This window comes from Pseudomonas sp. TREG-RG-20F-10-E-6-01, from assembly GCF_022662455.1.
Lineage (GTDB): Bacteria > Pseudomonadota > Gammaproteobacteria > Pseudomonadales > Pseudomonadaceae > Aquipseudomonas.
This window is the reverse complement of sequence record NZ_JAKNQP010000021.1, coordinates 1-57,671: the sequence shown is the minus strand read 5'-3', so window position 1 is coordinate 57,671 and position 57,671 is coordinate 1. Positions and strand designations below refer to the sequence as shown.

The 57,671-nt window shown below is 51.6% G+C and carries 46 protein-coding genes and 4 pseudogenes (1 of these 50 running past the window's edge); 44 read left to right on the top strand and 6 right to left on the bottom strand.

Features of this window, described 5'->3' with window-relative positions:
* The 25 genes from L8K08_RS29470 to L8K08_RS29350 all read left to right on the top strand — a co-directional run.
* On the top strand, positions 1 to 85 hold the end of the coding sequence (locus L8K08_RS29470) for a hypothetical protein (protein WP_242201897.1). 1,604 nt of this gene lie to the left of the window's left edge; the window shows 85 of its 1,689 coding nt (coding positions 1,605-1,689); the start codon falls outside the window, past its left edge; its stop codon occupies positions 83 to 85.
* Positions 86 to 162: 77 nt separating this feature from the next.
* The gene (locus tag L8K08_RS29465; protein WP_242201895.1) at positions 163 to 1,824 is read left to right on the top strand and encodes an EAL domain-containing protein; all 1,662 of its coding nucleotides are present in this window, start codon (positions 163 to 165) and stop codon (positions 1,822 to 1,824) included.
* On the top strand, positions 1,824 to 2,279 hold the full coding sequence (locus L8K08_RS29460) for a lytic transglycosylase domain-containing protein (protein ID WP_242201893.1): 456 nt from the start codon (positions 1,824 to 1,826) through the stop codon (positions 2,277 to 2,279). The genes L8K08_RS29465 and L8K08_RS29460 overlap by 1 nt, the downstream gene beginning before the upstream one ends.
* A gap of 38 nt (positions 2,280 to 2,317) precedes the next feature.
* Entirely contained in the window at positions 2,318 to 2,488 is a 171-nt protein-coding gene (locus tag L8K08_RS29455; protein WP_242201891.1) for a hypothetical protein, read from the top strand.
* Between the two features lie 36 nt (positions 2,489 to 2,524).
* Positions 2,525 to 3,217 carry a lytic transglycosylase domain-containing protein gene (locus L8K08_RS29450; RefSeq protein ID WP_242201889.1) on the top strand — a complete coding sequence of 231 codons (693 nt, stop codon included), beginning with the start codon at positions 2,525 to 2,527 and terminating at the stop codon, positions 3,215 to 3,217.
* Positions 3,207 to 3,530, top strand: coding sequence for a conjugal transfer protein (locus L8K08_RS29445; RefSeq protein WP_242201887.1), 324 nt, complete (start codon positions 3,207 to 3,209; stop codon positions 3,528 to 3,530). The genes L8K08_RS29450 and L8K08_RS29445 overlap by 11 nt, the downstream gene beginning before the upstream one ends.
* 24 nt (positions 3,531 to 3,554) lie before the next feature.
* Complete coding sequence (locus tag L8K08_RS29440) at positions 3,555 to 4,001, top strand: VirB3 family type IV secretion system protein (RefSeq protein WP_242201885.1); 447 nt, start codon at positions 3,555 to 3,557, stop codon at positions 3,999 to 4,001.
* Positions 3,970 to 6,423: a conjugal transfer protein gene (locus L8K08_RS29435; RefSeq protein WP_242201883.1), complete on the top strand. Its 2,454-nt coding sequence runs from the start codon at positions 3,970 to 3,972 to the stop codon at positions 6,421 to 6,423. Before L8K08_RS29440 ends, L8K08_RS29435 begins: the two co-directional genes overlap by 32 nt.
* Positions 6,424 to 6,490: 67 nt before the next feature.
* A complete protein-coding gene (virB5, locus tag L8K08_RS29430; RefSeq protein ID WP_242201881.1) occupies positions 6,491 to 7,168 on the top strand; it encodes a P-type DNA transfer protein VirB5 in 678 nt (225 codons plus the stop codon).
* A gap of 27 nt (positions 7,169 to 7,195) precedes the next feature.
* Complete coding sequence (locus L8K08_RS29425; RefSeq protein WP_242201879.1) at positions 7,196 to 7,549, top strand: hypothetical protein; 354 nt, start codon at positions 7,196 to 7,198, stop codon at positions 7,547 to 7,549.
* 11 nt (positions 7,550 to 7,560) lie between these two features.
* The gene (locus L8K08_RS29420; protein ID WP_242201877.1) at positions 7,561 to 8,496 is read left to right on the top strand and encodes a type IV secretion system protein; all 936 of its coding nucleotides are present in this window, start codon (positions 7,561 to 7,563) and stop codon (positions 8,494 to 8,496) included.
* Between the two features lie 284 nt (positions 8,497 to 8,780).
* Positions 8,781 to 9,572: a type IV secretion system protein gene (locus tag L8K08_RS29415; protein WP_242201876.1), complete on the top strand. Its 792-nt coding sequence runs from the start codon at positions 8,781 to 8,783 to the stop codon at positions 9,570 to 9,572.
* Between the two features lie 13 nt (positions 9,573 to 9,585).
* Positions 9,586 to 10,392, top strand: a complete 807-nt coding sequence (locus L8K08_RS29410) for a TrbG/VirB9 family P-type conjugative transfer protein (RefSeq protein ID WP_242201922.1) — start codon at positions 9,586 to 9,588, stop codon at positions 10,390 to 10,392.
* The gene (locus L8K08_RS29405) at positions 10,379 to 11,680 is read left to right on the top strand and encodes a TrbI/VirB10 family protein (protein ID WP_242201874.1); all 1,302 of its coding nucleotides are present in this window, start codon (positions 10,379 to 10,381) and stop codon (positions 11,678 to 11,680) included. Before L8K08_RS29410 ends, L8K08_RS29405 begins: the two co-directional genes overlap by 14 nt.
* Before the next feature lie 9 nt (positions 11,681 to 11,689).
* Complete coding sequence (gene virB11 / locus L8K08_RS29400) at positions 11,690 to 12,730, top strand: P-type DNA transfer ATPase VirB11 (RefSeq protein WP_242201872.1); 1,041 nt, start codon at positions 11,690 to 11,692, stop codon at positions 12,728 to 12,730.
* Positions 12,731 to 12,742: 12 nt separating this feature from the next.
* Positions 12,743 to 13,105, top strand: coding sequence for a hypothetical protein (locus L8K08_RS29395; protein WP_242201870.1), 363 nt, complete (start codon positions 12,743 to 12,745; stop codon positions 13,103 to 13,105).
* Between the two features lie 97 nt (positions 13,106 to 13,202).
* Positions 13,203 to 13,409 carry a hypothetical protein gene (locus tag L8K08_RS29390; protein WP_242201868.1) on the top strand — a complete coding sequence of 69 codons (207 nt, stop codon included), beginning with the start codon at positions 13,203 to 13,205 and terminating at the stop codon, positions 13,407 to 13,409.
* 189 nt (positions 13,410 to 13,598) lie between these two features.
* Positions 13,599 to 15,995 (top strand): ATP-binding protein, encoded by a 2,397-nt coding sequence (locus tag L8K08_RS29385; protein WP_242201866.1) that lies wholly within the window; start codon positions 13,599 to 13,601, stop codon positions 15,993 to 15,995.
* Positions 15,973 to 16,308 carry a hypothetical protein gene (locus L8K08_RS29380; RefSeq protein ID WP_242201864.1) on the top strand — a complete coding sequence of 112 codons (336 nt, stop codon included), beginning with the start codon at positions 15,973 to 15,975 and terminating at the stop codon, positions 16,306 to 16,308. Before L8K08_RS29385 ends, L8K08_RS29380 begins: the two co-directional genes overlap by 23 nt.
* Before the next feature lie 80 nt (positions 16,309 to 16,388).
* Positions 16,389 to 18,047, top strand: a complete 1,659-nt coding sequence (locus tag L8K08_RS29375; RefSeq protein WP_242201862.1) for a type IV secretory system conjugative DNA transfer family protein — start codon at positions 16,389 to 16,391, stop codon at positions 18,045 to 18,047.
* Between the two features lie 53 nt (positions 18,048 to 18,100).
* Positions 18,101 to 18,484 carry a TrbM/KikA/MpfK family conjugal transfer protein gene (locus tag L8K08_RS29370; protein ID WP_242201860.1) on the top strand — a complete coding sequence of 128 codons (384 nt, stop codon included), beginning with the start codon at positions 18,101 to 18,103 and terminating at the stop codon, positions 18,482 to 18,484.
* Positions 18,485 to 18,509: 25 nt separating this feature from the next.
* Positions 18,510 to 20,675: a type IA DNA topoisomerase gene (locus L8K08_RS29365; RefSeq protein ID WP_242201857.1), complete on the top strand. Its 2,166-nt coding sequence runs from the start codon at positions 18,510 to 18,512 to the stop codon at positions 20,673 to 20,675.
* 33 nt (positions 20,676 to 20,708) lie between these two features.
* Positions 20,709 to 21,197: a single-stranded DNA-binding protein gene (locus L8K08_RS29360; RefSeq protein ID WP_242201855.1), complete on the top strand. Its 489-nt coding sequence runs from the start codon at positions 20,709 to 20,711 to the stop codon at positions 21,195 to 21,197.
* A 332-nt stretch (positions 21,198 to 21,529) separates the two neighbouring features.
* Positions 21,530 to 22,234 (top strand): StbB family protein, encoded by a 705-nt coding sequence (gene stbB / locus L8K08_RS29355; protein ID WP_242201853.1) that lies wholly within the window; start codon positions 21,530 to 21,532, stop codon positions 22,232 to 22,234.
* Positions 22,235 to 22,244: 10 nt separating this feature from the next.
* The gene (locus L8K08_RS29350) at positions 22,245 to 22,817 is read left to right on the top strand and encodes a hypothetical protein (protein ID WP_242201851.1); all 573 of its coding nucleotides are present in this window, start codon (positions 22,245 to 22,247) and stop codon (positions 22,815 to 22,817) included.
* A gap of 22 nt (positions 22,818 to 22,839) precedes the next feature.
* Here the strand turns inward: L8K08_RS29350 and L8K08_RS29345 are convergent, their stop codons facing one another.
* Positions 22,840 to 23,262, bottom strand: a complete 423-nt coding sequence (locus L8K08_RS29345) for a hypothetical protein (RefSeq protein WP_242201849.1) — start codon at positions 23,260 to 23,262, stop codon at positions 22,840 to 22,842.
* Between the two features lie 321 nt (positions 23,263 to 23,583).
* On the opposite strand from L8K08_RS29345, the gene mobC reads away from it, so the two are divergent.
* From mobC to L8K08_RS29320, 6 genes and pseudogenes are all read left to right on the top strand, one after another.
* Entirely contained in the window at positions 23,584 to 23,934 is a 351-nt protein-coding gene (gene mobC / locus L8K08_RS29340; RefSeq protein ID WP_242201847.1) for a plasmid mobilization relaxosome protein MobC, read from the top strand.
* Positions 23,935 to 24,920: 986 nt separating this feature from the next.
* Positions 24,921 to 25,316 (top strand): hypothetical protein, encoded by a 396-nt coding sequence (locus L8K08_RS30400; RefSeq protein ID WP_347341035.1) that lies wholly within the window; start codon positions 24,921 to 24,923, stop codon positions 25,314 to 25,316.
* Between the two features lie 41 nt (positions 25,317 to 25,357).
* The gene (locus L8K08_RS30395) at positions 25,358 to 27,949 is read left to right on the top strand and encodes an LPD7 domain-containing protein (RefSeq protein ID WP_347341034.1); all 2,592 of its coding nucleotides are present in this window, start codon (positions 25,358 to 25,360) and stop codon (positions 27,947 to 27,949) included.
* A gap of 1,000 nt (positions 27,950 to 28,949) precedes the next feature.
* The gene (locus L8K08_RS29330) at positions 28,950 to 29,714 is read left to right on the top strand and encodes a hypothetical protein (protein WP_242201920.1); all 765 of its coding nucleotides are present in this window, start codon (positions 28,950 to 28,952) and stop codon (positions 29,712 to 29,714) included.
* A gap of 707 nt (positions 29,715 to 30,421) precedes the next feature.
* Positions 30,422 to 30,850, top strand: coding sequence for a S24 family peptidase (locus L8K08_RS29325; RefSeq protein WP_242201845.1), 429 nt, complete (start codon positions 30,422 to 30,424; stop codon positions 30,848 to 30,850).
* Positions 30,840 to 31,787: pseudogene (locus tag L8K08_RS29320) on the top strand (Y-family DNA polymerase); the annotation flags it as partial. The gene L8K08_RS29325 and the pseudogene L8K08_RS29320, both read left to right, overlap by 11 nt.
* A 31-nt stretch (positions 31,788 to 31,818) precedes the next feature.
* Here the strand turns inward: L8K08_RS29320 and L8K08_RS29315 are convergent.
* A pseudogene (locus tag L8K08_RS29315) lies at positions 31,819 to 31,980 on the bottom strand (Tn3 family transposase); the annotation flags it as partial.
* A 62-nt stretch (positions 31,981 to 32,042) separates the two neighbouring features.
* On the opposite strand from L8K08_RS29315, the gene L8K08_RS29310 reads away from it, so the two are divergent.
* Both L8K08_RS29310 and L8K08_RS29305 read left to right on the top strand, forming a co-directional pair.
* Positions 32,043 to 33,193, top strand: a protein-coding gene (locus L8K08_RS29310; RefSeq protein ID WP_104502081.1) for an IS3 family transposase whose coding sequence is annotated in 2 segments (ribosomal slippage) — positions 32,043 to 32,277 and positions 32,277 to 33,193 — 1,152 coding nt in all. Because the reading frame shifts where the segments join, the coding sequence is not laid out codon by codon here.
* A gap of 700 nt (positions 33,194 to 33,893) precedes the next feature.
* Positions 33,894 to 35,672 (top strand): EAL domain-containing protein, encoded by a 1,779-nt coding sequence (locus L8K08_RS29305; protein ID WP_242201843.1) that lies wholly within the window; start codon positions 33,894 to 33,896, stop codon positions 35,670 to 35,672.
* A 94-nt stretch (positions 35,673 to 35,766) separates the two neighbouring features.
* Here L8K08_RS29305 and L8K08_RS29300 read toward each other — a convergent pair whose 3' ends face one another.
* Positions 35,767 to 36,360, bottom strand: a complete 594-nt coding sequence (locus tag L8K08_RS29300) for a TetR/AcrR family transcriptional regulator (RefSeq protein WP_242201841.1) — start codon at positions 36,358 to 36,360, stop codon at positions 35,767 to 35,769.
* Positions 36,361 to 36,888: 528 nt separating this feature from the next.
* On the opposite strand from L8K08_RS29300, the gene L8K08_RS29295 reads away from it, so the two are divergent.
* The 10 genes and pseudogenes from L8K08_RS29295 (at position 36,889) to L8K08_RS29250 (ending at position 53,623) form a co-directional block, all read left to right on the top strand.
* On the top strand, positions 36,889 to 37,512 hold the full coding sequence (locus L8K08_RS29295) for a response regulator transcription factor (RefSeq protein ID WP_242201839.1): 624 nt from the start codon (positions 36,889 to 36,891) through the stop codon (positions 37,510 to 37,512).
* A 2,160-nt stretch (positions 37,513 to 39,672) separates the two neighbouring features.
* Positions 39,673 to 45,015, top strand: coding sequence for an Ig-like domain-containing protein (locus L8K08_RS29290; RefSeq protein ID WP_242201836.1), 5,343 nt, complete (start codon positions 39,673 to 39,675; stop codon positions 45,013 to 45,015).
* 115 nt (positions 45,016 to 45,130) lie between these two features.
* The gene (locus L8K08_RS29285; protein ID WP_242201834.1) at positions 45,131 to 45,655 is read left to right on the top strand and encodes a DUF2846 domain-containing protein; all 525 of its coding nucleotides are present in this window, start codon (positions 45,131 to 45,133) and stop codon (positions 45,653 to 45,655) included.
* A 709-nt stretch (positions 45,656 to 46,364) separates the two neighbouring features.
* Entirely contained in the window at positions 46,365 to 48,680 is a 2,316-nt protein-coding gene (locus L8K08_RS29280) for a type I secretion system permease/ATPase (RefSeq protein WP_242201832.1), read from the top strand.
* Positions 48,677 to 49,927: an HlyD family type I secretion periplasmic adaptor subunit gene (locus L8K08_RS29275; protein ID WP_242201830.1), complete on the top strand. Its 1,251-nt coding sequence runs from the start codon at positions 48,677 to 48,679 to the stop codon at positions 49,925 to 49,927. The genes L8K08_RS29280 and L8K08_RS29275 overlap by 4 nt, the downstream gene beginning before the upstream one ends.
* Positions 49,928 to 50,136: 209 nt before the next feature.
* Complete coding sequence (locus L8K08_RS29270; protein WP_242201828.1) at positions 50,137 to 51,513, top strand: TolC family protein; 1,377 nt, start codon at positions 50,137 to 50,139, stop codon at positions 51,511 to 51,513.
* A gap of 755 nt (positions 51,514 to 52,268) precedes the next feature.
* Positions 52,269 to 52,647: pseudogene (locus L8K08_RS29265) on the top strand (DUF4113 domain-containing protein); the annotation flags it as partial.
* 216 nt (positions 52,648 to 52,863) lie between these two features.
* The gene (locus L8K08_RS29260; protein ID WP_347341033.1) at positions 52,864 to 53,211 is read left to right on the top strand and encodes an SOS response-associated peptidase family protein; all 348 of its coding nucleotides are present in this window, start codon (positions 52,864 to 52,866) and stop codon (positions 53,209 to 53,211) included.
* Between the two features lie 35 nt (positions 53,212 to 53,246).
* Positions 53,247 to 53,444, top strand: coding sequence for a hypothetical protein (locus L8K08_RS29255; RefSeq protein WP_242201825.1), 198 nt, complete (start codon positions 53,247 to 53,249; stop codon positions 53,442 to 53,444).
* A 2-nt stretch (positions 53,445 to 53,446) separates the two neighbouring features.
* Positions 53,447 to 53,623: a hypothetical protein gene (locus tag L8K08_RS29250; protein ID WP_242201823.1), complete on the top strand. Its 177-nt coding sequence runs from the start codon at positions 53,447 to 53,449 to the stop codon at positions 53,621 to 53,623.
* Here L8K08_RS29250 and L8K08_RS29245 read toward each other — a convergent pair.
* From L8K08_RS29245 to L8K08_RS29235, 3 genes and pseudogenes are all read right to left on the bottom strand, one after another.
* Positions 53,608 to 54,402 (bottom strand): annotated as a pseudogene (locus L8K08_RS29245) (serine hydrolase domain-containing protein). The gene L8K08_RS29250 and the pseudogene L8K08_RS29245 overlap by 16 nt on opposite strands.
* Before the next feature lie 540 nt (positions 54,403 to 54,942).
* Positions 54,943 to 55,902 carry a tyrosine-type recombinase/integrase gene (locus L8K08_RS29240; protein WP_242201820.1) on the bottom strand — a complete coding sequence of 320 codons (960 nt, stop codon included), beginning with the start codon at positions 55,900 to 55,902 and terminating at the stop codon, positions 54,943 to 54,945.
* A complete protein-coding gene (locus tag L8K08_RS29235) occupies positions 55,899 to 56,453 on the bottom strand; it encodes an N-acetyltransferase (RefSeq protein WP_242201818.1) in 555 nt (184 codons plus the stop codon). The genes L8K08_RS29240 and L8K08_RS29235 overlap by 4 nt, the downstream gene beginning before the upstream one ends.
* 288 nt (positions 56,454 to 56,741) lie before the next feature.
* On the opposite strand from L8K08_RS29235, the gene L8K08_RS29230 reads away from it, so the two are divergent.
* On the top strand, positions 56,742 to 57,272 hold the full coding sequence (locus L8K08_RS29230) for a PBECR2 nuclease fold domain-containing protein (RefSeq protein WP_242201816.1): 531 nt from the start codon (positions 56,742 to 56,744) through the stop codon (positions 57,270 to 57,272).
* Positions 57,273 to 57,671: the final 399 nt, after the last annotated feature.

The window sequence follows — 57,671 nt, the reverse complement described above, 5'->3', positions numbered from 1 at the left end:
CTATATCACTCCGACTTTGGTTGGCCAGTGCGTGTCTCCATCAGCCGGCCGTGACGGCGTGGTGATGATTGACGTTCTTTATTGACATCAAATCAAGCCAAGAAAATTACGCTCGGTAATTAACCATTTTGGTTTTCACTTGTATCTGCGTTGAGGTTTCCCATGCACAGCGAGATTTTATCGGCTCTGCCTTCAGCGATCCTGTTTGTCAGTGCCGATCAACACCGCATCAGTTATGCAAATAGAGCAGCGACCCAGCTGTTCTCTTCTTTCGAGCTGGAAAAGACAAACTTCGCCCAACTTCTAATCGATGAGCCCCAACGCGAAGCCTTTGCTGCATTCATGCAGAGTGCCGACGAGACCGGTGAGTTTGTTTTCGATGCAACGCGAGAGCCTTCGCAGATGGAGCCGATCCGGGCATTGGTCAAGCGCTCCAGCGTAATGGCAGGTACGACTTTCGAAATCCAGCCAATAGCGGATCAGTTGCCAAGTGCAGCCAATCCCCTGGCCTTGTTTGATCCTCTGACGAAATTGCCGAACCGCGAGTTACTGCGTGACCGGATGGAACAAGCCATCCACTTGTCGTCACGTCTGCAGCATTGCTATCTGGGCGTGCTGTTCGTCGACCTGGACCGGTTCAAGAAAATCAATGACACCTATGGCCATGCCGCAGGGGATGCAGTGTTGGTTGAAGTAGCGCGCCGCTTGAGTAGTAGCGTGCGCGACAGCGACACTGTTGCAAGGCTCGGGGGTGACGAGTTCGTCATGCTGCTGTGCAACCTGCCTAGTCCGGACGACATCACCGTGGTAGCCGAGCGGATCCTTGCGGCCTGTTCAATGCCGATTCAGGTTGGCACCAGTTTCTACCAGGTCAGCGTAAGCATAGGCGTTGCTGCTTGGCCAAGTGATGGGACTACTGTTGACGCGCTGCTGCACAACGCTGATCTGGCGATGTACAGCAGCAAGGGCGAAGGTCGCAACACACTGCGCTTCTACAACGAGCAGATGAACGAAAGGGCCCAGACGCGGGCTCGCGTGGAAGCAGAGCTAAAGGTCGCGCTCCGTGACGGGCATTTTGTTCTGCACTATCAGCCACAGTTTTGCTCGCGCACCAATCGCATCGTCGGGGCCGAGGCTTTGATCCGCTGGTATCACCCCACGCAGGGCTTGATACCACCGTCCCAGTTCATCCAGGTGGCAGAAGAAACCAACCTGATCACCCCGATTGGCGATTGGGTTCTGCGGGAAGCGGTCGAGCAGGGCCAGCGCTGGAAAGCCATGGGCCTCAACTTGCGGGTAGCCGTTAACCTGTCTGGACGCCAGTTCGTTGAGACACTGCCTGAACGTGTCAGCAAGGTGCTAGCCCAGTCGGCCTTTCCGGCCGACCTGCTGGAACTGGAGCTGACCGAAAGCTTTCTGGTGTCGGACACCGACAAGGCAGCGCGGATCCTGCACTCGTTACGAGCGCTGGGCGTGCGCGTTGCGCTTGACGACTTCGGCACCGGCTGGTCGTCTCTGACCTACCTGAAGAGCTTTCCGGTGGACACGCTGAAGATCGATCGCTCTTTCATCGGCTCCGCTTCAAGTGGTGTCGACGAGCGCATTGTGCGGACCATCATGAGCATTGCCCGTGAGTTCAACCTGACTACGCTGGCCGAAGGTGTGGAAACGGATGAGCAGCTTGCCAGCCTGCACAGGCTGGGCTGCGATGCCTGGCAGGGTTTTCTGCTGTCACAGGCAGTTGGGGCAGATGAGTTCGCGGATTTTTGCCGCAGCATGGATCCGTCGCAAGGGCGTTTTTCCTTGCCTCAGAGTTCGCAGTAATGGACCTGCTCACACTGGTGGTGGCGTGTGCGCCGTTTGTTGCGAGCAACACCATGATGGCAGTGCTGCAGCATGAGTCAGCGGGTAATCCCTGGGCGCTGGGCGTAAACGGTGCAGAAAAGTTCCAGCGACCCACGGACTACCGATCTGCAGTGCTTGAGGCTAAACGCTTGATCGCCAAGGGGGCCAGCATCGACATGGGCCTGATGCAGATCAATTCGCGCACGATGGTGAATTTGGGCCTAACAGTTGAACAGGTCTACGACCCCTGCTCGAACGTTTACGCCGGCGGCGTGGTGCTGACGCGTAATTACGTCAGGGCTTCAGACAAGTTTGCCGATCCTCAAAGTGCTTTGCTGGCCGCGCTGTCCGCGTACAACACCGGGAATTTCCGCTCAGGGCTGAAGAACGGATACGTGCGCCTGGTACTGAACCAGGCGCAGCGTTCTCCCTGATCACTGAGCAGGAACAACGCCAATTTTAGGAGCAAGTCATGTTTTCAGCAGCATTGATATTGGGGGGATTGATCATGGCGGGTTGCGCATTCATATGCATCGCTCTGGATTCAATCAGAGATGAAATGGAGCGCGCCAATGACCTGAAAGAAGCAGAAATACGCAGCAAGAATTTCGCGGCGACAGAGCCCGGTTCTACCTCGAACTAATTCACCCATAAATCGATAAACAAGGAGTTTCCCAACATGCTCACCACCAGTGCCTTCCTGGCCCTGGCCCTGCAATGCGCTCCCTCCATACACCCCGCCACGCTGACCCCTATCGTCAATACTGAATCTGCTTTCAACCCCTATGCCATTGGCGTGGTCGGCAAAGTGTTGCCGCGTCAACCGCAGAGCCTGAAAGAAGCAATGACGGCGGTTAAAACGTTGGTGAAGGAGGGCGCGAATTTTAGCATCGGCCTGGGCCAGATCAACCGGCAGCATTTTGATGTTGCCAAGGCGGAGCAGGTTTTTGATCCCTGCACCAATTTGCGGATGACAGCTCAAGTGCTGAGCAGCTGTTACGTGGAATTCCGCAAAGATGGTGAGGATCCGCAGACGGCTTTGCACAAAACCATCTCTTGTTATTACAGCGGCAATCCGAAGCGAGGCTTGCAGGCTGAAGCAGAGTTCGGCGGTACCAGCCATGTACAACGCGTGCTGGCCAATGCGGACACCACCTCCGTTCAGGTTCCCGCCCTGGTGAAAAACGCTGATCCGGCTCCTATCAACCCGGCACAGTCAGCCGGGACAACTGCTCAACCGACCTACGAAAGCTGGGATGTGTTGCGCCAGTACCCGCGCCTGACCCCCCCTGTTCAACACGCTGCACCTGCACCTGCAGCGCCAAAACCTCAAGCCAAAACACCTGTAGAGGAAACACCTGATGACCAATAAACAACGTCAGATTCAACGCATTGCCCTGGCGGTGTTGTGCTGCATGCCCGCTCTAGCCATGGCTGACTGGGTTTCTACTTTGCAAACCTGGGGCACCAACATTCGCCTCGGACTCTATACCCTCGGCGGTACGTTGGGGCTGGCATGCCTGATGTGGTCGGGCGTCCAGTGGTTGATCGCGCGCAGTACTGGTGACCGCTCTCACACCTTCATGGACTACCTGCAGCAGGTCGGTGTGCTTGTCGTGGTCGGGGGGACCATGGTTCTCGGCGCTGCGGCCTGGCAAGTCTTCGGCTCCGGCACCCCGGCCTAACCCTTTAATCGTCTAGGAGGTGTGATGGCTGCTAACGATGCCCTCAAAAAACTGATCTGTCCCAGCTACAACGGCATGAGCCGGCCGGCGATGTACTGGAATGTCCCCATCATGCCGCTGGTTGGTCTTTTGATGGGGGCCTTGATCTTCGGCGTCGCCGCCACTGCGCTGCTCTCGTGGGTCTGGGGGCTCACTATCGCGGGCCTGTTCCTCTCGGCGCTGGTCGTACTGCGCCTTATCTGTTTGATCGATCCCCAGTATCTGCGCCGTGTTCGTTTCGCAGTGCGGCGGCTCAAGCTGAACTTCACCTACGGCAAGCCCTTGTTGCTGACCTCCTTTAATCCTCGTTGGAGCAAATTTTATGGCGAGCGCTTTTCACAAACACGTATTGCCGCCGGAAGTGAAAGTGCCGGCGATGAAGTACCCCGTACACGAGCACATGTCGACACTGGACGGCAATCGCCTCATTAGCCTCATTGTGCTTAAAGGCATCTCTCACGATACCCGTGATGATGACGAACTCATCAAGTTCTACTACCAACTCAACCGCTATTTCGTGGCATTGGGCAAAAAGGAAGGTAAGAACCTGATGCTGCAAGCTTTTACCACCAAGACCGGTATCGAACTGAATACCCAGTACGATTTGCCGCTGCCAGTGCTGCAGGACTTCGTGGATGCCTACACGGCTCCGTTTCGTGACGGCACCTTCCTTGAGGTCGGTTACAGCATGGCCCTGATCCTCAAGTACCGAGACCTGGATGAAGGCATCGGGCGCATGAGCGAGCTGCTGACCATTTCAAAGACAATGCTCGAAAAATATGACCCGGCCTTCATGGGTTTGGAAGAAAACGAGCATGGTGCGCTGTACTCGCAGACGGCCCGGTATTTCGGTCTCCTGCTCAATGGTCACGCCAAGGATGTGCTGGTCAGTGATACGCGTCTGGGTGACGCCATGATCGACAGTGTTACCAGCTTCAATCAGTACGATTTCATCGAGAACCGGCCCAACGTCGGGGGCAAGCGTTTTGCGACAACCTACGATCTGCGCGACTACCCAGGCGGTGGTTCCTACCCCGGCATGTGGGATGAGGCGATCGAGCAGCAGTTTGCTTTCACCCTGGTGCAGACGTTCATCTTCGAAGACCGTAACAAGGCCAAGAGCGATTTCAAAAAGCATATCGCTGACCTGGGAGCTGTCGAAGATGATTCACCTCAAACCAAGGAGCTTCAAAAAGCGATTCAGGATATCACCATGGGTGAAAAGGCTTTCGGACGCTATCACGCTTCGCTAATCGTCTATGGCGATACGCCCGATGCCGCGATTGCGAATGGCGCCAAGATGGAATCGGTGTTCTCGGTACATGACGCCACGTTTGTGCGCTCCACCATGAGCAACATCGACACTTGGTGCACACAGTACCCTGGCGTGACCGAGGCCATGTACCCGATGGTGAAGTCGACCGAGAACCTGGCCTGCAGCTTCTCCTTGCATGCCACACCGTCCGGCAAGGCCAAGGGCAACCCGGTAGGAGACGGCAGCGGTCTAATACCCATGCTCACGCCGAACAAGGCATTGTACGTGCTTAATCCACATGACAGCCCACCGGGCCAGAACAACCTCGGCGAAATGTTGCCCGGTCACATGTCTCTGACGGGGCAGTCTGGTGTAGGTAAGACCGTCGTGGCGGCTTCGGTTCTGACGTTTTTTAGCCGCTTTGATCCGTTGGTGTTCTCCATCGATTATAACGAATCGCTAAAACATATCCTGATGGCGCTTGGTACGCAGTACTTCACCATGCTGCCAGGCCAGTTCACCGGCATGAACCTCTTTCAGCTGCCGGATAGCCCAGGGCTGCGCCAAGTGCTGTTTGACCTAGTGCGGTGCTGCGCTGGTCGCGGCACCGGCAACCAGAATCGCGACGAGGAAGAAGATAAGGATATTCAGGATTCGATCGATGCGGTGATGCGCCATGCCAACGTCCGTAATCGCGGCATGTCATTGCTTGTGCAGAACTTGACTAATAAAGGTCCCAACAGCCTTCGCAGTCGTCTGGCTAAATGGTGCCGATCGGTGGATGGCCGGGAGGGTCAGTACGGTTGGGTACTGGACTCACCAACTCACCAGTTCGATCCGAAAACCTATCGGCGTCTGGCGTTTGACTGTACGCAGATCATCAAGAAAGAGTATTCCAATCGGCACCCGGAAGTGGTCGAGGCGTTACTGACTATTTTGTTTTACCTCAAGCGCACCATGCACCAGGCGCGACCTGGCAGCTTGCTGTTGAACTTCATCGCTGAATACTGGGCACCGCTCTCGTTCGAACGTACCGCCGACGCCATGCATGAAATCCTCAAGAGCGGCCGGATGCGCGGCGAGATCATGATCATGGACACTCAGTCGCCGGAGGACGCTCTGGAGACAAAATACGCTCCGGCAGTCATCCAGCAAATGATCACGGCCATATGGTTGCCCAACGACAAAGCCAATCGTGAGAACTACGGCAAGTTTGGGGTTCACGGCAAAGTGTTCGATGCCATTGCTGACATGGGCAAGCTCAGCCGCGAGATGGTGGTGGTGCAAGGACATCAAGCGGTCAAGCTCAAGTTTGAATTGACCGACCAACTCAAATACTGGCTACCGCTGCTGTCTGCGACAAATAAGAACCTACCCGTCGCCGAACGTGTGCGCCAGGAACTGGGAACTACTGACCCTGCGATCTGGGTCGATGAGTTTCTGATTGCCGAAGCGGTGCGCCTGCGGCTTAACACCGACGATCCCGATGTATGGCTGCCTGCCTACCACGATGCGAGACGAATTCGTGCAGATCTGCAGACACGCGATGCTCAAGTCTGGATGCCGGCGTTTTTGAAGGCCTGGAAGCTCGATCGATAGCCGTTAGCCAATAAATATGCAGGTGCCTGAAACGGTTGGGTATCGACGCGAAATCGGAGTTCAACTCATGAAAAAGAAACTTTTAGCAATGACGCTCAGCGCCGTTGTCTTTGGGGGAACCCAGCTGGTGTACGCAGGAGGCGTGCCGACCTTTGATGGCATTGGGGCGGCTTTGTTGGAAAGTAATGCGGTAGCTCAGGCCAAACAGGCCCTGGATGCGCTGAACACGGCCAAGGACGCCATTCGGCAGGCAGAGGCGCAGTACAACAATTATAAAAGCATGGTCACTGGTAACGACAAGCTAGGCAGTTTTTTAAGCAATCCGGCCATGAACAAGGTCCTGCCAATGGGCGATTGGTCAGAGGTCTACAGTTCAGTGCAGGATATTGCAGGGCTTCGCAGCCGCTATGGCCTGACGTCGAGCAATGCCAGCGTGCAGGCGCGTTTCGATCAGATGCTGGCCGCCACGGATGCGCTGGAGCGCACATACAATGCCAGCACGGTGCGGGTTACAAATGCCGAGATGTTACGTGCGAAACTGGATACCGTGGAAACCCCACAGCAGAAGGAGGATTTGCAATTGCGATACCAGCAGGAGTTGATCGAGCAGAATAATCAGCAAATGCGCCTGGCCAATATGCAAATGCTCCAGCAGCAGCAAGATAAAATGGAAGACGCTAAGCGCGCACAAGCGTTTAGCGATTATATGAAAGGGAAGTCTAATGTCATTCCAAAATATGACTAGTTTACCAAAAATATTGGAGATTAAATTGTGATTCGGAATACTAAGTTGTGGGTAGTATTTATTTTTATAGCCTTTTTTGTCTCAGGTTGCGGCGAAGGGAAAGGTGACGGTTTCGTTGGGAAATGGGTAGGTAAGAACAATGAGCGGATGCTCAAGCCTTCTTATGTGATGATCATCTCTAGAGATGGTGAAAATTTTCACGTTGATATTGCTACTACTCAGGATGCTTTTGGCGTAGGCAAGCCAACTACAAGTAACAGAAAGCTTGAAGCAAAGGCAGAATCAAATACAGTCTTAAGTATGTTTGGTGGTCTTGCAACCATGCGTCTGGAAAAAGATATTTTAAGCTTTGATGGCACCTCTTTTACTAGGTCAGATTAGAAGGTGAATATATGAACTTAACCAACATTGCTCAAACGTTGTTTTCTTTCGTTGATGCGGCGTTGAAGAGCACCTTGGTAACTGGCATGTCTAAGGTAATGTTGGGCCTAGGGGCTCTATTCGGGACGATGTGGTTACTTCATTTTACGCTTCGAAGTATTCAATGGTTGTATCGAGGCATGAGTGTCGCTTTCGAGGATGCGGTAAAAGAAATCGTGAAAATGGCTTGTGTTGCAGCATGCGCCTTCAATATACCGTGGTACGTAGATACAATCGTCCCCTTTGTAACCGAGTTTCCTAACTGGATGGGTGGGATTTTGTCCGGTCAGGAGGGGGCTCAAACTAACCAAATCGACAGCCTGGTTGTGACTTATTGTGATAATTTGCAGACCCTTATTGCTGCTATGAACTTCAACATCGTTACCAATAGTTTTGCTGATGTCTGGCTTGGAATACAGGGAGTCGTTTTTTTTGTACTTGGAGGGATACCATTTCTACTGGCTGCAGTAGCCACGCTTTTTATACTTAAAGTATCCACAACAATAATTTTGGCCGTGGGTCCCTTATTTGTTGCCTTTATGATGTTTGATCAAACCAGGCAGTACTTCTATGGTTGGGTTTCAGCGATAGCGGGATTCATGTTGGCTCAGGTGCTGATTTCAGTAGTCCTAGCAATAGAAATTGCCTTTATCAATACCGTGATGATCAGTGACGGTACTATGAATACAAGCCTGGCAGGTAACCTTACGATTTTGCTTGTTTTCCTAACGTTCACCGCGCTTGTAATTGAGCTACCCAGTCAAGCTGCTTCAATTATGGGAGGAGGTCCTTCGGGAGGAGGGCTTATCAGCCAAATTTCTGGATTTGGTGCTGCTAAACGCATGACTAGTGGTGTCGCCGCCGGTATTTCGAAAGTGCGCGGTAAAGGTCGCAATAACATTACGTAATGTCCTCTCGAAGACTCCAGTCCTCAGCCGCGTAAGATTCTTCCTCGCTACAACAGGTAACCCTCAATGATTTTCAGACTTGCATTAAGCGGGCTGCTTTCGGCTGCCTGCCTGGCGGGGTGCAGTTCACCGCCTAAACCCACCTGTACCACGGGTGATTGGGAAAGCATGGGCGTACACCCTTCTGCCCACATCGTCCCCGCCTCAGTTGCTGCTCCAGGACGGGCAGTGCCCAGCAAAAAGGTAGTAGCACAAACCACCGTTTCAGACGAGGCCGCCCAGCCATGACGATTAAGACCCGCCGATCAAAACAAGACGTCATCGAGCGCGAGCGGCAGCTGGCCGCTCGTAGCAGCATCGATGCCGCGACTCAGCAGGAAATCAGCCTCTCTCAGCAAGCCTATGTGCACGCTGCCCGTTGGTTCGAAAGCAACGTGGCGACCGATCTGCAGCGCAAAGCGCGCAACTCCAATCGCCTGGCCATGTTCTTCGGCGTGCTGACCTTTATGTCGATCGCAGCTGTGTTGGGCCTGACCCCGCTCAAGACCGTTGAAACTTACCTGGTGCGCGTGGACAGCAACTCTGGTTTTACCGACGTGGTTAAGCCTGTCAGCCAGGTCAAATCAGCAGAGCAGATCGACGATGAATACTGGCTGGCCACGTACGTGCGCTTTCGTGAGAGCTATAGCTTTGCTGGCAATAGCGCCCAATACCATATGGTCGAGTTGATGTCCCACGACGATACCTTCGCGAGCTACAAGAATTTCCAGCTGTCATCCAAAGGCTACCTGGCCGTGCTGGGCGACAAGCGTCAGATGGGCGTTGTGATCAACAACATCAACTTCCTGGAGCGCAAAGACGGCCAGGGCACCGCCCAGGTGCGTATCACCAAGACCGTGCTGGACAACCACGGTGTGCCAGATCCCCAGCTCAAGCCTGCGGTCTGGATCGACACGATTACCTATGACTATAAAAACCCAACCAAAAATGCCGGTGACCAGTGGCTCAACCCACGTGCGTTTGGGGTGAAGTCATTCACACCGACCCAAGAGGTGGGGGTGTCTCATGACAAGTAATGGCCAAGCTGCCGTGGCTCGTAACGCCATCACCGCCGGAATCGCGTTGGTGCTGCTCGTACTGGGGGCACCTGGTGCCTTTGCCGAGAGCCTGGGCGACGGCTCGACGCTTGATCGGCGCATCCAGACAGCAACCTACAGCCCCGATCAGGTCTACCGAGTCCAGGCAGCGATTGGGCGCGGGTCGCTGATCCAGTTTCCACCAGCCGAGACGGTCAACGAGGACTCGGGCCTCATGGCGATGGGTGATCCCGCTGCTTGGTCCATTGGTGCGAACAAGGCCGGCAACCTGGTGACCATCAAGCCGATCACCGATGAGGAGCCCAACACCAACCTGATCATCAATACCAACCGACGTACCTACCTGCTGGAACTCAAACTGGTAGGTCGCGTGGCTGACACCACTTACCTATTGCGTTGGAACTACCCAGATCCTGTGAAGAAGGTGGTGGCCGCAGCGCCACGCGGCGAACTCAACCCGTGCGCAGGTCCTGTACAAAACAGGGTTTACCAGCGCCGAGGGGATAAAAGCATTTCCCCTTCTGAAAGCTGGGACAACGGTTTGCTTACCTGTTTTCGGTTCGCCACCAATGGCCCGCGTCCTGTGCTGTACCAGGTACTGCCAGACGGTACCGAAACGCTGGCCGATGCCCACAACGAACAGAACATCGTGGTCGTGCACGGCGTCAGCCAATTGTTTCGTTTTCGTCTGAACAAGTTGGTCTTTGAAGCCCGCCCCGTTAATCCGATCGGCACTGGCTACAACTTCAACGGCACTACCACAGGCGAGATCCGGGAGCTCAAACATGCAGACCAATGATCAAGCGCCTACTTTCGAGAACAGCACAGAGGATGCCGATGCTGCCACCGCTCAATCCAGCCAAGCGCGCGGCCAGTTTGACCTAGGCAAGAAATCCAAAGGAGGAAATCAAGCCAAACTGAAACTGATTCTCAGCATTGCCGCAGTCGTGGTTGTTTTTTTGGTCATCGTGGTGGGGGTGTGGATTATGGTCTATCGCCAAATGAAGAGCGGTACCGTTGACGTGGACGAGGCAACCGCTAAGCCTGATGCCACCTTGGCGGTCGACAAAGGTAGCGATGATGGGATGAAAAAGGCGCAGGCCGAGCAGTTGCGCAAGAATGCCGAAGCTGACGCCGCTAGAAAAGCTCAGGAAGAACAAGATCGGTTAACCGCCGAGAGAAATAGCACGCCTCCTGGGGGCAAAAGCACGGCAGGCACTGCTGGTAACGGCGGCGTAACTTCGACGGGTTCGGGCAATGAGAAGTCCTTCACGCCGGCGATGCGTAAGATGAATGCGAGCCTGGTCGTGACACCAACAGTGCAGGATGTTTCGAAATACGGCGCTGCAGGCAGCACGGAAAAATCCTCTGTATCGGGTGAATCACCTCACAGGCAGTCCTATGGGCAGGACAGTGGCGGCCTGGATGGCTCTAGCGACGGATCATCAAGGAATAAGGCAAGCTTGAGTCATCTGTCGGGCACCACCTTCGCTTCATCCAAGGCCTACCTGGCACCCTCTGGCAAGTACCTGATCAGTCACGCCACATACACGCGTTGCGCGCTGTACACCGAAATCGTCACCACACACCCCGGCCTGGTCGATTGTCGCCTGACGGATCCGCTGTACTCGGCAGACGGCTCGACGGTGATAGCCGATGCCGGCGACAAACTCACAGGCGAGCAGACGGTTTTAGTAATGGCAGGTGAAACCAGCGTGTTTACCGTGTGGAACATGCTTGAAACGCAGTCCGGTACCCGAGTGCGCATCGACAGTCTGGGGGCAGGGCCCATGGGCGCCAGTGGTACGGAAGCCTGGATTGATCATCACTGGAAACAGAAATTCCAAGGTGCGGTGATGCTGTCGCTCTTTCAGGACGGGATGCAAGCGCTGGTCAACACTACGCAAAAAACAGGTGGCTCAGGCTACACCGTCAATAACAGCGAGCAGAACGTCGAGAGCATGGCCAGCAAAGTGCTGGACAGCTCGATCAATGTTGCGGACACCGGCCATGTCATGGCGGGCACCGTGATTAACGTAATTATCGCGCGCGACATCGACTTCTCGACCGTATATGAAAACCGCTAAGGGGGCAGGATGAACAACAGTGCTCCAGCGCCGCTGGACGATGATTTCAACGATGCCACCCTGGCCCAGGACTTCCTGGATCAATCCGGTGTAACCGAGCGGTTGAACCGTCCAGGTACTACGGATGTGGCGATCAATCGACCGTTTGAGTTTTGGATTGATGGCCCTGAAGGCTGGCAGTATGAGCCGGCTCCTTGGCTGGACTTCGGATTGTGCTGGAGGCTGGCCAACAGCTTGGCGGCGTTCAACTTACGAGATCTGTCGCCGCATAAGCCCATTCACACAGTTGAGCTTCCGGGCGCCGAACGTGGCCAGATCGTCATGCCCCCGGCCTGCGAGCGAAAAACCCTGTCGATGACTTTTCGTAAACCCTCGTTGCAGCGCTTCACACACGAGGATTACGTCAACAGCGGTCGCTACGACAGGGCTCAGGCAATCTCGGCGCCCAAAACCGAACTGGCTCAGTGGCAACAGCTAATGCAAGCTGCGCACAGATCGGGGGAATGGGATCGGTTTATGCGCCTGGCCGTCGATAATCGACAAAACATCATCATTTTTGGTGGGCCTGGCTCGGGCAAGACCACATTTGGAAAGTCGTTGGTCGACCTTTTCCCGACGCATCGACGCATGGTCACGATCCAGGAGATGCTGGAGGACCAGATGCCTTTCCATCCCAACCACGTGCATCTGCTTTACGGCACCCACGTTACGCCCAAGGCGCTGGTGGCCAGCTCGCTGCGCATGAAGCCGGATCACCTTTTCCTGGCCGAGATCACCGGCGACGAGGTGTGGCATTACATCGAAATGCTCAACACCGGTACCAGAGGCACTGTGTGTACGGCGCACGCTAACGATGCCGAAGCGGGCTTCGCGCGGGTGTGCGGCTTGATCAAGCAATCACCGATCGGCATCGGCCTGGATTACAGCTACATCGATCGCCTGGTGCGATCCTCATTCGATGTGGTGGTGTACATGGAAAATACGCACATCCTGGAAGTGCATTACGAACCCGAACACAAGCTGGCATTGCTCAATGCCAAGCACAGCTGATAGGAGGCCGTTATGTGGTGGAAAATGACACTACTTGTCATCACATTGATGTTGGTGTGCTTCGTGGCCGGTCTTTACGCAGGCGGTGCGCTGTTCCTGCATTTGACGCAAAGCAGCTTCGCCGGGCTGTCTTGGGCCACGCTGTGGGATGCCCGGCACATACCGCTCAATGACCGGCGCATTCTGTACCTGCCCTGGTCATGGTGCGTTACCGCAGCGCTGACATTCATGCCTGTCGGTATTACCGTGATGGCCATCTTCATGCGGTTAAAACCTAAGACCTCACTGCATGGCGATGCTCGCTTTGCCAATAACAGAGAACTTCGCCAATTCGAATACAAGGGCGAATACCTCAACACCAGTGGTAAAAAATGAGACGACCCGCAAGAGCAATTGATTAGGACTGCCAAATCAATCTTTGTAGGTTCCTTCATCCTCCCCAATCCAGCCTCAAAGGCCTCAAGGACTGACTGTGACTGATAACACGATCAATGCCCCCAAATTTATGATCCGGTTTGCAACAACAGAACAGCGTGATGCTGTCCATGCTAAGAGCGCTGAACAGCACATTTCCATCAACGCATTCGTTTTGCAGGCTATTGATGAAAAGTTACAGCGCGGCGCGGCGCTGGATGCGGTGATTGAGCTGGCTAGGCAAAAACTCACTGTAAACGCTTAATTGCATTCGTAAATAGCAATGCCTCCTACGGCGCTGCCTTGAATCCTGGCGACCGTAATCTGCTCGGCCATTCCCATATTCACATTCCCTTGCCTCACAGCTGAAAGAGCCCCCTGGGGCTCACTGCTGCGCGCTGTTCGGCTTGGAGTTAAACCCCCTTTTTTATAACCACTTTTAACGAGGTGTCGTATGCGGCTGCCCTTTGAACTGGATCCACAAATTATTCACCACATTATTTACAGCCAAGCTGGATCGATCGGTAAAGCTCTGATCGAGCTGCTGATGAACGCTGTCGATGCCGGCGCCAGAACGGTTCAGCTGACGATGACCAAAGAAGGCTTCAAATGCGCCGATGACGGCCGAGGCTTCGCCAGTCGAGAGGATGTGCTGCGCTACTTTGGCCGATTTGGTACTCCTCACCAAGAAGGTGATGCTACCTATGGGCGTTTTCGTCTGGGCCGCGGACAAATCATGGCGCACGCCAAAACGCAGTGGTTTTCCAACCATTGGCACATGAACGTTGATACCCAGCAGATGGGCTACAGCTACGACCTCGAGGATCTGGGTGATCATTTGCCCGGCTGCATGATCGTAGGTACCTGGTACGAACCGCTCAACGACCTGGAACTGATGTCGGCCGTCCAGGAGATCCGGGACTTGGTGCGCTATACCAGCATCAGCGTTGAGCTCAATGATCGGGTAATCACGCGTGATCCGACTGCTGAGAAATGGGATTTTGAAGACGAATGGGCGTACTACCGGATTAAAGAAGAAGGCGCGGTCGCAATTTATAACCAGGGCGTTCTGGTACGTCACGATGCCTCGCACATTTGGGGTGCTGGGGGGCTAATCGTTTCCAAAAAGGCGATCGGGCTTAACGTGTCCAGGACTGAGATTCTGCGTAAGACCTGTTCCGTCTGGAAAGCCATCGCCAAGGTGTTTGGTCCGCTGGCTGACAAGGTTTCGGGTCGATTGGGGGCACATCGTAAAACCGAAGCTCGCCGCGAAAAATCGGCGCGATTGTTGCTCAGCGGTGATCCGCGCCTAAATGACATCTTCTGGAAAGAAGAAGTGATCACCGTGCTGCCCGGTAAACGGCATGTGACCCTTGATGCATTTTTTGGAAAGGCCCATCGGGAGCATAACAACACCTACTCGGCGGCTTACAGCCGTGATGTACCTAAAGGTGAAGCGATCGCCCAGCAGGGCATCATCCAGGTGATTCATCCTCAAACACTCGAGCGTTTTGGGTGCCACAGCGTTGACGATTTTGTGGAAGTGCTTGAACGCGTGGTCGGTCACCTGGTGGCGGACAGTCAGAGCAATCAGAGTCGCTTTCCTTACTACTGGCAGGAAACGCCTCAGTTGGTAGCTTTTTCAACCTTGAAAAAAGCGTTCCTTGAGCGAACCGCGATTGTTGACGAGAAAAAGGCGCTGGACAAGGAAACTCGCCGGGCATGGGTGGCGCTGCGTTGGTGTTTGCAGCATTACGCCGGCGCCTGTATGGGCGTCGAGCGTTGGAGAGACGGCACCGTACGCAGTAGTAAAGACCGCATGCATGTGCTGCTCGGTGAATCCAATACCAATGAAGCGTGGACGGACGGGAAAAGCTACCTTGCCATTGACTGCAAAATTGTCAAAAGCTTGAAAACCGAACCCATGAAAACCGCAGCGTACATTTTCGGGCTGGTCGAACACGAAGTGGCGCACGAAGGCGACAGCCTGGATTGCGGGCACGACGAAGCCTTTTATCAACGCTTTCATGATATTTCCCTGCGCATGGCGCCTGAACGCCAACGGTTTATGCACAAATGGCTGATGAAATACACCATGAGCATGGAAAAGGAAGGCCAAAAAGCCCGTGGTAGTGCCTGGGGAGAGCGCTATTTGGTTGAACGGGTGGGCACGGGCCGCATGAAGCGTGGATTGCCGGCCGCGATCGAGGATCTGTCTGCAAACCCCATCGTCACCACTCCGGTGCCTGAGCAAAACATGAGTTTGCTCACCGTGATCAATGCCGGGCTGATCGACAAAGGCGTCTGTCCACCGCCACCGGATTGGCAGCAGGTGATAGAGCAGGCTCGCCTGGATCAAGAGGAGGCCAGCGAGCAGTGTCGTGAGCAAAGGATGCTCGAGGATGCTTATTCGGAGAACGAGTGGAGGGATGAAAGGCTGCTTGTCAAAGCGCAGGAGCCTTTCATTGCGCGGGTACTGGAACTCGAACTAACAGATATCCCGCCAGAAGCGCTGCAGCACTTTTGCGAAATGGTGGCCTTCTACGGTTGTGACGAACAGGACGTACGTGATGAGTGGGCCCGGATCCAACATGGTGATAGACATGAGCCTGAGTTGACGTTTGAAAACGATCACGATGACTACGATCAATCGCTACATGACGCTTTTGAGGGGGAATCAGAGTCCGAAATCGCAAGCGATGATCCGCGTGGTCAGCTCGATCAAGATTGCCGTGACTACGTCCAGGAAGGCGAAACCTGGTGGACGTTGAAGAATAACTCGATGTCAGCAGGATTCTGGCGAGTTGAAGATTACCTGAAATGGCGCCATGCCAATCAAGTTGACCATTAACCCTAAGCCATCGATTAATGCGGTTCCGCAAACTCAACTCGATCACCATTCAAAGGTCTCCAACATGAACATTTGCGCCATCCTCGTGGCCGCTACGGTCATCGCCTGCCTGACAGGTTGTGTCACGCCGGCTCAACTTCAGCGGCAAAACGAGCAGTTGCTGCTGATCAATACCAACCTCATACAGATACAGGCCAACCAGTTAAAAGCTCAGGAGCTGCAGAAAAACCAGCTTTCGCTTCAAATGCAGGGCAATGCCCAGCAGGCCCTGAGCAGTGCCCTGTCTCAGGTAAAAGGGCATGACCATGACTGAGCGCCGGGGTTGTGAACGTACGCACGCGTTACTTTGCCACGGCGTTCAAGCTTTCCAATCGGCAGATGAGGCGCTTCATCATGGCTAAATCATTGGCATACAGCCCAAAAAACCCGCAAACGCGCATTGAGGAATATCCGGCGTTCCTGATTGGCCGACACCCATCAAACAACTCGTTTCTGGCCAGTTACGGTCAGCAATTTGTAATGCTGGCTGCACCACCAGGAACAGGTAAAGGTGTGGGAGAAGTAGTTCCAAACGCTCTTTCTTACCCAGATTCAATGGTGATTAACGATCCAAAGTTTGAAAATTGGCAACTGACATCAGGTTTTCGGGCTTCAGCGGGGCACAAGGTATTTCGCTTTTCCCCTGAGTTGTTGGAAACGCACCGCTGGAACCCTCTGTCACAGATCAGCCAGGATCCTCTCTATCGATTGGGTGAAATCCGAACGCTGGCCAGCGTGTTATTTGTATCAAGCAACGAGAAAAACCAGGAGTGGTATACCAAGGCGGGCAATGTATTCACTGCTGTTTTGCTATACCTGATAGAAACGCCAGCTATGCCGTTCACGCTTCCTCAAGCCTACGAGGTAGCTTCTTTAGGTTCTGCTATGGGCGTCTGGGCTCAGCAAGTCCTTAAAGAGCGCAGTAGCGGTCCTGAGGCGCTTTCCACTGAAACACTGCGTGAACTCAATGGTGTTTTGGAGGCATCCAAAAACAAAAGTAGTGGCTGGTCGACCACTGCAGACATCGTGCGCGATGTGCTCTCAATTTACGCAGAGAAGACCGTCGCTTGGGCTTTGTCACCTGGCAGATCTGATCTTCAAATTGATTTTTCCATGGCCAGGCAGGAAAAAACCACGATTTACTTCAGCATGTCTGAGGAATCGCTGAAAAAGTTCGGCCCATTGATGAACCTGTTTTTTACTCAGGCTATACGGCAAAACTCCAAGCCATTGCCTGAGCTCGGTGGGCATTGTTCTGATGGGACACTCAAGTACAAGTACCAGCTCGCGCTGCTTATGGATGAGTTTGCGATCATGGGCCGAATGGAAATCATGGAAACTGCTCCTGCACTGACTCGAGGCGCAGGTTTGCGCTATTTCATAATTTTTCAGGGTAAGGATCAGATTCGTGCTGTGTACGGTGTTGAGAAAGGCAACGCCATCATGAAGGCGTTCCATATTGAGATCGTATTTGCGCCTGGTGATATCGAATTGGCCAAGGAGTACAGCGCCAGGTTAGGTAACCGAACGGTTAGAGTGCAGACCCAGTCACTGGGCAAGCGCAATATCAATGAGCGCAACCAGACGGACAATTACAGTGATCAGGCAACACCTCTGATGCATCCACAGGACATCAACGAGCTGCCATATGACCAACAGCTGGTGTTCGTCCAAGGCACAAAAACCACCGCTCCAATGAAAATCAAGGCGCGCAAGATTTTCTATTACGAGGATAAAGTCCTAGATGCTCGCTCAAAAATCCCGCCGCCTTCACTGCCTATCGCTGACGCAACACAAATTGACGCACTGACTGTACCAGTGCGTGTTGTGGACCAAAAAGCGTCAGTTGCAGATCCGCACGCTCAGCAGCTCCAGGTGGAGCACAAAAAGCGCTGGATTCCAGGCGGGGCAGCTGCTCAAACCTCGCAACCGCAGGCAACCGCAGGCAACCGCAGGCAACCGCAGGCAGCCGCAGCAGCCATCAAGCCGCATGCACAACACGCAGACGATTAAGCGCAATACCGCCAACTGCTCTTATGCAGTGTCAGCTATCTAAGGAATAAATCATGAAACTTACCACTTGTGTGGAGGCGCAGCCGTGCCTCCGTTCTGATAGCCGCGTGTCCGGCTATCCCCCGAAAAACGCTCAAGGCCGGCGGATTCTGGCTGCCTTGGTGCTGATTTTCAGCGCAAGCGTCGTCACGCCGGCATCTGCCAAAGACCCGTGCAAAACGGTGCTGTGCATGTTCGGAAAGCTCACCGGCAATAGCGGGGGTAGTGAGTGCAGCAGTGCGGAAGCCGATTACTTCGGAATCACGGTGAAAAAGCACGGAAAGATCAATTGGGGCAAAACAGCGACGGCGCGCGGGCAATTCCTAGACAGCTGCCCCGGGGCTGATAAGGGCTCAAACAAAAAAATCAATGACACGTTCGGCAAGGTAATGGGCTAAGCCCTTTTTTGAGTTAGAGGTGTATATGCGCGTTTTTATTGCTGAAAAACCCGACTTGGCCAAGGTGATTGCCGAGGCGCTGGGCAGTCCACATCGCCGAGAGGGCTACATCCAGTCCGGGCCCGATGTGGTGATCTGGTATGTTGGCCACCTGCTGCAACTGGCGCCGCCCGAGGTGCACAATCCGGCTTACAAAAACTGGGTCGCCACCGACCTGCCGCTCAAGCTGCGGCCTCACAAATACCAGCCGATCGCCAAGACCGAGTCGCAGCTCAAGATCGTTGGCCAACTGATCGGCAAAGCCACCGAAATCGTGCACGCCGGCGATCCGGACGACGAAGGCCAGCTGCTGGTCGAGGAAGTGCTGGAGTATTACCGCAACACCGCACCGGTCAAACGCATCCTGATCAACGACCTCAACGCCAACGCTGCCCGCAAGGCGCTGGATAGTTTGCGAGACAATCGCGAATTCTTCGGTCTGTACCAGAAAGCTCTGGCCCGCAGCATCGGTGATCAGTTGTACGGTTTCAACATGACCCGCGCGTGCACCCTGGCTGCCCAGGCCAAGGGCGTCAAAGGCGTACTGTCGGTGGGCCGGGTGCAGACCCCGATCCTTGGCTTGATCGTAAATCGCTACTTGGCGCACAAGGGGCATGCCGGCGCTTTCTTCTACACCGTTGCCGCCAGTTTGGCCTTTTCCTCCGGCCGAGGTCTCATTAAGCCTCGACTGATCGCTTCAACCGATGCGCCCGTTGACGATAAGAACCGCATCATCGATGAGCAGTACGCCAACCAGGTCGCCGACGCCTGTCGTCAGAAGCAGGCAACGGTGACCCAATCCATTATCGTGGAGAAAAAGACGCCGGCACCACTACCGTTCGCGTTGCTGGATCTTCAGGTGTACATGAGCAAGAAACACGGCATTGACGCTGAGAAAACGCTAGAGCTGACTCAGGCGCTGCGCGAGAAATACAAGGCGATTACCTATAACCGCTCCGATTGCAGCTATCTGTCAGACGAACAGTTTGCCGAAGCGCCGACGACGCTGGATCTGCTGAGCCAGGCTCTACCCGACTTGGCAGGTATGTTCAGCGGTGTGGACTCCGCGCGAAAAAGCCGGGCATTTGATGATGGCAAGGTTTCAGCACACACGGCGATCATTCCCACGGCCGTGAAGATCGACGTGGGCCAGCTCAGCGCTGACGAGCGCGCGGTATACCTGGCCATCGTCAAACGCTACGTCATCCAATTTCTGCCTGAAAAGCTCTACTTGAGCACCGAGGTCTTGTTCGAGGTAAGCGGCCAAACGTTTCTGCAGCGTGCGACCAAGGTCACCCGGCCGGGCTGGACGGCCCAGGTTGAGGAGGAAAGTGAAGAAGAGGATGAAGGCGAAGAAGAAAACGCCGGCGCCGGCGCAGATGCTGTAGGCACTTTCGAAGCGTTGGCCAACTTGAAGCTTTATGACCAAGGCGCATGTGACGGCGTTACCGTAACGAAAGAGAAAACAAAGCCCCTGCCTCTTTACACCGAGGGGACGTTGTTGAAGGACCTGCAGCGTGTGGCCAAGTATGTGAAGGATCCACGTATCAAGCAGCTGCTTATAGCGCGCGACCATGGCAAGAAGGGTGAAAACGGGGGAATCGGCACCCCGGCAACCCGCGCTGCGATGTTGGCCAAGCTTCGGGAACGCGGATTTTACGAGGTAAATAAGAAAAAGCTCATTCCGACGCAGTTGGGGCTTGAATTCATTGCCGCACTGCCGGCGATCGCCACCACGCCGGACATGACTGCTTTGTGGCATGAACAGCAGCAGATGATCGAGACCGGTGAGATGACGGTAGATGCGTTCCTGGACGAGCTCGAGCACTTCATTGCCGGCCAGGTGGGCAATGTGGATTTGAGCAATGTGCAGGCCTCGGCCAGGGACGCGGCGCCGCAACTATCCGCCAGATGCCCTATGTGCGGGGCAGAGCTGGTGGTGACCACACGCCAGATCGGCTGCAGGGGATGCCAGTTCAAGCTGTACCCGGAAATCGCTGGGAAGATGCTGACATTCGGACAGATCGAAACGCTGTTGACCAAAGGCAAAACCGGTGTGCTCAAAGGTTTCAAGACCAAAGCAGGCAAGCCGTTCGAAGCGGCCTTAAAGCTGGATCACGAAGCCAAAGTCGAGTTTGTGAAAAACCGCTGAATCACCACTCATCATCAATAGAAGGAGCGCACCATGGCGCGCGGCGTAAACAAAGTTATCTTGGTAGGCACTTGCGGTCAGGACCCTGAAGTTCGGTACATGCCCAACGGCACTGCCGTCACCAATTTGAGTCTGGCCACCAGCGAGCAGTGGACCGACAAACAGAGCGGCCAGAAGGTTGAGAAAACCGAATGGCACCGGGTGTCGCTTTTGGGCAAGGTTGCTGAGATCGCCGGCGAGTACTTGCGTAAAGGCTCGCAGGTCTACATCGAGGGCAAGTTGCAAACCCGGGGATGGGAAAAAGACGGTATCAAGCGTTACACCACTGAAATCATCGTCGACATGCAGGGAACGATGCAGTTGCTGGGAGGCCGTCCACAGGCCGATCAGCAGGGGCCGGGTGGCAACTCGCAGCCAAGCCAGCAACAACGGCCAGAATCGCGTCCAGTGCAGCCGCAGCCGCAGCCCAATCCCCATCCGGCCCCGGACTTCGACAGTTTTGACGATGATCTGCCGTTCTGACCTACCGATTCGTCTGGATGACGGTCTGACCGAACCCTGTCACCCCTCACGTCAGGTGCCGCGCTCCCGGCTCGTCGTGACGCGCTGCACCGTCGCGGCGAACGGAAGCACGGGCGCAGCGCACACTTGACGCTACCTCGACCAGAGAAGGCTTACCGCAGGAGTGTGGGGTAGCTTCACCACCCCGCGCTCCTGAGGTCAACGCGGCCGTTGCGAGATGACAAGGGCCGCGCCCTTGGTGTTCAAACAGTCCATCCAACCAAATTTTAAGACGGTGCCCAGCAATCGGCACCGCCACCTCGGCCATCCCTAAATCCTCAGGATTATCCACTATGAAAGTCGTCGTTATTAACTACACCGGCACCGTTGGCAAAACCACTATCGCCGCGAACCTAATGTGGCCGCGTATGAATGGAGCGCCGCTATATGCCATCGAATCCATCAATGAAACAGCTCAGAACCTAGGTTTGGATGTTGAGAAGCTACGTGGCGACGCATTTCGTGAACTGTTCAAGCGGCTAATGCTTGAGGATCGGGCCATAATCGACGTTGGAGCGTCCAACGTTGAAGACTTCATGGCCAACCTAGAGGAGTTCGAAGAAGCCCATGAGGAATTTGATTATTATGTAATCCCGGTGACCTCTGGCACGAAGGAGCAAAAAGAAACGGTCAGCATGATTAGCAGCCTAGCATCTCTTGGCGTATCACCTGAAAAGATTCGAGTACTGTTTAACCGTGTCAAAAAAGATGTTAAGGCAGAGTTTCCAATTATCTTTGCATATCACCAGGGCGCAGGCGCTTTCACTTTAAATAGTGAGTGTGCTGTGTTCGAGTCTGAATTGTTCGACGCATTGTCTATTCACCGCATATCAATGCAAACGTTGATGGACGATGACACAGATTACAAAGCACTTCTCAAGAACAAGGACGCTAGCGCACAAGATCGTGATCGATGGTCTGATATGTATGGACTCAAACTTTTGTGTAAAGGTGTTAATCGCAAACTTGATCACGTCTTTACGGAATTGTTCGACTGAGGGTAATGACATGATCGAGCAAGAAAATATTCCATCTACAGCACGTGATGCTCTTATCATCGAACTTTTGAGCGATGTTGGACGGCTACACGACGATATTAAAATAATTCCGAAGATACTCGAGCTCTCTATGCGCGATTCGCTGGATATCGTAGCTGACGCGATAGAAGATGCTGAAGATACAGCGCAGATGCTTCAAAAGAGCACGAAAGATGTAATTCAAGCAACAGCTGCTAAAGCTGGAGTTGACGTAGGCATCGAAATGTCTGCGGCTATTCACCAAGTACTTGAGCGTATTTTCGAGCCCGCGTTGAACAGAGCAGTGACTAAAGTTGAAAGCCTCGAACAAAAAATCACGAAATTGTCAGGTAATATTCGAGATACTCAAGCTACCCGGTTCAATTTTATGATGTTGGGAGGCTTTATTGCGACATCCCTAGTGATGGTTTTTTTAATGGGTTGGCTCTCAATCAAAGCGAATGATGTCAATGAAACAAATAAGTGGTTTTATGATGAATATAAATCTCAGCAATTGCTTATTGAAAAGCTACCGTCAGACTTGAAAAAACGGTTTGCGCAGTAATAACTGCGCATTGCGTTCGGTTTTATGATTGGGCAGGGTTATTAGCATCGCTTATCACCCTGGCCCAGTCGGTATTTTCTACATCTTCTCTTATCTGGTTCAAATTTTGTCGGAAATTAGCTTGCGGCTTAATCTCATCGTTTCGTTTAAGCACTGGTTTGCTGGGTGAATTATTGTTGGCTTTCAGGGGCATGTGTTTTCTAGAGACTCTGCCTTGTTTTTGGTTTTTCCGAATTCTGTACAAGGCCTGGTCGAAATGCCTAAGGCTAATACTCATACCGCTTTCTACCAATTTCTGGTGAATCACCGTTCTCTTCACACCTGAATTCAGGGCGGTCTCGATTGCTTCATACAACTCGCGGATTTGCGCAGTGTATGACCGGGTTTGATTGTCCTGGGCCAGTTGGACCAAGGCGTCACGCCTGTGTTGGGTTTCTTCAGCCAAGGTTGACCTCTTGTCATCTCATCAATGATGTAGAAGTGATGTAGCCGTGTCGTAGGAAAGCGTATCACCGATGTAGAAAAAGGCAATCGTGAGCATTCACGATGTAGATTTGAGCATCTCTGATGTAATTCAGAGATGGCACCCCTCTCAAAATCGAAAAACAGGCACGTTACCGATGTATACGGGGGGATGAAGCTCCCCCCCGAATACATCGCGTGCCAAAGGGGAAACCCCTTTGAAACCCCGCAAAGCGGGAAAGCGCGTGTTGTTGTCGTTGTCGTTGTCGTTTGTCCCGTCCCGTGATCATCGAGAGGAGGCGCCGTGGCCGCCAGTACCAAGAAAAGCCGCGTCCTACATTTTCGCTGCAGCGAAGAAGACTTCGCCGAGGTTGAACAAAAGCTAAAGGCCGCGGGCATGACCGCCTCTGAATTTTTCAGAGACGTTTTTCTCAATTCAAAGATTACGTTCAACGTAAAAGCCGCCAAACCAGTGGACTATCACCGCTTGTTATTCATTTATAACAAAGCGGGCAACAACATCAATCAGTTGGCACACCAAGTCAACGCCGTGCACCGTCGTGGAGTGTTGTCAGAATCGCTGTACATCAAACTTTTGAATCGGCTCGCCAGTATCGAGTCTCTCTTACTGAGTGGTATTGATCATGGTGATTAGGCCAGGTGGCTATAACACAGGCGCTCAGGAATATCTGGAAACAGGTAACAAAGCCGGGCGTGAGCTTCACCGGGACGAGCTGGACCACCGTATAATTATCGACGGTGATCTTGACCGCACACGCTCTATCTACGAAAGCATCCCGGACCACGGCCAGGATCGGTATCTGACGTTTACCATGAGCTTTCGTGAAAATCAGCTCAGTGATCAAATGCTGCGTGATATCACTCAAGAATTTAAGCAGTTCCTGATGCACGCTTACAAACTGGATGAGTTCAATTTCTACGCCGAAGCTCATCTTCCAAAGATAAAATTCATGCCTGACAAGAAAACAGGCGAGATGATTGAACGTAAACCGCATATCCATATTATTATACCACGCATTAACTTGCTAAGCGGTAATGAGGCTAATCCCGTTGATGTCTACATGAATCACGTTAAGTTTTATGAAGCGTTTCAAGAGTACATCAATCAAAAGTATGAACTTGCTTCCCCCCGTGATCATGTGCGCATTGACATTGCGGATGCGGCCAGCGTTTTGTCGCGCTATAAAGCCGATGACTTCTATGGCAAGAATCGGGAGTTTAAACAGGGATTGGTTAAGCAGGTCATTGAGCGCGGCGTGACTGATCGTAAAGGCTTCTACGCGTTAGTGGGTGAGTCAGGCGAAACCCGCATACGTAATGAAGGCAAGGAAAATGAATATATCGCTGTCAAGCTTAAGGGCGATGCCAAGTTCACGAACCTTAAAGACACGATCTTCAAAGATGACTTCATTTTGCGGCGTGAACTGAAGATGCCGCCACTCGATGAAAAAGTCATTTATGAACGCTTGCAGGCCTGGCCGCAGCGCGCAAAGGAAATCAAATACGTCAACAAGGCGACACCCAAGTTTCGCCAGGCGTACTCCGAAGCATCCCCCGAGGTTCGCGTGCAAATGCTGGCCGATCGCGAATCAAAGTTCTATCAAACCTATGGAGATAACAATGACCGACTACATCCTGGCCAACGGCCGAGAGATCACCAGCGAAGTGTTGATGAAGCTCGAGGCAGAAGCACTGCCGGCACTGCCGATGGCATGCAAGACCTGTCCCTCAGCGATGTGGCAGATCACGGGCAAGCCGGACCGGCCCGACTCGGTGACGGTGCGGTGTTACTGCCCAGTGATGCACACGTTCACTTGGGACAGCATCAACCGGGAAGAGATCCTGGATTGCGATCGCCTGTACCAGGAGGAAGAGGAGGACGAGAAGGCACTGGCAAATCAGGACGACGACAGCCAACTGCCGCCGTTTCTGCGACAGCAGCGCGAACAGGAAAAGCTGGAACAACAAAGCCTGGCCGAGTCTCACGGACTGGAGCTGGACCACGAGCCAGAATAACCGACAACCCGCTGCCTCCGCATGCGCGTAATCCACGGCGCATGGGTTCAATTGAGGACATTCAGGCGCGCGGTCGACGATTGTTCGATCCGCTGAAACCCTCAGTTGCGCCAGGTCCGGCATTCCAGCTGGACAGGGACAAGCTCTTCACACCCGAACCGCGCGGACCTAGTGACACCGGCAAGGCCTCAGAAACAAAGCGAAAGTCCCGACCCCGAACTAAACGCAGCGCCGGCACATTCAACCCCAGCAAAGCAGCATCCGCTCAAAAACGCTTCACAAATTCCTCACTTCCTCCCTTCGCTCGCAATCCTAACCGCGTACCCACTATCGCTGACATTCAGCGTCACGGTGCGCGGTTATTTGAGCCTTCCAAGCGGCGTGCGGCGCCACTGGAAATACAACTGCCGTCCATCAAAGCGCTGACAGCCAACCGCAGCGCCTCAACGGTTGCCGCGTACTTCCGCAGGCAGGCAGATCAACAGCAGCTGGCACCTGCGCAACGACACGCGCTCCGGCGCTTAAACCAGCAGTACTTCGAACTCAGACGCTCCGTCTTCGCTGACCAACGGCTCACACGCCAGGACAAGTCGCAACTCGTCTCGGTGTTGGCCTTTGAGCGCCTGAAAGCAACAGAGCAGATCCACCACCAACCATCTAACAAAGAGGTTCAACTCATGGGCAGTGCAGAAATTCGTAAATTGATTGAAGACGACAAAGAAGAACCCGGTTTCTCCATCAGTGGCCCACGTGGCGCTACCCCCAACGGGGTGCGTAATCGAGTGCGCCACATCCTTGATCGGCTCAACAAGCAGCTGGATCCCAGCTTCAGCCAGGAGCGAGCCCGTGAGCTGGCCGCCAAAGACATCTACACCCGCAAGGCCAAGTTCAGCCAGAACGTGCATTACCTGGACAAGCAAACTGATAAAACTCTGTTTGTAGACACCGGTACAGCGATCGCTATGCGGCGCAACGGAATTAGCGAGTCAGGGGTTGCCGTAGCGCTGCAGCTCGCCAAGGAACGGTTCGGCAGTACATTGACCATCAACGGCTCGGCGGACTTCAAGAAGCTGGTAATAGAGGCCGCTGCGAAAAATGGGCTAGGCGTGCATTTCACTGACAAGGCCATGAATGAAAGCTTGGCTGCGCGGGTTGCTGAACTTGAAATCGAACGTGACGACCAGGGCATCGCGCGACCAGAGCCAGTATCCAGCCCTGCCCCGCAGCAAGAGGCTCCTACCCCGCCGAACTTTGTCCATAACGGCCAGCCTGCCACCCTTGATCTTCGTCAATACACGGCACAGCCTGATCCCAGCACCGTGGTGGCTGACCTGGCGAGTAGCGCAAGCGAACTAGTGCAACGCGAGGCAGCATGGCGTCAGTCGCTTGGGACTGTTCCGTTGTCTGAGGCTGACGTACGTGGCTCGGACACCGTGATGGGATTGCGAGGGGAGGACCATGCTGTGTGGCTGATAGCCACCAATGACAAGACGCCTGATGCCGTGGCCATGATCAGCAGCTATATGGAGAACGATAGTTACCGAGAGGCTTTTAAAGGCGTGATCGAGGATTTCTATACGAAGTCCCAAGCCTCGCCAGAGACCATCAAGACTCTTGATGAAACGACGGATTTCGTCGTCTCCCTGGTTAACGCAATTGAGAGCCGGAAGGCGGCCGCGTCATTGTCCGCAGACGGAAACACTGTCTTGGCGAAGCCAAAGGACGATCGCAAAATAATCCAGGGCGAACTTGTCGATCATGGCGCGGCGCCTTATCAGAACATTCCGGGTAAAGAGCAAAGCTACTTTGTCACCTTGAAAACCGACACCGGCAAAGACAGAACCCTTTGGGGCGCTGGGTTGGCTGACGCCATGGCCCAGTCGCAGCTCAAACAAGGTGATCGAGTGCGGATCGAGGACAAAGGCACGGTGCCTGTCACTCTGCAGCTAAAACAGGACGACGGCAGCACGGCCGAAAAGCCCGGCTATCGACGCGAATGGACTGTCGAGCCGGAGACGGCCTTGATGGACGGACCGACAGCTGTTGACGCACAGACACAGGTCCAAACTGGTACTCAGCCGCTGAACTTGGTCTATATGGGCCAAGCAGCCTCATTGGGGCTTATGAAAAATCCAGAGTCAATCGGTGCAACCATCCAGAATCCGTTTGAACCTGACCAGCTCATACATCTTGACGACCTGATGACCCGCATTGATCAAGAAATGAAAGCGCTCGACCGGGAAGGCGACGGCCCAGGTCAGACCGCTCTCCTCAACGACTTGGTATCGCGGATGACGGACTCGATCGACAAGCAGCGTCTGACTGACACGATGATCGAAAGGTATATCGGCGAACAAGAGCCTTCACCTAACCCTACCATTCAAAATCCGTTTGAAGCTGACCAAGTCATCAGTCTTGACGATCTGATGATCCGCATTGATCGCGAATTGAAGGTGATCGACTTGGAAGATGACGGCCCGGGGCAGGTTGCCCTTCTAAACGACCTACTTTCGCGAATGGCGGACCCGACTGAAAAACAGCTTTTGGATGACACGATGTCCGAACGGTATGTAGGTGAACAGGGCCCTGCACCCAGCTTGACCATTCATGAAGACGGACCGGAAATGGACTGATCCACGGGCGTGGCCATCCCCCATGGGGGGTGGCTTCAGGTTTATCTACGTCGAGACAGCAGCATGAAAAAACTAAAAGTGGCCCCAAACGAGGAAGGCCCTACAAACCGTGAAGAAGTGCCGAGGTGCGTGAGTACCATTGCATTCGTCGTCGTTTCAATGCCAGCGATGTTATAGATCTGGTCTCCAGCGCGTGCAACTTGTTGTCAATTCCACGGTTAAGCCCCGCATAAAACTTGTAAATCCTGCACATCGCTCCCCGTAAATACTGGGTCTGGCTTAAAACGCCCTACATGAATTTGCTTTTTCATGCACCCACGCTTACGCTTGTCTCGTTATTACCACAACGATTCGAGGGGGGCGTGATGGCCGTGGATCTCTCAGCAATGCGCAAATTGTTCCAGGAAGGTGGCCTGAAGTCCGCCATCGTAGTTCCTGTTCCTATGCAGCTAAACGCATGGGAGCTGATCGCTGTCTGCAAAGATGGATCAAAGGAACATATGACGATTGCTCGGTCAGATCGACGTAAGGTCTACAAAAGCCTCGAGTCGGTGCATGCCGACGCAGCTAGGGTCGGATTTACTCAGGTAATAACTCAAGTGGAGGCGATGCAAGTGGCTTAACGGAATCGCAGAAACCAGAAAGCCCGGCTGGTAACCGGGCTTTCTGGAAAAACTTGAACAGGTTTTTCTCTTTCGACGGGGGAAACCTGTTCACACATCACAATCAGGTGAGTCAATTATGGCTGGCACTTCGGTTTCTTGCAAGCCGGAGAATGTCAACCAAATTAGCTTACCGCCGAACGGCGTATAAAAATGGAATACGTAAACGCAGCATGTGTGCATGCCCAATTTGGCAATGGCTCGCTAAAGGCAGTTGATACACCCCCTTCCCTAAACGGTCACAGCAACCGTGGGGGACTGGAATAATGGCAAATCTCAGAGCCGTTAAACTTGATCCCTCAAATCCCCATTCCGCCTTGCGGCGTCCTGCGCGAGCAATGCCACCAGTCTATGCAGCCCCCCGGCACTTGTCCGAGCAACAGCTGAAAAATCCCCTGATCAGATCCGCTTATGAGCGCTTGAGCAATATTGCGACGACCTACCGTGGTCGCTATCTGCGGCGCCTCGATCGTGCGAACGGCGATCGCCGAACGCGCGTCGAAGTGTTTATGGCTTTCCAAAAAGCAGCTGAGCAAATCCTGGTGCGCTACGACCTGGCCACCGGCGTGCTGGGCTACCTCGATGAAGACAACGGCCGCTACGTGCTCAATACGCAGCGTCGTATCGCTGAGGATTCACCCGTTTCAGCACCGGTACTCTGCCGCCTGTTCAAAACGCTCGACGCGATTGGGTACGTGTATCGCCGGGTCGAGCGCATTCGCCTGGATGAGAAAGACGAAAACGGATTGCATCTGGTGCGTACCAGGGTACTGATTCGCTTCACCAAGTTATTCTGGAAGGACTTAGGGCTGCTGCACGTGCATGAACGCGTACAGAACTCAGCGCGTAAACGGCGCCAGGTCCAACTGGCGATCATCAATCAGCGGCGTCTTGATGACATTGCCAGCTACTCCCGCGAACTGCACAGGCGCGAAACGTCACGTGCACGTTGGCAAGCCAAGGAAAATCCGGAAGGTTTATCGCCGGCGACGTCGCCGGCCTCGACAGGTAATGCACCTGGCAGGCCTAAAGATACAGTCAATGCGATGGATCGGATGAACCAGCTGCTTGAGAGGGTGGCCAAAGAGCGCAAGATCTCCTAATACGTTCACCAATCAAAATCCGCCTATTTTCTTACCCGCTCATGCGGAGGCATTGTCACGCCTGCAATTTTTGGGGTTTTGGCGACATCTGCCGATCGGCGCCGGCGCGCGTAAAGTTCAGGCGTTTTTCACGCGCCGGCAACCCGTGCAGCTGCCCCGGGCCAGGCTTCACCAAGAGCGTTGGAAATAAATGGAATTTTATACCCCCTTCAGTTACCCCTTTCGGGAAAAACAGAGCTTTACGAGGTGTGAACACCTCTCAGATAACGCCCGCGCACTGTCGTGCCGATGGCACGGCGCGGACACAGCATGGGGCCAAGCCCCAAACCCCGGCAGGAGCCTGCGGCCCCTGCACCCGCAGCTGGTAAAGCAAACCCAACTACCTAGTGATGGCCTGTCTAAGCGGCCCAGGGCAATGAAGCTGCCCTGGCCTGGCCTACGGCCACCCTACGGGCGCTAAGACCCGGATAAATCGCCCCAGGACGGCAAGCCGCCCTGCGCCTCAACCGGGTGCGTGTGCGCACAGGCAAATTCAAACTCAGAGAAACGCAAACACCGTCATGTGCCTTCGGTGAAGGCATGCGTTTTGAGATATTAGGTCGACGTGGCCAACGCGGTGACGCGGCATTCGGTCGGGTGAGATTGACGCGGCGTTCAGTTCCCAGTTAACTGTTTATTCATACAGTTATTTATTACAGGCCAGGTTTATGAGCGTAACCCTTCTTGGTCCTATTGCCAGCGGTGGTGAGTTACTACCGCTATTTACGTTTCAGGTATCCGCAGGATTTCCGTCGCCGGCAGCAGATCACCTTGAAAAGTTGATATCGTTGGACGAGCTGTTCGAAATTCGCGCGCCGCACGTGTACTTGGCTAAGATCTTGGGCGACAGTATGCAAGGTGCCGGCATTTTCAGCGGCGACCTTGTGATTGTCGATCGAAGCAAAACGGTGCGTCATGGCGATATCGTCATTGCAGCGCTCAACACGGAATCCGTCTGCAAGCGACTATCCATCCAGGGCGACCAGGTGGTCTTGCTGGCCGAGCACCCTAAGTACCCGCCCAGGTACGTGATGGAGGGCGACGAGCTGGTGGTATGGGGTGTGGTCAACTACAGCGTGCGTTACCATGAACGCTAGTTCCGGCCTTGCACCAGGCTTACCCGTTTTCACGCTTGCCGATTGCAACAGTTTCTACGCCAGTTGCGAACGTGTCTTCCGTCCGGACCTGGCCAGCACGCCGATCGTGGTATTGAGCAACAACGACGGATGCGTGATTGCCCGTAGCTACGACGCCAAACCTTTCGTAAAAATGGGCGCGCCCTATTTCCAGATCAAGGACACGTTGCGCCGGCACGGCATCGTGGCCTTCAGCAGCAACTACGCGCTGTACGGGCAAATGTCCGAAAGAGTCATGACGTTGATTGAATCGATGGTGAGCGACAGCGAGGTCTACTCCATCGATAAAATATTTTGCGACCTGACCGGTATGCCCGGTGACCTCACAGAATTTGGGCGAAAGATCCGTGCCAAAGTCTTAAAGCACACCGGTATCCCGGTGGGTGTAGGCATTGCCCACACCAAAACCCTGGTCAAACTGGCCAACCACACAGCAAAGCGCCTGCAGGCGCAGACCGGTGGTGTCGTGGATCTGTGCGATCCGTTCAAACGCGACTGGGTGTTGCGCAATACGGCCGTTGAAGAGATGTGGGGCATTGGTCGACGTATGACGGCGCACATGCACGCCTTGGGGATTCACTCGGCCATGGACTTGGCCAAGGCCGACCCCGGGTTGCTCGGCCGTAAATTCAGTGTGGTGCTGGAGAAGACGGTGCGTGAACTCGCCGGCACGTCGTGCCTGGCCCTGGAGGATGCGGCGCCGGCCAAGAAGGAGATCTGCTGCAGTCGAGCGTTTGGTACCCGGCTGACGACAGTTGAGCCCATCAAGGAAGCGGTGGCCACCTACGCGCAGCGGGCATCGGAGAAGCTACGAGCCCAGCATTCGCTGTGCAAGAAGATCCGCGTGAGCATCCGCACCGGCATATTTAACCCCGACGAAGCGCGTTACGCTAACGGGGGAACCCGCAGAATTCGGAAAAAATCGTACGCTAAGGTTTTCTGAGCTGCCGTAGCGGCCTGAACTTCCCATCTTCTAGCTTGCGGCTCTGCCGCCAGACGTAATCGCCGGTCAGGTTGATGTGCTCCCAGCCCAACGGCGAGAGGTATTGGAAGAGGTCGGTGTTCACCGGCTTTCCGGCGTCAGTCAGCCCTGAATCGCCCCTAGTTTCGTAGACACCTCCAAGCCTTAAAATGAGGCCCATTAGGAGGTGCCATGAGCAACCAGCGTTATCCCGAAGAATTCAAAATCCAGGCGGTCAAGCAAGTGACCGAAAAGCAGCTTCCTGTCTCGGAGGTGGCTGCACGATTGGGTGTGTCTGTGCACAGCCTCTATGCCTGGGTTAAGCGCTACACCAAGCCTCAGGAACAGCGCGTTGAGGAGGATGATCAGAGCGCTGAGGTTCGTCGTCTACGTGCCGAGCTGAAACGGGTGACGGAGGAGCGAGACATCTTAAAAAAGGCCGCCGCGTACTTTGCCAAGGAGTGCGGCTGAAGTACGCCTTTATTAAGCAGCAAGCGGGTCATTACGCGATTCGACGGCTTTGCCTGACGCTCAAGGTTCATCCCAGCGGCTACTACGCGTGGCTATCAGAACCAAAATCTGCGCGAGCCAAGGACGATCAGCGACTGCTTGGATTGATCAAACACTCCTGGCTGGAAAGCGGTGGCGTTTATGGCTATCGAAAGATCCATGATGACCTGCGAGAGGTTGGTGAGAGCTGTGGCCGTCACCGGGTGGCTAGGTTGATGCGCCTTGAAGGTTTACGTTCTCAGACTGGGTATCGACGGAGGCCTGGAAAATACGGCGGTAAGCCAGCCGTTGCCTCACCGAACTTACTGAAGCGCCAATTCGATGTCAGAGAACCCAACAAAGTTTGGGTCACAGACATTACCTACATCCGAACATATGAAGGCTGGCTGTATTTGGCCGTGGTGCTCGATCTGTTTTCACGCCAGATCATTGGTTGGTCAATGAAGTCGCAGATGACCAGCGACGTAGCCATTGATGCACTGCTGATGGCGGTTTGGAGACGTAAGCCGAAGCAAGAGGTGATGATCCACTCGGATCAAGGCAGTCAGTACAGCAGCTCAGACTGGCGAAGCTTCTTGAAAGCTAACAACCTGGTAGCCAGCATGAGTCGTCGAGGTAATTGCCACGACAACGCTGTGGCGGAGAGCTTTTTCCAGTTGCTGAAGCGGGAACGGATCAAGCGTAAAATCTACACTACACGCCAGGATGCTCGAGATGATGTGTTCGATTACATCGAGATGTTTTACAACCCAAAACGACGCCACAGTTTCAACAATCAGCTGTCACCGGTAGAGTTTGAAAAGCGTTACGCAGCGAGCCTTGAGAGTGTCTAGAAAACCCGGGGCGATTCACCAGCTAAATCTAGAACCTCTAGATTAGATTTCTGAGAGTCCCTCACTACCAACCAGGCATATACCTTATCATGAATTTTCTTAAAGTTAGAACCATTAAAATCGATCAGACTCTGACCAGATTGTTTCTAAGCATTGCCTGGAGCAACAACCTCCAAGCGGACCACGCCTAATCGAACCCCAATAATTGTAATTGGAAATTCATGGGCAATAAAAAACCTCATTAATTTTTCTAGCGAAAATAAGCAAAGTGACCTACTAGAAAGCCGCATTAATACTTGCTCTTGACAATATCGCTCATATATTCATGAAAAAAAATATAGGAATTCTCTCTTTTTTCTGGAATATACGTTGCAAAAGATTTCCTATAAACCGACACAGAAATTCACGTGCGCCATGTAAGAATTTTCATATTTCCTGCAAAAAAATTTAAAACTCTTGCAAGGTAATTTTTTTAGTCTATGGTCTATGGTTAGAAGTGCTGAGTGGTTTTAGGAATTAATTGTGCTTGCCCAGCAAGGCAGTCAAGGCAGTCAATTGGAAATTAGTATCAATTAATTATTAAGCTTTCGTAGTTGTGTCTGTGTCATAGCTGGATAATAGATATCCGCAATAAAGCTTTAATAAGAAAAAGTGTTATTACTACTAAATTTTGAACATGTCACCCTATAATAGGAGTCTCATGACTACCGCCAATATTGAGCATAAATTAAATCCATTAAAGAGCGTAGAAGACCTATATCGAGTTCAAGGTGTTGATCAAGGTGATCCGAGTTTTGACGATATATTTGCAATAGCCTCAGAACTTTTTAATGCGCAAATTTCTTTAATATCAATTACTCACAGGTACGGCCAATGTTTTGCAGCCGGGACAGGCTTCGACATACAAAATACGGCGCGTGAAATTTCTTTTTGTTCTTCCTCACTACTATTAAATAAAGAAACAGTGGAAATTTTAGACACACAAAGCGATGAGCGATTCAAAGATAATCCCATGGTAACTGGGCCCCCTTTTATCCGCTACTATGCAGGCGCACCACTGTTGACAGATGATGGTTACTTATTAGGCGATCTGTGCGTTATTGGTGCATCGCCACGAACGGCCATGAGCGAGAAAGACAGGACGCTGCTTACCTTGCTTGCAAGAAATGCTACGATGCGACTTCTGGAGTTCCGCTCACGAAACGTCATAGATCATCCTAGTGGACTCTTTAATCGTCTAAAATTTGAAGAGGATATCCAGCAAGAAATTACAGCTGGAGGACATATCCAAATATACGCTATTGATATTATCTGTCCTCAAAGCTTAAATGATATGATAAAAACGCGCGGGTATAAATTCGCCCATGACCTATTGAAAATAGTTCAGAACCACCTGCAACTGATTTTGCCAACTAGATGTATTTTATATAAAATTAGCTCAACGCGCTTCGGGTTTATGTTGAAAAAGGATAGACCAGCAGAGCTAATTTGCTCTAAAATACTTGGGAGGTTTAAAGATCCTATAGCATGTCATGGGTTACTTATTTCAATTCAGCTAGGCATAGGAGTTTTACCGCTGACCAATCTGGAAGCGGCGGATGGGGTGCGGCTTGTAGTGTGTACGGCTGATGATGCAAGAGAGCGAAGCGTAGGCTGGGCCATGTACATACCTGGATTAGATGCTGCTCAACAGCGATCATTCATGATAAGAAGCTCAATTGCAGGTGCAGTTAAATCTGATAATCAGCTTAGCCTAGTATACCATCCGAAGGTTAGTTTGCCCAGTCATTGCTGTGATAGCGTAGAAGCTTTAATACGCTGGGATCATCCTCAATTTGGAGCCATTAGCCCTATAGAATTCATCCCTCTTGCGGGGAAAACTGATTTAATACGCTCGATAAGCTTATGGGTGCTTGATAAAGTTGTATCACAGATAAGTCTTTGGAAGCTTCAGGGTTTGCAACTACGCATAGCGATGAATGTTACGGTAGCTGACTTCGAGAACTCTACATTTGTAGACCGATTAGCTAGTTATATCACCAACAACCTATTGGACGCATCCCTGATTGAGCTTGAGTTTACAGAAAGCATGCTCATGTCCGAACCAGTGTCCGTGACTCAACAGTTAACACGCGTTAGAAACTTAGAAATAAAAATCGCGATTGATGACTTCGGCACCGGATATAGTAACTGGACGTATCTGCAGCAGCTTCCTATAAATACAATTAAGCTTGACAAGTCATTAATTGCCGGTCTCGGCATCAACGAGCAGAATAGACAGCTAGTCAAAACCTTAATAGAGTTATGCGCGCACCTTGGTTATCGCATCGTCGCAGAAGGGGTAGAGAGCCACGACGATCTCTATTCGATAGAGCACTGGGGATGTACAGAAGCACAAGGATACTTAATATCGGCGCCTCTAGATGCGCACTCACTGGTTGAGTGGCTTAGGGGGGGAGGATTCAGTTCATGCCCATGACTAAATTATATGAGATCACAGAACAGAGTAGCCCCCAAAAAAGAAATTTTTAACTTTTATTAAAAATACTAAAATCATTAATAATGGCGCATGGTTAAATGTGAACTTTATACTCAGAGAATCCTAACAACATACAGGCATTCTCCATTACCTCTTCTATAGCAACTTTTGCCAACTCGGGCGACGGTTTGAGTAGCAAGTCATTCGCATAGCCCATAGTTACGGAAAAAATCTGCCTCGCCGCTCTATCTGGCGATATACTACGAAAGCACTTGATAAGAATGCCACGCTTAATAATGCCCGCAAGGATAGTTTGCCACTGAGTGTTTGCTTCTAGATAAGCGTGCGCCAATTCTTCATCGCAGATTGCTTCACTCCAAGCGTCGAGCCATAACGCCCATCGTGGCTGAGCACTAGTAGGTAGGCAGTCCTGCACAAAAGCCACGAGCGCAGCCACCGGCTGCATGTCTCTAAGAGGCGCGCATACTGCTTCAAAATGCAGGCTTGCAAAATAGACAAAAGCCTCCAAACGTAACGCTTTCCAGTCATTGAAGTAGTGATAGATGTGGCTGCGAGATAGGCCGGCAGAAGCTGCTAAGTCGCGGGTGGTAACGTGCGCAAGTCCTTTTTTCTGAAAAAGCTGAAGAGCTGCATCGAGGATTTCTTTTCTACGGTCTATTCGTGTCATAGGCTGAGTCCTAAATTGTAATTAAGCAGATGAACGGTAATTGCTTTTTGAGCAATTGCTCAATTATACTTCGCTTAAAGCTAAGTAGCTTGGATGTAGATCTACTTCAGAGGTACGCAAAAAAGTAGAATTGAAAAGAGTCTACCTTGCCGAATCCAGAGTGCGCAATGAATCAAACTGCTGCCGCCAATCTTATGCGTATGCATTCGCCTGCTCACGCTTTCTCATTATGAATGAGGTTATGAATGAAATGAGGGTCGTATTGTGTAAGGAATAATCTAAAATTTGAAATCACCATTCAAGCACAAATATTTCGCAAGCAATATAGGTGCAGTAGGGATCCTTGCCCATCTACATGGATCTTCAATACTTCTAAAAAATTACTTTGCCTCGAAAGCCGACTCATACCCATATACGGGCATGGGCTCTTTCTAATCCTGCATAAGCCCATTGGTTTCTTGATAATTACTATAGCATATTTTACTTGGCAAAGCGCAACACTTCCTTACCAAGAGCCTTGGAGGTTTAATGAATACAGCACTTATAGTTGACAATCATCCCCTCGTCAGGGCGGCAGTAAGAGGAATTTTAAAACGAGAAAATTTACAAATAATTGCAGAGACTGGAGATGGGGCTAGTGCTATCGACTTAGTACGAGAGCATGTCCCGGACCTTTTAATACTTGAGCTCGAGTTACCACTGCTCGACGGTTTGACAGTAATGGAGAGACTACGTAAAGATAACTTAAAGACTAAGGTAATTATTTTTACTTCCCTTTCCCATGAGAGTTACTTGCGCAGATGTAAGGACTCAGGTGTCTCGGCTTTTATACTAAAGAATGAAGAAATACAAGAATTAAAGAGAGCTGTTAGTGAGACATTGCAAGGGCGCACATATTTTCCAGGCGATACGCGTGGGCTTTACAGGTGTGATATCTCAGCAAGGGAGGGCGAACTAGTCAAGAATCTTTCAAATCGAGAATTAACAATACTCAAGTATTTGGCCATGGGAAAAAGCAATAAAGAGATTAGTGCATTATTATTTATAAGCAATAAGACCGTTAGTACATATAAGTTTCGTATCTATGAAAAAATCAACACAAATAATATTGTTGATCTATCAAAATTTGCAATCCGCAACCATCTGACTTAGGATGCTTTTGTGCATTATGTAATTTTTCTTTGGTGCGCCATACTAGCCATAAATATGTTTTTTTTTGCAATGGCTAATTGCTCCAATTGTTGGTTTTTTTTGTTTTGTTTTCTTTAAGATGCGCCTCAGCACTGGCAAGTAACAGAGATGCTCGGCCTAAACTCCATTCTCTTTACAGTCTAGTTCTACTAAATCCCCCACAAAAAATTCATGCGCAGGCTTAAAGCTAATACTTTTGCAATCACGCACTATTTAGTTATCGCTATGAGCGTTCAGTTTGCCTGTGAATATCCACATGCATTAGTGGTAGTGCAGGATATTAGTGTTATGGCAAAGAGATGTCTATGAGTCCCGGGGCGATTCATACACACTTGATGACTAATAGCTCCATTGTGATATTCAGTTCATAAGTGGTATAAAATGGACTAAAAAAATACGTTAAAGCTACTTTTAAAGAGGGGAGGTGTATTCCGCGTTTTGAACGAGTGTCGGAGTTTTCCATAGCGGGGAGAAAAAATATGATGGCAGTGCAGCACGTGTTCACTTGGTCAATCGCCGTCATGTATCGCCTAGGGGAAACACTGTGTTCCCGGGAATCGACTATTTGGACGACATTGAGGTCAATGGCCTGCGCGTCGAGCATGTGAACTATGGTATCAACCTGTTACTTAATCGCCTGTACATTAACATGCTTAAGATAGAGCCAACGCACCACCGCCAAAGCATCGGCTTAGGTGTACTGTGGCACCTATGGCTTAAGCATCAGGCGCCGATTGTGCCACTGTATAAGTATACTGTCATCCTACAGGTGCTGGGATCGCGCGCGAACGTTTTTTGCAGCCGAAGGCGCCTTAATCGAGGCTAATATACCCGGGTCCGTGAAGATGAAGGAGGAACATAAACGCTTCCTGCACCTGATGCCCGAACACGGACGGCTGATAAGGGAGCTGAAAGCGTCTCCGGAGTGGCCTGAGATCCAGGCACGTTTTGAACCCTGCAAAGACCTATAATCTCCTCAATGCATCCGCATGCCTATCAGGACGATTTGGAAGACTTCTGCGGTGTTGCCGAGCTTATCGGCGCTGATGAGGTCTAGGCGCAACCGGGGCAACGTCCTCGCTTGGCGAATTCAGCTGGAAATGCTAGTCCTGACCGTGACCACCATCCAGCGCAAACAGGTTGCGTAGTCCAGCCTGTCTGAGCGCCTCCCGGAAAGCAACGCCGTTGCTGGCGGCAACTCAGTGCACGGCTTCAAGCGGCCCCCGTTGAAGCCAGCAAGGGCAAGACGCCGGCACTGGGTGACGACCAGGCGAAGCTGTTGCGGGCGGCGCCGCACGGTTGCACTTCGAAAGAGATTCGTCGGCGTGCCATTTGACCGTGCTGATGCAGCACGGGCTGCGTTGTTAATAAGTCGCGCAGCTGACGAATGGCGACCTGTAGGACCGACTCGGGAGTAAACACTTGCAGGTTAGAGGGAGGCGGAAAAATTCGGTACTTGCCGTTGCTCCCAGTTACCGCTGAGCGCATTTATACCTAATTGGAAAGAAATAGCGCGCGGAACGGTATCGAGGGCCCACTTTTCCGCTCGTTTATAGAGCGGGGGGCTGGCCGCCGCTGGCGTTTTTATAAATGGGAGCTACGCTATCGTTAATGGGCGAAGGTTGCTGGTATTAGGAACGAGGGAGAGGGCCTAGACGTCATGAGCTGAGGGCAGCGGCTGCGAAAAGTGATCTGGAGCATGATGCGGATATTACGAAAGTAAAAATTTGGCTGGGCCACTCCAAATGAGTGCCTGTTTGAATGACAGTCGCGGTCAGAGTCGGAAGTCATCACCGGCGTCAGGCCGCACTTAGGAGTCAATAAGAGCATTTTAAGCTCAAATATTTTTTTTAATTTTTTGCTTAATTCAGTTTAAAAATTTCAAGATAGGTTACGAAAAATACATTTTGTAAGAGAAATCTCACGGAAAAGGCGCGCGTAAAGAATTGAAACACAAATTGGCCATGCCATACGTCGAATTGATTACAGGCTTTCAGCAATTTCATTTTACCATGGCGCCCTATTTCGCCAAGCCAGTAGCGACTTACAGCTTATCTCAATAAAAGCTTATAAAAAACATCAACATAACATCAGCCCACGCTTAAGTTTAAAGAGGCCCCCGTGAGTACAACTCAAGTTAATATTGCTATCATTGATGGTAAAAAGATTACCCAAGCTACAGAGCTTCAAGTCGGCACGCCCGAAAAGCCGATCCGTATAAAGGCTATTGCCAATGGCAAATACCTATTGGCCGAAGGTGAGCACGGGGTCGCGCCCGAGAATATCACGCTCAAGCGTGTAGGTAAGAGCCTCCACATAGCATTAGAAGGTACGGACCCAAATCAGCCACAGTTGATCATAGAAGGTTTTTTTGACGCTCAAGGCCAATTAGTAGGTGTGGGTGAAGACGGTGCTTACTACCCTTATATTTCTTCTGAGACAGACGAGGGGACCGCGTTCTTGGCGGAGGGCGAGACGTCATCTCAAGTCCTGGGCGCCGAGCCGTTGCAGGGATTCGGTGATGGATTATACACAGACTTTGCGATTGGTGCTTTTTGGCCAATGCTCTTGGGTGTAGGAGGCTTGGCGCTGTTGGGTGGGGCTTACGCGCTGGGCCGCAATAATAGTAATAGCAGTAATAGCAGTGAGAGCAATGCTGCGAAACCTCCGGTGCAACCGATTTTTGTTGATAAACCTTCCATTAACAGTATTTATGATGATGTCGGAAATATCACCGGCAATCTTACCCCTGGTAGCATTACCGACGATACGACGCCCACCTTGAGTGGCGAAGGCACGCCCGGCAATACTGTCATAGTTCTCATAGATAACAAAGTTGTCGGCGAAGCCATTGTGGGCGTAGATGGTCTTTGGAGGTTCACTCCAGCAACGCCTTTGGGGGAGGGAAGTCACGAAATAGTAATTCGAGAAAGAGATCCTGCGGGTAATCAAAGTAATCCATCTGGGGGGATTGAGATAATTGTTGATACTCAGGCACCAGGCCAAGCTGCTATTTCTAGCGTGATTGATAATTTAGGGAATATTACTGGTCCCATCACGAGCGGAACCTTTACTGATGATTCCCAACCCGAATTTCATGGCACTGCGGAAGCGGGCAGCACCATAATAATTTATAGCGACGGCGTAGAAATTGGTCGCGCACCAGTAAGTTCCGATGGTAACTGGACCTTCACCCCGCGTTTTCCCATATCCGACGGAAGCTACAACATTACAGCAGCCGCAATGGATGTTGCTGGAAATATCGGACTGCCCTCTACTGCGTTCGAGCTTGAAGTGAATACGGGCAGAGTTTATACCGCTCCAACAATTTCCGGAGTAGTCGATAATATCGGCCTTATTACCGGTAATCTGTCGCCTGGCGATACAAGTGATGATACACGACCAACCGTCAGCGGTAATGGCGAAGTAGGGTCTACTGTGATGCTTTACTCCAATGGCGCGTTTCTAGGTACGACCGTGGTCGCAGTCGATGGCATGTGGAGCTTCACAGTACCATTCGATTTGCACGAGGGTCTAAATAACCTCACCGTAACTTCTCCAGATGCTGGGGTCACTGCATATTCTGGAGGCAGTAGCTTCCCATTGATCATCGATACAACTGCACCCGCTGCAGCGACCAACCAATTGCTTACTGATGATGTGGGTTCAGTAACCGGCCCGGTGCAAAGCGGCGACACCACCGACGATGCCATGCCTACTTTCGAAGGTAATGCAGAACCAGAAAGCACTGTTATCATCTACGACAATAGCGTGGAAATTGGTCGAGTTCTCGCTGGTATAGATGGGCGCTGGAGTTTCACGCCGAGTACTCCATTGCCCGATGGAGCTCACAGCTTCCACAGCGTAGTTCAAGATCCAGCCGGTAATCAGGGCCTGCCAAGTGCTTCAACCAGCTTCTTTGTAGACACTGGTATTGCAGTAATCAGCATCGATAATGTGATCGATGATGCCGGCAGTATCACGGGGCCCTTGGCACATGGCGGCGTCACGGACGACACCAGCCCAACCCTGAATGGCAATGCAATCCCTGGCGCCACTGTCAATATTTACGATAACAACGCACAAATTGGTTCGGCACTCGTGGACGCTTTGGGTAACTGGACCTTTACGCCCGCTCAAGCTTTGACGGAAGGTGCGCATAGCTTCACAGCTACCGTAGTTACGGCTGCTGGGGGCGAAAGCTCAACAACTACCAGCTTTGATCTGATCATCGACATCACAGCCCCAGGAACTCCAGGCCAAGGCACGCAACCAGGTATCGACGACGTGCATGATAACGTCGGGCTTATCCAAGGCACCATCATCAACGGCGGTACCACCGACGACGCTACACCGACCCTAAGTGGGGGCGGACAGCAGCCTGGCGAAACCATCACTATTCGAGATGCTGGACAAGTCATAGGTTCTGTTGTAGTTGATAACGGTGGTAATTGGAGTTATACGCCTAGTCCAGGGCTCAATGATGGATCGCATGCAATCACCATCACCATCACCGATGCTGCCGGGAACGTAAGCCAGCCTTCTGATCCGTACACTATTATTGTCGACACCGTAGCGCCTGCCATTTCCAATCCACAGCAACTGCTGGATAACGTGGGTGCAGTAACAGGCCCGATCAGTAGCGGCGATACCACCGACGACGCCACACCGACCTTCGAAGGCAAAGCTGAACCGGCCAGCACAGTCATTATCTACGACAACAACTTGGAAATCGGTCGCGTTTCGTCCGCAGCTGATGGGAGCTGGAGCTTCACGCCAAGTACCCCATTGCCGGATGGGGCTCACAGCCTATCCAGCGTGGTTGAGGACTCGGCGGGAAATCGAAGTGTGTCGAGTGCGTCTATCAACTTCGTGGTAGACACCAGTAATGTGGTAATTAGCATTGATGATGTGATTGATAACGCAGGCAGCTTCACGGGGCCCTTGGCACATGGCGGCGTCACGGACGACACCACCCCAACCCTGAATGGCACAGCAGTCCCTGGCGCCACTGTCAATATTTACGATAACAACGCACAAATTGGCTCGGCGCCCGTGGACGCTTTGGGTAACTGGACCTTTACGCCCGTTCAAGCCTTGACGGAAGGAGCGCACAATTTTACCGCAACCGTAGTTACGGCTGCAGCGGGCGAAAGCGCTGCAACTTCCCCTTTTGCCCTGGTCATTGATACCACAGCACCCGACACTCCAGGTCAAGGTACGCAACCAGGTATCAACGACGTGAATGACAACGTCGGGATTATCCAAGGCATCATCGTCAACGGCGGTACCACCGACGACGCTACACCGACCCTAAGTGGGAGCGGACAGCAGCCTGGCGAAACCATCACTATTCGAGATGCTGGACAAGTCATCGGTTCCGCTGTGGTTGATAATGGCGGTGATTGGACTTTTACGCCTAGTCCAGCGCTCAATGATGGATCGCATGCAATCACCATCACCATCACCGATGCTGCAGGGAACGTAAGCCAGCCTTCTGATCCGTACACTATTATTGTCGACACCGTAGCGCCTGCCATTTCCAATCCACAGCAACTGCTGGATAACGTGGGTGCAGTAACAGGCCAAATCAACAACGGTGACACCACCGACGACGCCACACCGACCTTTAAAGGAAAAGCTGAACCAGGCAGCACTGTTATCATCTATGATAACAGCAACGAGATTGGCCGAGTTCCCGCAGATACAAATGGTAATTGGAGCTTCACGCCAAGTAACCCACTGTACGATGGGGGCCACAGTTTCCAGACTGTGGTTGAAGATATTGCCGGGAACAAGAGTAATCTAAGCGCGGCTCTCGAATTTACTATTGACACCACTCCTTCAATTCTGACTACTAAAGCGGTGATCAGCACTATGGGCAAAGATAGTGGCTATCTGGACAACGACTTTGTTACCAATGATGGTACAGCTGGGCGACTGATTCAAGGCAGCCTATCCGCAGCTATAGCTGCTGGTGAGAAAGTTCAGGTGTCAGTAGATGCAGGAACTAGCTGGTTAGACGCGTTAGTGCATGATAATAGTTGGAGTTTCGTAGACAAAAATGAGCATAGTACCGACTGGACCATAGAGTCTAGAGTAGTGAATGCGGCGACCGGCTTTGCGGGTGTTGCAGATACTCAAATCGTACGTTTTATCGCAGATGCCCCGAATGCGCCCACCACTGTAATTCGAAGTGGGGATAATGTGAGCGTCGATATTACAGGTACCAATGCGCAGTCAGGGGACACTCTATACCTAGTGGTAAATGGTACTAAGCTCCCTCACACACTCTCCAATAATGACATTATCAGTGGATTGGTCAATTTCAATGTACCAAGCGGCTCTACTGGCACAATAACTTCATTTGTCGTTGACTCAGCAGGGAATAGCTCGGACTTAAGGGAAATTACATACAGTGGGGTCGAAGATTTCTCAACTGGTTTTGATGAGATTAACTTTGGAGAAACAAAAGCATTCGGGCTTTTTAATATAACGAATAACTCAAGTATACCGTTACATGACATTATTTTAAACTTTGCAGGCGGAGAAGGGACAAAATTTGAAGGTTTAGTTGTTGGTGGTGATAGTCCCGATGGTTCGCTCACAATTCCTAATTTTAACTCAACTATTGACCTTCACATGTCAGCTAATGAATTTGAGGTTAAATTTGTCAGTGGTCAGATTTACTCCGGACCTGTTCCCTCTCGTACAGAAATAACTACATATAAGTTTTTTGACAGTTCTGGCAATATTGTAGGAGAGCAAGTTCTTGATACCACGAATAAGCACGCAGCAGTGGGCGCTAATGGAAAACCAGACTATAGCAGTGCAGCAAATGCGGATTATGTTAAGTTTACGGCTCCAGCTGGAGAGTACTTTACTTCAATACAAATCACATCGACTGGCCGCATGCTTAATGGGGTATTCGATGATTTTGTTATTTCCTCGAATGGCGCAATTTATCCTCAAGCAACAAATCAAATAATCGTGGAGGCAATGCCATTCTACGGCTCTGATGAAAATAATACTTTCTCAGTCAGCGACGTCAGCTTATTGACTGCAAGTCAGACTGAGATACATGGAGAAAAAGGGATTGACACCTTAGTCCTCACTGGTCAGAGCCAAGTCCTTGATATGACTGCATTAGGCGAAAAAATAAGTTCTTTAGAGATTATTGATCTTACAGGAACGGGCAATAACACTCTGAAATTATCTTTGAATGATGTACTGAATAATGGTGAATTGAATTTGTTCTCGGATGACGGGACCACCCAGATGATGATAAAGGGCAGCGCTGGGGATGTGGTGGACTTACAGGGTTTAGTAGATAGTGCGTCTGCAGGAAATTGGGCCAATCAAGGCACGATTACTACCGGAGGCGTTGTTTATGATGTTTATCGCCATTCTTCACTGGATGCCGAACTACTGACTCAGCAGGGAATTACTACCAATCTAGTTTAAGGCTCTCGATTTTTAGTATTTTAGCAAGCAAAAAAACGCGGCGGATTTAAATTCGTCGCGTCTAAGAATTTTTATAATCCGGCCACTGTTAAGTGATCGGAATCGGAGTAATATAATGTTGAAAGGCAAAATTATTCTTTCTACCGCAATATTCGGTTTTTTCCTATACGGTTTGCCGCAGGCTATGTCAGCCACGTTAAGTGCAGACTTTTATACTCCTGTTGAAAACCCATCAGCTCAGCAAGCTATGGTTGTGTACTACCGAATAACTACCAGCGTCGACCCGGTAGGAGTTGCACACCTGTATGTTGATAGGGAGTTTCATAATTCTCTTCGGTCGGGGGAGTTTACTACTTTTTGTATCGCCCCTGGAAAGCATACGCTTGAGAGCTACATAAAAGACGCTCCCTATTACGTTGGTAAAAAAAATAACAAAATTAGTTTCGACGTTAAGGGTGGGTCGACTTATTTTCTACGCGTAAATGAAGTTGGTAATGGCACTCCTCAGTTGATTAACCGCGTCGCTGCAGAAAATGAGCTTGCTGGCGCCCAGAGGAAAGTGAGATTCTTATCGCGGGCATCCAAGGTCCAAAAATGTGATAGCCAAAAAACCTCACCACCAAAAACGTCCTCAAGATAATAAGCGCGATAAACAAATGACTTAATGCGCTATAAAATGCAGAGGTCTGCTGTCTTAGCTGTAAGTTCTCACTCTGCCAAGTTGAGCATTTACGGCTTAGCCAGCAAAATTTAAAAATTTACCGATTTCGACCCACAAAAACCGGGCATACGTGAATTTTACCAACTAACCATGCAGTAAGTTTATGTATGCCTGCTAAATAAAACCAGGATTACGATGAAAAGAAAAAAATTTTATGTGAGTTTAGTGCGCTCGCGAAGAATAATACTACTCAGTTTAGATTAAGCTATTTTTATTTTATTGTCACATCCTCTATATCTAATTATAAGCATTTGGCGCACACGCAATTTGAAGAGCGACTCATTCATGATCCGCATAATTTTTAATTAACAATTTAAAAAAGCAAAGCGATACAAGAAATTACGACTCTAAACCTATTAGGTTTTATAAGTTTTTAAAATTCAACTATAATCAAATAGCGCTAAGCGCGAAATTTATTTTAAATCAAAGTAACCTACTGATCTAGTTGAGATTTTCTCTAAATATAGCTCTAAAAAATTTAGACGCTCCATTTTTAACCATTCTAATGAGGCACACCTGCTGGGCAGCTATCAGCTGTATCGCAGCTTGATAACTCTTAGGGCCCTGTAGGCGACGGTAGGCGACGGTGGACCAGAAACTTATGAACATGCAAATACGGGAGGAAGCTATGTTTGCTTCTCAAATCCAAATTCAAGATACCCTACTAGAAAGTGTTTCGTGGCTATGCGCATTTTATGGTGTGACGCGCTCAAACCAAGCCCTGACTGCGGGGCTACCAAAAGCGGAGATATTGTCACCTTCTCTGGCGCTGGCGTGCTTAAACAATGCCGGCTTAAGTGCGGGTTTGGTCGAGCGCCAAGCCTGCTTATTGCCTCTTCCGCTCGTACCTATGATCATGCTACGCAAAGATCATGGGGGTGGTATTTTCCTAGGGCGAAGAGTAGATCCAAAAGCCAAGGATAAACGGACCTGCCTATATCAAGTCATTTTGCCGGAATTGAGCCAAGAACCAGTCGAGATTACCCAGCTTGAATTCGATGAGCTATATAGTGGTTTCGCCATCTTGGCAAAACTTAAAGCCAAGGTCGACACTCAGGCGGGGGAGGAGAGTTTACGACCAGATGGGCACTGGCTATTCAGTACCTTATGGCGGTATCGCCGTTATTACCGTAGCGCTGCAGTTGGTGCAATTCTGATCAACGTCTTGGCTTTAGCCAGTATTTTTTTTACGATGAATGTCTATGATCGCGTGGTTCCTAACCAGGCGTTTATCACACTCTGGTCGTTAGCCATCGGTGTGGCGGTGGCTATTACATTCGAGGCAATAGCCCGCTACGTGCGCGCCCACCTGCTAGACGTTGCTGGAAAGAAAGCGGATCTAGTAGTAGGGACGATGTTATTCCGTCAGGCTTTGGCAATCCAAATGGAATACAAGCCCGCCTCCTCCGGTGCGTTTGCAAATCAATTGAGGGAGTTTGAGTCTGTACGTGACTTTGCCACCTCTGCAACATTAGCGACAATGACAGACCTTCCGTTTGTACTCATGTTTATCGCCGTCATATTTTTTATAGGAGGTCCATTAGGTTGGATTCCCATGTTATTAATTCCCATAATTTTGGTTATCAGTGTTGCTATACAGTGGCCGTTGGCGCGCACCATGCAAGAAAACTTGCGCGAGTCCTCCCTAAAGCAAGGTGTGATCATTGAATCCATTGAAGGATTGGAAACGCTTAAAGCAGTCGGCGGTGAAGCCTATATGCAGAGACGTTGGGAAAGATTCAGTGCGTTATCATCCACAACTTCAATGAAGTCCAGATCATTGTCTAGCCTGGCGACTGGAGCTGTCGCGTTTATTCAACAAATCCAAACAGTCGCCTTGATAGTAGTAGGAGTCTATATCATTGATGCAGGTGACCTGAGCATGGGGGCTCTGATCGCTACGGTTATGTTGGCTGGTCGCGCAACAGCCCCCTTGAGTCAGGTGGTTGGATTGGCAGTGCGGTTTCAGGCAGCAAAAGCAGCTTTAACATCATTGAATAGGCTAATGGACATGCCTGTGGACCGCGACATCAGAAATCAATACCTAAGTAACCCCGTTTTGCGCGGCCAATTGACCCTTAAGGGGGTAAATTTCGCATACCCTACGCCTCCCACCCAGCCGTGCTCTCCGGTTTTGCAAGGCATTCATCTTACAATTGAACCAGGTGAGCGCGTGGCGATCCTAGGTAAAATCGGGAGTGGTAAGTCCACCTTGCTGCGAGTTATGGCACGTTTGTATTCTCCCGTCAGTGGACAAATTTTCTCGGGGGGAATAGATATAAATCAAATTGATCCAGCAGACTGGCGGAAAGCTATGGGGTATGTAGGGCAGGAGGCCCGCCTTTTCTATGGCTCATTGCGGGAAAACGTGATGATCGGTAGACCGGAAGCAACGGCCGAGGAGTTCCTAAGGGTGTTGCGTCTGACCGGGCTTGATCAAATCGCCGCTCGTCATCCAAAGGGTATAAATCTACCTATCGGTGAAATGGGAGAAGGTCTATCGGGCGGACAACGCCAACTGGTATCGCTAGCCCGTAGCTTGCTCGTAAGACCGCAGTTATTGCTTTTAGATGAACCAACCAGTGCCATGGATTCCCAGACAGAAGCAGCATTTTTACAACATCTTCACATGGCAACCAAAGATCAGACCTTAGTGGTAGTCACTCATCGCCCATCCGTGTTGAGTTTGGTGTCCCGCGTCATTGTTGTAGAGGACGGGAAAATTATTGCTGACGGACCTAAGGAGGTCATACTTGCTTCCATGAGCCCTACCAAAAAGGGAAATCCCGCTAAACCGTTAGCAACAGCTTCCGTTGAAACCCCGCCTAGTACAGCAGTCAATATGAGTCTCCGCTCTCGCAAAAGTAACTCTCAACAGAAAGATTCTACGACCAATTCCTCAGTGCCTCTAGCTACTCCATCTGTCCAGCAGGGCACACCATGATTAAATCGATTAAAAGATTTCTTTCATCCAGATCCGGCAATGAATTGCATCCTAGTGATTTGGCCTATATGCATGACATCCGCGAATCGTTGCTAACGCAAACAACCCCCGGTTCACGATTGATGCTGCATCTCATAGGCGCTGTCTTGATTGGTGCCTTGGTGTGGGCCTATTTAGCACAGGTTGAAGAGATCACTCTAGGCGAGGCTAAGATCATCTCTAGAAGCCGCGAGCAAATTATACAAAGCCTAGAAGGTGGCATTCTCATGGATATGCTCGTTCGCGAAGGCGATATTGTAGAAAAGGGCCAGATGCTACTACGCTTCGACCCGACCCGCGCTGAGTCAAGCTACCGTGAAGCTCTGTCCAAGGTGGTTGGCCTGAAAGCAAGCATCATTCGCTTGCGGTCAGAGGCCTATCAACAGCCCCTTATATTTGGCGACTTGACTGATACTGATCCGCTCGTGGTGCAGCAAGAAGTCCAAGCCTACAATGCCCGTAAAAAGGCCCTGAATGACAGTATCGCAGCCTTGGAGCGAGGCTATGCGCTGTCTGCTAATGAGATCAGATTGGCCGAGCCGCTAGCCGCTAAGGGCCTTATGTCAGAAGTAGAGCTTCTGCGTATGCGTCGTCAAGCCAATGATATTAAAACTCAAATCATCGAGCGAACAAATCGCTATCAGGCAGAGGCTAATGCCGAATTAGCAAAGTTTGAGATGGAGCTGTCACAAACAAGTGAAAACTTGATAGGGCGGGCTGATGTGAGGCACCGTACTACAATTGTTGCACCTGTTCGCGGTACTGTAAAAAACATCGCCTTCCATACACGAGGAGGAGTCATACAACCTGGTGAGGCAATCATGCAAATCGTTCCACTGGAGGACCAGTTGCTGGTCGAAGGTAAAATACGTCCATCAGATGTTGCTTTCTTAAGGCCAGGGCTGCCGGCAACCGTGAAAATTACAGCGTATGACTACAGTATTTATGGGGGGCTTAAAGGTACGGTCGAGCATATTAGTCCTGATACTTTAAAAGATGAGCAGAAGGCTGCTGCCGGTCGAGCTGACGATACATACTATCGAGTTCTGGTCCTAACGGATTCTAGTAACTTGACTGCTGGAAACAAGTTGTTACCCATCCTCCCTGGCATGGTTGCCTCTGTAGAAATCCGCACTGGTCAAAAAACCATTCTCGAGTACTTGCTTAAACCAGTGCTCAAGGCACGAGAAGCGTTCCGGGAGAGATGAGTGTGAAGCCCATAATTATTCGTGCACATTTTTTGTTCACTGCTTGTCTAACTATGCTAACAGCCTTCAGTACGAGTCAAGCCCATGCCGACATACCACAACATCAAAGTCGCGTAGCGTCTCACAATAGCCAGAGCGACGCCTTTAAAGCGCTGGCGCAAAACCTTACATACCACACGCGTGCACTCGCACAGCATGACGCGAAGCTAATGCAGGCCAAACAAATACAACCAGCAACGCCTATACAGCAAGAGACTCATTCCGATAAACCAATGCAGCCCCAGAACGGCGTCTCAGCATTGGAATACTTCAACCTCTCAACACATAGGACGCACGCTGGTGTTACTCCTATTACAGGACCAAGCGAGCATGAGCTACGTCTAATCTTTCTACGCGCTGTGGAGATTGCTCTGGCTCGAAGCCCCGAGGTACTCCGCTTCCAAGCCGAACGAGATGCCGCCGGGTCCGATGTAGATGAAGCTAAGGGTCAACGCTGGCCACAAATCGATATTGGTACGCAAAGTTCAGGCATTGCATTTGGTGGCGGGACGAAAAATACTCGTGATGGTGCGGGCATCAACGTTGCGATCAGCACTATCTTATTCGATTGGGGACGGATTGATAAAACTATCAACAGTCGAGAAAGACTATCCGACGCCGCTGATGACAGTCTCGCAGCGCAAATCGAAGAAACTAGTTTTGAGGTAGTGAGTACACTCATTGAGCTAGGTAAGCAGCGTCTAATTGGCGAGCGGAGCCAGAGATTTGCTGATCGTATGAACGAACTAGTCAAAATGCTCGCTGGCATAGTGGCAGTAGATAAAGGCCGTAGTAGCGAGCTTACTCAGGCTAAGGCGCGTCTTCTACAGGCCCAAGCCCTTACAGATGCCGCCAAAGCGAAAGCACGCGAAGCCGAAATCACGCTGCTCAAGTTGGTTGGGGAAAAGCAAACTCCTATTCCTAGTGGCTCTGAATGGAACATCAAAAACGTCAACCTGCATCAACTGATCGACGCCGCACACAGTCATCCTGCGTTGCGTAAAGCGAATGCAGAAGCCGATGCGGCAGACCTACGTGCGGAGGCTATTCGAGCTTCGTCCCTTCCTCAATTAAACTGGGTAGTAGGAAAAAATACAGCAGAAGATGCGCTAGGCAGTCAACAAGCTTGGCAAACAAGCCTGAATATGTCTTGGGCGGCTTTTCGTGGCGGCTCAACGCGTGCGTCAGAACGTGCGGCCCTCAGCCGTGCCAGTGCTGGTCGTCAGGAAGCAGCACAACAAATACGCGATCTGGAGTTCCGTATCCGAACGGCAGAAAACGATGCGCGTACTCAACTTGAGCGAGCCCAGCTGTACAAAGAGCTGTCTGTCGAGTCAGATCGGATTCGCGATGCGTTTTATCAACAATGGTACCACTTGGGTAGGCGATCTCTGCTGGATGTGTTGACCGCCGAGAGCGATCATTATGGTAATCAAATCAGTGAAATCAATAACCGCTTTGACGGCTACCAATCGATTATCCGTCAATACGCCAGTGCGGGCACGCTTACAGGATGGTTGAGAGCTGCACAAATAACCGGATTTTAGTCTCTGCATACAGCATAAGTTAGTGGAAGAGCGCAGGTTGACGCGCGCTCCCGTTGAAAAGTTTGCATACACCTTTATACACTCAATTCGTATGAATTTTGAAACACATGAGTGCTTCGACCGGCATTAGTTTAGGGGCTACGGTGGTATATTGTGTTGTGGGCCACTCTACTCGGACTTTCGCTAACTTGAAAACTGTTAGCACTAACATGCCATATCATACTAGCTTTAGCTCGAATCTTATTGACTGCAATAGTGCTACGGATGATAGACTGCGTGCTGAGCAACATGCCCTCTATGCTATCCTGCTTGATCTCGAGCCTAACTTCAGTTTTCACCGCGATGTAGTCGTGAGGTATCCCAAGTCAGTCAGCGACTCAATAAATGACCCTGTCAACTATTTAGCAAGATGTATTTACGCAGCTGAGCTTTTACGAAAAAGGCATTTTGCCAGCATAGTGGTTCTCTCTACCTGCCCTTTTTTTAAGAGGGCCGCTTAAATGGAGGGTATGACGAGGAAGTCATTTACATGACTGCAAGCCCGTAGAATACGAGCCAGTTTTTTCGCGAACTGAATCAGGATGGCGTTGGTGTTTTCTATTTGGCGGCTGTCAATAAGATTTACGAAAAAATTCAGCCAAACTGTATTTTTAAATTCAATAATGACACGGGGCAGTTACTAGCCGGCATTTCTGGGTCGATGTGGGAACGTAAAGGTAGCCGTTATGCTTAATCGGCATGTTTAGCCCCGACGAAGCCGTTTCGCTGACGGCGTGTTGGTGGAGCTGCCGTACCCACCAATGACGTGCGTTTGATTACCAAGGCCGCGACCCAGGCGCTGGAGCGCCTGTTCCGGCGCCGGGTTCCGATACAGCAAGGCCGAAGTGCTGCTGATGGATCTGCTTCAACCAGGTGAATTTACCGATGAACTGTTTGCGCATACGCAGCCGGCGGCGCCCGACAAGGTCAAGGTGATGAGCGTCTTGGACGAAATCAAAAACCGCTGGGACGCGGCACGCTGTGTGCCGCCGCGGTACCGGCGTCGCCGGACTGGGCGACGCGTCGGGAATTGATGAGCCCTAGCTATACTACACTACCCGGCTTGACCAGTTGTGGACGGTCAACGCCAACTGAGGCGTCAGGATACGGAGGAAGTTTGTGTATGTGCAGTCCTTCTAAGCACCGCCGGCGCAGCGGGTCGCGTACGCATTCGGCGTCGACCTTTACGAGCAGGGCAGGCTGGATCTGTGGCTAGGTTAAGTTGGGCCATTTATCCATCGCGCGGACCCGGTCGACCTCAATGCCCACGCACCGGTACCGGGTGACCTACTGACCGGCTCGTTCGGCCTGATGCCTTTTTGGAGTAAGGACTCTCCTTTAGGTAACGCCTGGCGCAACGCTAAACACTGCATCATTCCTGCAGAGGCGAACTATGAGCCTGACTGGCGATCGGGCAAAGCCATCGCGACGCGGATTGTTCGGGCGGATGGCGAGCTTATAGCATCGGGAGGCTGTGTGAGCACTGGCGAGGTCCTGCATAGCTTCACCATTCTTACGATCAACGCCGATGACCATTCGTTCATGCGTAACTACCACAAGCCCCACGACGAAAATCGCATGGTGGTGATCCTTCCCAAAGGGCTGCACGCCGATTGGTTCAAAGCCCCGGCCGCGGATAGCATGGCGGTCGCCATGTAGTCCTGACCCGACCTGATAAAAACTAGAGCGTTTGAATGACTAAAGAAGAATTGCGACAACAGCTGCAGGAGCAGTTTGAGCAGCATCTGCAGGCCAACCCCGATGCAGTAACGCTTTATGCTGCAGAGCCGGTACCTGAAACAAGACCGTGGAAGAAGAAACCCAGCCTGCTAGATCATGCGTTCGCACAAGACCTGGCCAAGATTGAAAAAGAACGGCTGGCCAAGGATTAATCATGAAACGTAATCAAAATCGTATTGCTGAAATTTTTGCGTTTTCTGTTGCTTTCGCGATGATTGGTTATATTGCGGCCAAAGCGTTTGCCGACCAGGTCGGTGTGGATGTTCCCGCAGGTGGCTTTCCGGCGCGCATGAATACCGAGGGCTGCACCCAGGTTCAAAGCTGGTCATGACGTACAAGGGGCAAGCCTTTGAACTCGCGTTCAAACATCGCCAGTTGGACAGCGGGCCGGAGGTTTACCTGGCCTGTGACGCGTTGCAACAGACACTCAGCAGTCTCGTACAGTGAAGTACAGGTGCCGTCCGCGGTAGCATTGAATGTCGGCGACACCCATTTCTGGTTCTTTAGCACACCTTCGTCTTTCTCATACCCAGACACCCGATTTGGCACGATATCTAAATCGGAGATTACCCGTGACGCTCTCATGCCCAGCGGCGTGAAAATATGCTGCTGAAGAAACTCGCCATATGATTGGCCACTGACACGATGAATCAAGATACCGAGCAACATAAAGTTGGAGTTTTCTTAAGCCCAGTTATCGCCCGCTTTGAAATCTATGGGCAACTTGGCTAGGGTTGCTACCAGCTCGGCCTCAGTAAAGTCGCGGCGTATGTCCAGTGGACCACCAGGTTTTTGCAACTCCGGCGTCTCATAACCCGGTAGCCCTGAGGTATGCGACAGTAAGTTGGCAATCGTTATCGGTATCCATCCGGCGGGTGACTCGGGAAAATACTTGGTAATACTGTCATCCAAACCGACTTTGCCCTGTTCGACTAGCATCATCACGGCGGTTGCAGTGAAGGACTTTCCCACCGAGCCGGATTGCAGAACGCTGTCTGCACTCATCGGCATGTTCAGTTCGACGTTCGCCAAGCCGTAGCCCTTGGCGAGCACTATCTTGCCGTTTCTATAAATCCCTACGGCCAGACCTGGCAAACCCTGTCGGGCCATTTCAGCGGCGACGTAACGGTCGATTGCCACGCTCTGAGTGCGGCTGAGAGCCGCTGTGTTTACCGCCGCAGCCAATGAAGAAGACAGCATGAGGATGCTCGCTGTGATTGTTCGTATCATAAAAGTTTCAAGCCTTTGTCACCGTCTCTGGGCCTGCAGTGTGCCTGGCAAGGATGGCGTTTTATGGGAGCGTCTGTGGAGCGGGGATGGAGGACCAGATGTATGAGTGTCCTCCTGCAAACCGCGCTCCTCAATCATTCCAAGGTCGTTTACTTTCGTTGATGGTCAGAGGCACGGGGCTGCGAGGCCCTGCTGGGCTGTCGATCATGACATCGCTGGGAGCCTTGTCGGCGTGGGCTGAATGATTATTCTCATGCGGTTAGCTGCGACTGGGGTGTGCCTGGCAGGCTATATGCCAGGGCTTTTGCTGCGTCGTCAGCCATATTTCGCCTCGTGCGTAGTCTTAATTAATAGACTTCAATGGGTGAACTGCTGCTGAAGATTTAAACGCAAGGTCTGAATAAGAATTTCGAGTGCCATTCAATATCTGACCTTGTATGTCGGCGAATCCTCCGGGCGCTGGCCACGTCGGTCATACAGCCGCGTAGTGCTGATATTGGCGTGGCCCAGCCAGACTTGGACCTTGGCGATATCGGCATCATGCTCGAGAGCATTGGTTGCGGCTGTCGCACGCAGTCCGTGCACGCCCAGGCCGTCAACCTGAATGCCCGCCGCGTGGGCCCATTGGGCCACTACCTTATAGATGCCGTTACCCGTAACGGCCTCGCCGGCGGTCCGACCGCGGATCGAGCGAAACAGCGGGCTATTGCCAGGTTCGCGTTGAGTATCGCGCTCCAGGTACTCATGAATGCGCTCGGCCGCGACTGGGTGCAGCGGCAAATAGCGCGTCTTACCGCCCTTCCCTCTCACCTGCAGATGTTTTATTCCACGGCGGTCCTGCAGATCGCCAGTCATCAACCGTGCGGCTTCTTCACGCCGAAGACCGTGGTAGAGCAGTACCGCCAAAATGGCGCGGTCGCGGATCCCCTTCAACGTCCAGCCATCCGGCGCCGTCAGCAGCAATTTAGCCTGGTCATCACCGAGTGCCGGCGTCTTGCCTTCGTTGGTTTCGACCCGGGGCCGTTTGACACCGTGCACGGGATTGCCGCCGGCGACGGCGTTGTTCTCCAGCAGGTGATCAAACAAGCTGGCCAGCGCCGCCAGTTTGCGCCGGATGGTAGCCCCGGCCAAGTCCCGGGTTTCCAGCTGGGCGCGCCAGGCCAGCACGTGCGCACGGGTGACCGCGCGGAATTCCTCGGCGCCGGTGAGGCCGACAAAATTGCAGAAGTCTTCCAGGTCGTTTTGATAGGCGCGGCGGGTGCGGGGGTTGTCAATATTGGCGAACCATTCGACCGCCGCCGGCACTCTGGCCAACTGCTGAAATTGGCTGCAGGTGAGCCGGCGATCGCCTGGATTTTCCTGTTGGATCAATGATTTCATTGGTCTCTCCAGGTTTCGAAGCGTGCCTGGATCTGCGGCCATTCGGGCGACGCTTTCAGCTCACGGATCATTTTCTGTTGGCCATGGTTGTCTTTGTGCTGTTGCGCACGCCAATTCGCGAGTTCTTCATCCGTGTAACGCACCGTACTGAGGTCAAGCGCACCGGCGGCGTCGAAGCGCGCCCTTACCCGTTGCCAAAAAGGATCGGTTGAAGGGTAAAAGTGCAAGGGTACGATGGGCATTTGATAGGTCAGCCATAATCGCCACAGCACGCAGAGCGCGATTTGACGATGGCGATGCTCAGACGAGACTTTAAGCATGTTGATGTGCAGCAGGTCCTGCAATGCGTTGATGCTGTAGTCCACATACCCGACCCGTTCGCCGGAGATGTAAATCTCTTCCACGCATTCGGCCCCGACGAAGATAGCCAGCCCGGGTTCAGTTCTCTGAATCTGGCGGCGCAGTTCTAACTGAAGGCCTTTCACGGTCTCATTCAGGATTTTTTCGTGATGTCTATAAAAGAACTCGCAAATCGGCTCAAAAGTGTTCATACACGTTGCGCTCACGAAAAGTGGTGATAACCTATTTTATCACCCCTTATGAAGCCCGCGAGTATTTGAGCGGTTTTTGTCGTCAAGTGACCCGATAGCGCCCTACGTTCGCGATAAGCGCAAAAGCTGGTTGATCAGTATTGGCGGTGTGTTGACGGCCGGCAGAGGGCCAGATCGATCAGTGCTGGCCGATCCGGTTAAGGTGGGCTGATTAGGTCTGTTGCAAACGTCTTTTTTTATACATGGCACAATGATCACCTGATTACGCACAAGATAGAGCGACGACGTTTGAGCACGGACACTCCCCTTCCCAAGATTTCAGAAGTAAAAGGCCAGCCCACTTGGTTTGATAGCAATCTTCCCGACTTGCGCACCTTGGAGCGTGAGTTGCGTACACACGCACTTGAGGAAGTCACTGCGGCAACCAATCATGAAGACGCCATCGAGGTGACAGCTCTGCACCTAGGCTTTATTGATCCTGCAATCTTGTCCGTTACCGTAGAGACCCCCATGGGCGATGTGAGGATTCTGCGCAGCAGCATTTATCACATCGTCGAAAAACGATTGGATGCCCGAGAGCGCTACGTGAGACTGGCTTTAGATACTCTTACAGGGCCGCTGGAGGTCTGGAAAGTTGCTTTTACGGACGGCAGTGACCGTCTAGCTTTCATCGGAGCGTATGAGTCGAAGCGGCAGATGTTAGTAAGCGTTGTGTTCTTGGACGGTCAGATGCTTTGGAATTTCATGCACACAGACGCCAAATCGCTCAACAGGCATCGTCATGGCGAACTGCTGTACAAGCGCTACACGACTTTGTGAAGTCGCAAAGAAAAAGGGCTACTGGTGACAGTAGCCCTCGAATTTGAAGCTTGATATTCATATACACACCCTCAAGCAGGGGTGTGGAGGTCTCACCCTACGCCGATGTTCAGCCATCGCCGGGGTTCCTACGCCAGTCATTGCCGCTGAAGGCCACTGGTTTCGCGCTCACTTCCAATCATATACAAGGTGACGCTTGTGTCAACCAAATTTGATGAATGGCCGTGAGTTTACGGGATTTACGGTGATTCTGGATGATGCTTTTGTCTTCATAAGCTGACGGATCGTTAACTTTTGAAGTTTTAACTTGACACAGTCATGAGGTTTTGATGGCGTAACCTCACAACCTCACAACCTCACAACCTCACAACCTCACAACCTCACAACCTCACAACCTCA

Bases quoted from the DNA above. Each gene is read 5' to 3' on its own strand.
- L8K08_RS29450 (WP_242201889.1), top strand. From the start codon at position 2,525: ATGCTCACCACCAGTGCCTTCCTGGCCCTGGCCCTGCAATGCGCTCCC.
- L8K08_RS29440 (WP_242201885.1), top strand. From the start codon at position 3,555: ATGGCTGCTAACGATGCCCTCAAAAAACTGATCTGTCCCAGCTACAAC.
- L8K08_RS29305 (WP_242201843.1), top strand. From the start codon at position 33,894: ATGACTACCGCCAATATTGAGCATAAATTAAATCCATTAAAGAGCGTA.
- L8K08_RS29270 (WP_242201828.1), top strand. From the start codon at position 50,137: ATGCAGGCCAAACAAATACAACCAGCAACGCCTATACAGCAAGAGACT.
- L8K08_RS29435 (WP_242201883.1), top strand. From the start codon at position 3,970: ATGTCGACACTGGACGGCAATCGCCTCATTAGCCTCATTGTGCTTAAA.
- L8K08_RS29465 (WP_242201895.1), top strand. From the start codon at position 163: ATGCACAGCGAGATTTTATCGGCTCTGCCTTCAGCGATCCTGTTTGTC.
- L8K08_RS29445 (WP_242201887.1), top strand. From the start codon at position 3,207: ATGACCAATAAACAACGTCAGATTCAACGCATTGCCCTGGCGGTGTTG.
- L8K08_RS29460 (WP_242201893.1), top strand. From the start codon at position 1,824: ATGGACCTGCTCACACTGGTGGTGGCGTGTGCGCCGTTTGTTGCGAGC.
- L8K08_RS29235 (WP_242201818.1), bottom strand. From the start codon at position 56,453: ATGAACACTTTTGAGCCGATTTGCGAGTTCTTTTATAGACATCACGAA.
- L8K08_RS30400 (WP_347341035.1), top strand. From the start codon at position 24,921: ATGACCGACTACATCCTGGCCAACGGCCGAGAGATCACCAGCGAAGTG.
- L8K08_RS29285 (WP_242201834.1), top strand. From the start codon at position 45,131: ATGTTGAAAGGCAAAATTATTCTTTCTACCGCAATATTCGGTTTTTTC.
- L8K08_RS29280 (WP_242201832.1), top strand. From the start codon at position 46,365: ATGTTTGCTTCTCAAATCCAAATTCAAGATACCCTACTAGAAAGTGTT.
- L8K08_RS29420 (WP_242201877.1), top strand. From the start codon at position 7,561: ATGAACTTAACCAACATTGCTCAAACGTTGTTTTCTTTCGTTGATGCG.
- L8K08_RS29250 (WP_242201823.1), top strand. From the start codon at position 53,447: ATGAAACGTAATCAAAATCGTATTGCTGAAATTTTTGCGTTTTCTGTT.
- L8K08_RS29255 (WP_242201825.1), top strand. From the start codon at position 53,247: ATGACTAAAGAAGAATTGCGACAACAGCTGCAGGAGCAGTTTGAGCAG.
- L8K08_RS29260 (WP_347341033.1), top strand. From the start codon at position 52,864: ATGCCTTTTTGGAGTAAGGACTCTCCTTTAGGTAACGCCTGGCGCAAC.
- stbB (WP_242201853.1), top strand. From the start codon at position 21,530: ATGAAAGTCGTCGTTATTAACTACACCGGCACCGTTGGCAAAACCACT.
- L8K08_RS29275 (WP_242201830.1), top strand. From the start codon at position 48,677: ATGATTAAATCGATTAAAAGATTTCTTTCATCCAGATCCGGCAATGAA.
- L8K08_RS29300 (WP_242201841.1), bottom strand. From the start codon at position 36,360: ATGACACGAATAGACCGTAGAAAAGAAATCCTCGATGCAGCTCTTCAG.
- L8K08_RS29365 (WP_242201857.1), top strand. From the start codon at position 18,510: ATGCGCGTTTTTATTGCTGAAAAACCCGACTTGGCCAAGGTGATTGCC.
- L8K08_RS29360 (WP_242201855.1), top strand. From the start codon at position 20,709: ATGGCGCGCGGCGTAAACAAAGTTATCTTGGTAGGCACTTGCGGTCAG.
- L8K08_RS29455 (WP_242201891.1), top strand. From the start codon at position 2,318: ATGTTTTCAGCAGCATTGATATTGGGGGGATTGATCATGGCGGGTTGC.
- L8K08_RS29370 (WP_242201860.1), top strand. From the start codon at position 18,101: ATGAAACTTACCACTTGTGTGGAGGCGCAGCCGTGCCTCCGTTCTGAT.
- L8K08_RS29385 (WP_242201866.1), top strand. From the start codon at position 13,599: ATGCGGCTGCCCTTTGAACTGGATCCACAAATTATTCACCACATTATT.
- L8K08_RS29325 (WP_242201845.1), top strand. From the start codon at position 30,422: ATGAGCGTAACCCTTCTTGGTCCTATTGCCAGCGGTGGTGAGTTACTA.
- L8K08_RS29240 (WP_242201820.1), bottom strand. From the start codon at position 55,902: ATGAAATCATTGATCCAACAGGAAAATCCAGGCGATCGCCGGCTCACC.
- L8K08_RS29330 (WP_242201920.1), top strand. From the start codon at position 28,950: ATGCCACCAGTCTATGCAGCCCCCCGGCACTTGTCCGAGCAACAGCTG.
- virB5 (WP_242201881.1), top strand. From the start codon at position 6,491: ATGAAAAAGAAACTTTTAGCAATGACGCTCAGCGCCGTTGTCTTTGGG.
- L8K08_RS29395 (WP_242201870.1), top strand. From the start codon at position 12,743: ATGTGGTGGAAAATGACACTACTTGTCATCACATTGATGTTGGTGTGC.
- L8K08_RS29415 (WP_242201876.1), top strand. From the start codon at position 8,781: ATGACGATTAAGACCCGCCGATCAAAACAAGACGTCATCGAGCGCGAG.
- L8K08_RS29350 (WP_242201851.1), top strand. From the start codon at position 22,245: ATGATCGAGCAAGAAAATATTCCATCTACAGCACGTGATGCTCTTATC.
- L8K08_RS29405 (WP_242201874.1), top strand. From the start codon at position 10,379: ATGCAGACCAATGATCAAGCGCCTACTTTCGAGAACAGCACAGAGGAT.
- virB11 (WP_242201872.1), top strand. From the start codon at position 11,690: ATGAACAACAGTGCTCCAGCGCCGCTGGACGATGATTTCAACGATGCC.
- L8K08_RS30395 (WP_347341034.1), top strand. From the start codon at position 25,358: ATGGGTTCAATTGAGGACATTCAGGCGCGCGGTCGACGATTGTTCGAT.
- L8K08_RS29380 (WP_242201864.1), top strand. From the start codon at position 15,973: ATGCCAATCAAGTTGACCATTAACCCTAAGCCATCGATTAATGCGGTT.
- L8K08_RS29295 (WP_242201839.1), top strand. From the start codon at position 36,889: ATGAATACAGCACTTATAGTTGACAATCATCCCCTCGTCAGGGCGGCA.
- L8K08_RS29375 (WP_242201862.1), top strand. From the start codon at position 16,389: ATGGCTAAATCATTGGCATACAGCCCAAAAAACCCGCAAACGCGCATT.